Here is a 41,893-nt window from a genome sequence, read left to right as displayed (position 1 = left end):
ACGAGGCGACCGGGCTCACCTTTTCGGTGACCGCCTATCCAGACGGCGACGGCATGACATTGGGCCAGCTAACCGTGGGCGAAGACCCCGGCTGATTTCGCGCTCGCCAAGCCGCAAACGACCAAAAGCTTGAATTGCGCCTGCGCTGGCGCTAGGGGCGCGCGCAATCCTCTCTGGCGCGCCGCGTGGCGTGCGATTTTTCAAAACAAGGACGAATACCATGGCGGTCACCCGCACCTTTTCGATCATCAAGCCCGACGCCACCAAGCGCAACCTGACCGGTGCCGTCACCAAGAAGCTCGAAGAGGCTGGCCTTCGCGTCGTCGCTTCGAAGCGCATCCACATGACCCGCGAGCAGGCCGAAGGCTTCTACGCGGTTCACAAGGAACGCCCCTTCTTTGGTGAACTCGTCGAATTCATGATGAGCGAGCCGGTTGTCGTGCAGGTTCTCGAAGGCGAAGACGCTGTGAAGCGCAACCGCGACGTCATGGGCGCAACCAACCCGGCTGAAGCCGACGAAGGCACGATCCGCAAGGAATACGCCCTGTCGATCGGCGAAAACAGCGTCCACGGTTCGGACAGCGAAGAGAACGCAGCGATCGAAATCGCATTCTTCTTCAACGACGACGAGATCGTCGGCTAAGCACTTACCAAGCAGCTATCTTGACGAGGGCCGTCCGGTTGGGCGGCCCTTTTCGTATCAGCGCTCCTCTGCGAAGCGCTCTAATTGCTGTGAATGCGCGTGGTGATGGCCCGATGCGCTGTCTTCCATCTGCGCGTGCATGGCAAAAAGGGCTTCGGGCGTCAGTTCAAGATCGAGATCGGCATAGCAGCGCGCGATCGCACCCTCCCAGTCTCCGCCCAGCGCGTCGAAATGGAGCCGCGCGATCTTTCCGTCCCATTGCGTCAGTGTCTTCGCCATACGCTCCTCGCGCAGCACGATCTTGTGCCGCCAAAGCGCCTCGATCGTGTCGAGATCGCATGTGTCGGACTGTATCGCCATCTGATTTGCGCAAAGTGACACTGCGCTGCGAAGGACCTTTTCGCTATCGCGCTCGGCCACGACCAGTCGCGCATCGGGGAACAGGTCGAGCAAGGCGGGAAGGTCTTCGGCAAAAGCGGGCACCTTGAGCACGCGCGGCTTGTCGGCGATCCCGCGATGGGCGGCGTCCGTTCTCAGTATGCGCGCGAACTCGCGGTAGATCGGCGCGGCGTCTGCAGCCTCACTCCAGATTGAATAACTCGGAATATGCCACTGCGATTCGTAGATCGAGTGGTGCAACGCAGCCGAAATCCAGGCGAGTTCCTCCTCCACATCGCCCGGCGCCATCGGATGGATTGATTGCAGCCAGGGATTGAGCGCGTTGAGCATCACCAGGTCGAGCGCGCTACGGACCCGGTTTACCCCCTTGGCCGCAGGGACAGGATGATAGGCATCGCAATAGCGCGTGTGCGAGTGCGCTGGGTCAGCGGCGAGCAGCTTGTGAATGCGTGTCGTGCCCGAACGCATATGCCCGATCACGATGATAGGCGGGGCAAGTTCGGTCTCGGCAAGCTCAGGCCGGTCGCTCCACAGCTTGCCGAAGGCGAGGCGGTTCTTGACCACGCGGCTCAGCTGACCCCAAGCCATCGCCTTGCCCAGCGGGTTGAGGTTGGCCTCTTCGATCACGGCATTGCAAAGCCGCTCCAGCCGCTCGCGAAAGTCGGCCACATCCTCGCCCGATCGCCCGCCGGTTTCGCCGTGTGCGTTGGCGGCATTGGTGGCGACGTCCCAGAGCGCGTCGGCGCTCAGATCGGGCGTGGGCAGCCAGCCTTTGTCCCATGCCGTGCCAAGCAGAGTGCTTGCGCGATCGGCGAGGCGTCCTCTCGCAAGAGGATGCTCGCGCGCGGGCTTCTTTCTCGGAAACTGCGGCATCAGAACTGGTCCGCCGCATCGAGCAGCTTGGTCAGGCGCGCAGGCGCAACGCTGCGCCAGCTTCGATGGAGCCATTCGCCGACATGCTCCCAATCGACGCCGGGGCGGTTGAGGATCACGCCGATCCATCCGCTGGCGCCGTAATAGGCGGGTTTGAAATAGGCTTCGGGCTGCGCTTCGACGAGGTCCAGCAGCTCGTCCATGCTACCCGTCTTCACGAGAACGGCGATGTGCTGCGAGCCGTGATGCTGATCGTTGAAATGCGCGAAGAATTTGCCCGATTTCTCGGTTCCAACTCGGAAGCCGGGCGAACCGTGGCTGTCGCGTTCGTGCGTTTCGGGGAGGGCAAGCGCTAACTCGCGCACCTTCGCATACAGATATTCGGGATCGTAGCCTCGCGAGACATAATCCGCGACTGCGCGCGGATAGAGCTGGTGCTCGGCCGGTTTGACCCGCGCGGCGAGTGCTTCTGGTGTGTCGTCGGGCGCAATGGCGACCCTGACCTGCGCCAAGACCTCGCCGGCATCGAGTTCAGGCGTGACGATATGAACGCTCGACCCCGCATGGCTGTCGCCCGCCTCGATGGCGCGCGCGAAGGTGTCGAGTCCCTTGTATTTGGGCAGGAGGGAGGGGTGAATGTTGAGGATTTGACCCTCCCAACGCTCGACAAAGCTGTCGGAAAGGATGCGCATGTATCCGGCGAGGACGATGAAGTCGCCGCCTGCCTCGACCACCGCCGCTTCCATCGCGGCGTCCTGCTCCTCGCGGCTGATGCCCTTGTGCGAGTGCGTGAATGTCGCGATGCCTTCAAGCTGCGCGAGCGCGAGCCCTGCTGCGTCCGAGACATTGCTCGCGACAAGCACGATCTCGTAGGCCGCATCGTCTAGGCGGCTGGCGTAAAGCAGCGCGGCAAGGTTGGTGCCCGTGCCCGAAATGAAGACCGCGATCTTCGCTTTATGAGTCATGCTGATCCCGTCTCAGCATAGATCCCTCCGATAGTCTGCCGCGCGATCCTGCTGCGAAAGTCCGGTCTGGACAAGGCAGGCGCGGCAGTTTGCATCAAGCCGTGTGTGTCGCGCTCCAGTCGCCGAGCGCGCTCCATGTACCCTGCGATCCGCGAACCGTGCAGCCGCGCTCGCCTTGCGCGATTGTCCCGACGCGCAGCACCGTCTCGCCAGCCTCTTCGAGCCGTTTGGTGACCGTGTCGACATCGGTCTTGGCCACTGCGAGAACCATGCCCACGCCGCAATTGAAAGTGCGTGCCATTTCCTCAGGCTCAATCGCGCCCTGCGCCTGCAGGTAGGCCATCAGGCGCGGTTGCTCCCAAAGGTCGGCATCGACCTGAGCATGCGCGCCGTCAGGCAGGATGCGCGGGATGTTTTCAAGCAGGCCACCGCCGGTGATGTGTGCAAGACCGTGGACGAGCCCATCGCGAAGCAGCGGAAGAAGGCTCGCCACATAAATTCGCGTGGGTTCGATAAGCGCGTCGATCAATAGCTGCTCGGGATCGAACAGGGCAGGGCGGTCGAGTTTCCAACCCTTGTCCGCTGCAAGCCGCCGCACGAGCGAATAGCCGTTCGAGTGGACACCTGAACTTGCAAGGCCGAGCAAAACGTCACCGCTTGCAACCTTCTCGCCCGTAAGCTGCTCCCCGCGTTCGACCGCGCCGACACAGAAACCAGCAAGGTCATAATCGCCATCGCCATACATGCCCGGCATCTCGGCTGTTTCGCCGCCGATGAGCGCGCAGCCCGCTTGTTTACACCCCTCGGCGATGCCCGCGACGACCCGCTCGGCGATGCCGTTCTCCAGCTTTCCGGTGGCGAAATAATCGAGGAAGAACAGCGGCTCAGCGCCCTGCACGATCAGGTCGTTGACGCACATCGCGACAAGGTCGATCCCGACGGTGTCGTGCCGGTCATAGTCGATTGCCAGCTTCAGCTTGGTTCCGACCCCGTCATTCGCCGCGACGAGCAGCGGGTCCTCATACCCGGCAGCTTTCGGATCGAAGAAGCCGCCAAAGCCTCCCAGATCGCTGGTTGCTCCCGGCCTCGCTGTGGCCTTTGCCAATGGCGCAATGGCCTTGACCAGCGCGTTGCCGGCATCGATCGAAACGCCTGCATCGGCGTATGTATATGGGGAGTTCTTGCCACTCATGCGCAAGGCTTTAGCCTTTCAGGCTTGGATTTCCACTTCGCATTGGGCAAAGACGCATCAGATTTCCCCGATGAGTATGTCATCCACCCTTTCCGGCCCGAATTTGAGAGCCCTGCCAGCGCCGCGCTGGATCGCCGCAGCGCTGTTGGCGTTTGCTCTGTTGGGCGGCGGCTATGCGCTCGTACTGGCGCAGGTGTCGGGGGACCGCGGTATCGCTCCCACCGCTTCGAGCGCCGATATTGAGGTGCGCGGGATCGAGGTCGATGTGCGCGCTGATACGGGCGAGGAGGCGCGCGATGAGGCGTGGCGCCGTGCGCAGCGTGAGGCGTGGGAGCAGGTCGGTGGGCCAGCGATCAACGACAGCCAGCTTGCAGGCATGGTCTCGGCCATCGTCATCCAGCGCGAGCGGATCGGCCCCAAACGCTATGTCGCAACGCTTGGTGTAACCTTCGACCGCCAGCGCGCAGGCCGATTCCTAGGTGGCGCTCGCAGTGCGCGTTCGTCTGCGCCGATGTTGCTCATCCCGGTAACGGTGAGCGGCGGCGCTTATATGACCTTCGAGGTTCGCAATCCGTGGCAGCGCGCTTGGGCCGAATTCAATCCGGGCGGAAGTCGCATCGACTACGTCCGCCCGTCCGGCGCGGGGGGCGATTCGCTTTTGCTGACATACGGGCAGGCGGGTCGACGCAGCCGCGCGTGGTGGGCGAGCACGCTCGACCAGTTTGGCGCTGCCGATGCTCTCGTGCCGATTGCCAAGCTCGATCACCAATTCCCCGGCGGCCCGATCACCGGGACCTTCACCGCACGCTATGGGCCGGACAGCAAGTTCCTCGAGACATTCGAGATGGAAGCGAGCGGTCCGGGGCAATTGCAGGCCATGCTCGGTGAAGCGGTTGAGCGCATGGATGCCATTTACGAAGAGGCGTTGGCCGATGGGAAATTGCAGCCCGACCCGACCCTGCGCCTCGGCGGTTCGGGGCAGGTCGACCCGGCGCTTGCTCGCTTGATCGAGATTGGGCGCGCTATCCGGGCCCGCGATGCCGCCGCTGCTGAGGCGGCTGCGACGGCTTCCGAATTCTCGGCCGGTGAGGCACCCGTCGCACAGCCGACTCAGGCCCCCGCCGTCGTGCGCGCCTATGCCGTCCAGTTCGCAAGCCCCGATCCGATGGCTTTCGATTCGGCCCTTTCGACCGTCCGTCAGGTTCCGGGAGTGCGCGGATTAGCGGTTACGAGCACCGCGATGGGCGGCACTTCGGTGATGAGCGTAAGCTACGGCGGCGACCTGTCCGCGCTGGCGGCGGCGCTGCGCGAACGCGGCTTTGCCGTGCGCGAGGGCAACAACGCGCTCGCCATCAGCCGCTAGACCGCCAGTGGTACTGTCGTGGCTGGTTCTTCGCATTCCCAGATAGCTCTCCCGTTGGCTCCAGCCGGCGAAGGCGCCCCACGCCGGATCGTAGTGGGGAACGCCAATCTGCAAGTGGTCGAGGCCCTGCAGAACCCAGTCAGCTGGCCATTCAACACGGCCGTCCTAACCGGCCCGCCACGATCGGGAAAGAGCCTGCTCGGCAATTGGGCCGCAGGGCAGGGGATCGAAGTCATCGACAGAGCCGATACGCTGGACGAAGCGGAGGTGTTCCACCGGTGGAACGCGGTGCAGGAAGGCGGTTCACGCGCAGGCACCAAACTGCTGCTGATTGCCGACAGCACGCCTTGGGAGATAAGCCTGCCTGACCTTAAGTCGCGCCTCGGCGGATCGCTGCAACTCGCGATTGGCGATCCCGATGACGCCATGGCGGCACAGCTGATCGAAGCACATGCAGAGGCGCGCGGTCTCACCTTGGCAGAGGGGGCAGCGGACTATCTCGTCCCGCGCACGCGGCGCTCCTTTGCAGATATCGAGGCGCTCGTGCGGACCATCGACCGGATCAGCCTTGAACGTGCGGCACCCGCTACCATGTCTGTGTGGAGAGCGGCGCTCGAAGCTTTGCATGGGCCCGACCAACAAAAACTGTTGTAGCGCGGATTTGCCTTTCGGCCCGTTTGGTGGGAGAATCAGCACCATGTTCGACAAGCTCAAGGCTTATCTGGACTCGGTCCAGGCGCGCGATCCAGCTCCTCGGTCGCGGTGGGAAATCCTTTTGTATCCGGGGGTTTGGGCGCTTGGCTTCCACCGGGTTGCGCATTGGCTCTTCGATGCGAAGCTGTTTTTCCTCGCCCGGTTCGTCAATCATCTCAGCCGCCTGCTGACCGCGATCGATATCCATCCGGGCGCCAGGATCGGGAAGAACTTCTTCATCGATCACGGCTTCACCGTCATCGGCGAAACTGCAGAGATCGGCGACAACGTCACGATCTATCAGTGCGTGACGTTGGGCGGGACCAATCCGACAAATGGAAAGGGCGGCAAGCGCCACCCGACCATTCAGGACAACGTGATCATCGGCTCAGGCGCGCAGGTCATTGGCCCCATCACCGTGGGCGAGCGTGCACGCATCGGTGCCAACGCTGTGGTGACAGAGGAAGTGCCTGAGGGCGCGACGATGGTCGGTTTCAAGGCGCGCTCGACACTCGTTCCTGCCGAAGAGTGGATCAAGGACTTCATTCCCTACGGTACGCCTTGCGAGGACGCAGAAGGCAACCGCGTCGATTGCATTGAAAAGCTCGAAAGCGAACTGATCGCAATGAAAGCTGAGATCGCCGCATTGAAGGCAGATCGCCAAGTCGATGAACCTGTTCAGGGCGATCTCGACCTCACCAAGAAAAGCGGGACCGGTGCCTGATGAGTGCAGGTCTAGGAGCCGGGAATTCCGGCCAGGTTGTTGCGTTTCCGGGTAAGCAGGCTGCAAATCAGGTCGGGTTTGACCGCGAGGAACTGCAGCGCATTCTCGACCTTTATGGCCGTATGGTCGCCGCGGGCGAATGGCGTGACTACGCGATGGATTTCGACCGCCACGCAGCGACCTTCGCCGCATTCCGCCGCACCGCCGAGCGCCCGCAAACGCGCATCGAGAAACGTCCGAGCCTTCGAGGCAAACAGGGCATGTACACGCTGTTCGGCGAGCACGGACAAATCCTCAAGCGAGGCTCTGAACTCGTGAACGTGCTTGCCCCGGTCGAGAGGCGGCTGATGAAGGCGGTCGACGACTAGGCCGAGGCTGCCATCGACAGGGCCGGATCCTCGGTCGCAGGAAGGCTCGCCTGAACATTGCCCGGAAGCGCCGCAACCACCGAACGTCGGATCGGCTGCCAGAAGGCTGAGAGGCTCAAGAGAGCCGATCCGATCACTAACGCGGTAAGTGCAAAATTCAATTCGACAGCTCCAAACTCGCGGAACAGGAATGTCAGCGCGAACAGCACATAGGCGAGGGCGGAGACCAGCAGCGCGCGCCGGTCAATCGCCAACGCGAGCAGGCCAAACGCGATATAGACGCCAAGCACACCCACAGCCGCTCCCACGCCCAGATTGTCACCCTCGGTCACGCCTAGCAGGGCGAAGATCGGGTGAGCGATCATGGGTGCCGCAAGCAGATGCAGCCAGAAGGCAACGTCGCTGCGACGCGTGATACGCTCGCGATCCGAAATGTCCCAGCGCATGGCAAAGCCGAACACCGCAAGACCTGCGATGAAGACGAGGACGAGCAGGATATCGGGCGTAATCAGCCCGGGACCGACAGCTGCCAGCATCAGGGCGATGACCGTGCCTGCGACACCCGCAGCACCGGCTGCGACCGTGATCGGCACCATGAAGCGTCGCCAGTGAAGGTAGGCGGCGCCCGCTCCAGCAAAGGCTGCGAGCGCGGCGATTACGGCTCCGATGCGGTCGCTGCCATTCAGGATGATGGTGAACCCTGCACCGAGAACTGCGAAGAAGACCCCCCCGACAAAGGCGAGCAGCAGCAGGATCGAGGGCAGCGCCATCCGGCGTTTGCGCGTAAAGAACTCTGCCAGCGGCCATGCGGTTACGGCCACCAGTAAGCCGGGCAGGCAAAGATCAAGCGCGGTCTTGAGGTTTCGGGCGTCGGCCCTTGCCTCCAGCTGGGCCGCGCTCATCCTGCTCGGAATTGTCTCAAGCCAAGCCTCGGCGGGCACGAACATTGCGGCGAGAGCCTGACCAATCGCACCGACCGCGAGCAGCAAGATGACGATGCCGATGCTCACGAATATGTCGTTGAAGCTGTTGATGAGGCGAAAGTTTTCTTCCGACCCGCGTGGCAATTCGCGCACTCTCGTCATGTGAGCGCGGAAGCTTTCGGCGGCCTCGGCGCTCAGCGCGCCTGCCGCGACGGCGGAATTGATGTCGTCTTCTGAATACATTTCGGGCCCAGCCTCCCCTGCTGAATAGCAACGGAAGCTAGGCCCGGTGTATTAAGTAGTCAATACAGTGGTGCGGATTAGCCGCGCGCGCTGGCGGGACCGGTGCCGGTGACCTTCTGCATGGCCTTGAGGATGTTGCCCGACTGCTCGGAACCCGACTGCGGGGCGACGAGGTTCGAGAAGTCGTTGATCTCGTCCCAGCGTGCGGCGAAGCCTTCGACGGTGCGGTCTTCGTCCTTGAGCCACACCGCGTCGTTCATCACGGTCCACGAAGAGTGGAAATCGCCTGCGCCTGCACCGACGATCGCGTTGGTGGGCGAGTCTTCGCTGACGAGGAAGAGCGCTGCCGGAACCACGTTCACCGGATCGAACAGCTTGAAGGCTTCTTCAGGGAAGAGGTCTTCGGTCATGCGCGTGCCGGCAACCGGCGACAGCGTGTTGACGCGAATGTTGTACTTTGCGCCTTCGAGCTGGAGCGTCTTGGTGAGGCCTGCAAGGCCGAGCTTGGCTGCGCCGTAGTTTGCCTGGCCGAAGTTGCCGAACAGGCCGGTCGACGATGCAGTCATGAGAACACGGCCATAGGCCTGTTCACGGAAAGTTTCCCAGCAAGCCTTCGTGACGAAAGCCGAACCGGTGAGGTGTACCTTGAGGACGAATTCGAAATCGTCCGGGGTCATCTTGTGGAACGTCTTGTCGCGAAGGACGCCCGCATTGTTGATGAGGACGTGCACGCCGCCCCACTTCTGCTTGGCGTCGGCGACCATCTTTTCCATCTGCTCGTATTCGGTGACCGAGCCGCCGTTTGACATGGCTTCGCCGCCCATGGCTTCAATCTCTTCAACGACCTTGAGGGCCATGTCCGAGTGGCCGGTGCCGTCGCGTGAACCGCCGAGATCGTTCACGACGACCTTCGCGCCGCGGCGGGCGAGTTCGAGCGCGTATTCGCGGCCCAGTCCGCCGCCTGCGCCAGTGACGATGGCTACCTTGTCCTTGAAGTCGATGGTCATGGGGACTGATCCTTTCCGTGGGGTTTGTTTATCTGGTCTGTGAGCGGGCGTGCTTTACGCTCGCGTAAACTCTTATGCGGCGCTGCGTGGCAGGATTCGTGCTGCGTTGCAACAGCGCGAGCTACGAAGTTGAGCTGCCGTAGCGTCAGATCGTTATTCTATAGCGCTTCGAGGGCGGGAATGAGGCCTTCGAGCGAATCAATTACCGCATTCGCGCCGAGTTCGTGAGGTGGCTTGTCGCAATAGCCATAGGCCGCCCCGATCACGGGAACGCCTGCTCCACGCGCAGCCTTAACGTCATAGGTCGAATCGCCCAAGAATGCGAAGCGGCCACCGCCGCAAATCTCACGCGCTTTTAAGACCGGTGCGGGGTCAGGTTTGGCGAGGAACTTGCCGTCGGGTCCCTTGCCAAGGCTGTTGCCGCCGATGACCGTTTCGAAGGGTGCGATGAAGTCGATCTGCGTCAGGATGGAGCGCGCGAATTCCTCAAACTTGTTGGTGACGACAACCATCTTCACACCGCGCGTCGCGAGTTCGTCCACCACCTCGCGGGCGTGGGGGTAGGGCGCCGAATGAACCGCGTTGTTTTCCGAGTAATAAGCCAGCATCGCCTTGTAGAGCGGCTTGAATTCCTCCGGCGGCAAGCCGCCTTGCGCCTCGATGGCGCGGGCCAGCATGATCTTTGCTCCGCCTCCGATCAGGTCTTTTGAGCTGTCGACCGGCACCGTATCGTACCCACCAAGCTTGAGCGCATGGTTCACCGCTTCGCCAAGGTCGCGGAATGTGTCGAGAAGTGTGCCATCGAGGTCGAAACCCACGGCATCGAAAGGGAATTTGGCCATAGGCGGCATCGCGTGAAGGAACCGACTTCATTCTGCAAGCATTTGATGGCAAGCGCTGCCGGGCCTACAGGAGAGAGCATGACTGATTTTGCCGCCATCATCCTTGCCGCTGGCAAGGGCACCCGCATGAAGAGCGAGCTCCACAAGGTGCTCCACCCGATTGCGGGCAAACCGATGCTGCTGCACCTGCTCGACAGCTTTGCCGAGCTCGCGCCCCAGCGCACGGTCGTGGTGGTGGGCGACAGGCGCGAACAGGTGGACGCTGCACTTGAAGAGCGCGATGTCTCGACTGCGCTGCAAGACCCGCAGCATGGCACTGCACACGCGGCTTTGCAGGCGCGTGAAGCGCTTTCGGGCTTTTCGGGAAACCTTCTTGTCTGCTTCGGCGATGTTCCGATGGTCCGCGCCGAGACGGTGCAGCGCCTGATTGCTGCGCTTGAGGACGGGGCAAAGGTCGCGGTGCTAGGATTCCGGCCCGAAGATGCGCTCGCTTATGGCCGGATCATTGCCGACGATGATGGCACGGTGCGCAAGATGGTTGAATTCAAGGATGCGACCGAGCGCGAGAAGCGCACGCGCCTGTGCAATTCGGGCCTGATCGTCGCGCATTCGGACGATATGTGGCCGCTGCTCGACGCGGTCGACAACGATAACGCGCAAGGCGAATATTACCTCCCTGACGTCGCCACCGGAGCCATCTCGCGCGGCGATAAGGTCGTCGTGGTCGAAACCGATGCGGACGAAGTTGCGGGCATCAACAGCCGCGCCGAACTCGCCGAGGCTGAGCAGCGCTGGCAGGCAGTCCGCCGCGAAGAGGCGATGGCGGATGGGGCAACTCTGCGCGCACCTGAGACCGTTTTCTTCAGCTGGGATACGAAGATTGGCCGCGATGTCCTGATCGAGCCCAACGTAGTCTTCGGTCCCGGCGTGAGCATCGCCGATGACGTCCACATCAAAGCGTTCTGCCACATCGAAGGCGCAACCATCGCGAGCGGCGCAGCGGTCGGGCCGTTCGCGCGCCTACGTCCGGGCGCGGTGATGGAAGAAGACAGCTTCGTCGGCAATTTCGTCGAGATGAAGAAGGCAACACTTGGCCCCGGCGCAAAGGCCAGCCACCTCACTTATCTCGGCGATGCGACGGTGGGCGCCAAAGCCAATATCGGCGCAGGCACGATCACCTGCAATTACGATGGCTATTTCAAGTACCACACCACCATAGGGGATCGCGCTTTCATCGGATCGAACAGCGCGCTCATCGCACCGGTCACAATCGGTGCAGACGCGATCGTTGCGGCAGGCTCCGCTGTTAGCCGTGACGTCGGCGCAGGCGACCTTCGCATGGTGCGCGGCGAGCAGGCTGTGAAGCCGGGCTGGGCCGATCGCTTTCACGATACGATGAAGAAGAAAAAGGCAGCGCAAAAGGACAAGTGAGCATGACGCCAATCCTCTTCAGTGCCACCGCAAAGCCGGAAGAGGCGCGCGTCTTCTATTGCGACGTCATGGGTTTCACTCTGACCGACGACAATCCGTTCTCTCTCGAATTCGATGCTGGCGGAACGATGCTTCGCGTTCAAAAGGTCGAGAGCTTTCAACCCCATCCCTTCACCCAGCTGGGATGGCGGGTCGAAGATATCGCTGCCGAATGCGACCGCCTCTCGGAACGTGGCGTCGAATTCGCCCGGTTTGAATGGATGGAGCAGGACGAGCGCGGCATCTGGACTACGCCCGATGGTGCGCAGGTTTGCTGGTTCCGCGACCCGGACGGCAACACGCTGTCGCTTACCCAATGGCCGTAGTGAGCGAAGAGGCACTGACCTGCTGGCTGTGCGGGCGCGCGATCGAAAATCGCCTCCAGTGGCACCACCCAGTGCCCAAGTCGAAGAAAGGCCGCGCGACCGTCCCGGTTCATCCGATCTGCCACAAGACGATCCACGCAAACTTCACCAATGCCGAGCTTGCCCGGATCGGTGATGACCCGGAAGCCCTTTCCGACAAGCCCGCCATCGCGAAGTTCCTTGGCTGGATCGCGAACAAGCCACCCGACTTTCACGCGCCGACCCGCCGCTAGGGCCGTGCCATCCGGGAAATGCTGCCTCTCGTAACTGTAGAAGTAAGAGGCAGCAGCAAAGGAGTGAGCGCGAGATGGGTGTGGCAAAATGGGTTCTGGCAGGAGCAGGCTTGGCCGCCATCGCAGGCGTCGCAGCGGTCGCGCAATATCGCGGTGACAGCGAGGAACCTGCCTATCGCAGCATCGCCAAGGACGAGCCTTTCGAGCTGCGCGAATACGAACCGATGATCGTTGCCGAGGTCACTCACATGGGCGACCGTCGCCGCGCGAGCGGGGCGAGTTTCCGCCGCCTAGCCGCTTACATCTTTGCTCAGGACCGACCGGGTGGGAACCGCGAGCGGATCGCCATGACCGCTCCGGTAATCCAGGAAAGGATCGATCAGGACGAGCCGATCGCTATGACGTCTCCCGTCCTTCAGGAAGAAACAGCCACCGGTGAATGGCGGATGCGCTTCGTCATGCCTTCGCGCTTTACGATGGACACGTTGCCCACACCGCCTTCGGATATCACCTTGACCAAGGTGCCCGCTCGCCGGATCGCTGCGGTGCGCTTCAATGGCAACGGCTCAAACGCCGACCTTGCCAAGATGGAAGCGCAGTTGACCGAGTGGGTTGAAGACCAGAACCTCACACCGGTCGGAGACTTCGAGTACGCCTTTTACGATGCGCCGATGGTGCCAGGTCCCATGCGGCGCAATGAGGTGCTGATAGAGGTCGCGGCCGAGTAGGGGGAACTCGCGGGTACGCCTGCGACCTCTATCGCTCGCAACTCAGGCGCTCTCGAGATACTCCGTGCGCACAGGAGCCGAGCGGGAATATTCACGTTCCCATTCCTCGAACTCGCTGCGGCTAAGCAGATAGCGCTCGCGCGCTTCGTGAAAACTGATCGCACGGTCATGCACGGCGCGCACCACATCAGCCTTGCGCGAAGCAGACCAGTGGACGCGATGAGAGCGCGGGAGGCCATAACGCTTAATTGCGTCGGCAATCGAAATATCGCGGGGGTAAGCCATTTCCTAAGTACTCCTTTGTATCCCGGCGAGATCAAAGGTGTGTTTTTGCACTTAACGAGGGCCTGCCAGACATGGTTAATTTCGCGTTGACGAACCCCCCCGTGCGCGGCCTGCGACGAACCGAGTGAAAACTGTCGGACTGTTTTACAACTGACCATGCGGTCGACAAAAAAAGGGCGGCATCCCGCAGGAAACCGCCCCTTTTCGATACGCTCATCTTTTAGGATTCGCGTCGGCTTTGCGCGAAGGTCAACCGCCGGTCTGTTCGTCCATCAGCTGCTGCATCAGGTAGACATATTGCAGCGCCTGAAGCTTGGCGCGCTGTTCGTTATCGACGCCGCCAGAGTGTCCGCCGGTCATGTCTTCGTAGTAGTAGTAAGGCTGTCCCAGTTCCTTGAGACGCGCAGCACCCTTTCGAGCGTGCGCAGGATGCGTGCGATCGTCTGCGGTCGAGGCCCAAAGGAATGGGGTGGGGTAGTCCACGCCTTCAACGATCTTCTGGTAGGGCGAATAGCCTTCGATCCATGCGCGCTGTTCGGGGATACGCGGATCGCCATACTCGCCGATCCACGAAGCGCCGCGACCGATCAGGTGATAGCGGAGCATGTCGAACAGCGGGATTTGCACGATCGCCGCCCCGAACAGGTCAGGACGCTGCGTGAAGGCCGTTCCGACCAGCAGGCCGCCCTGCGAGCCACCCTGGATGCCGAGGTGTTCAGGCGAAGTGAAACCGCGATCCACCAGGTCCTGTCCAACTGCGATGAAATCGTCCCAGGTGCGCTGCTTGTTCTCGCGGATCGCGGTCTGGTGCCAGCCGGGGCCGAATTCACCGCCACCGCGCAGGTTTGCAAGCACATAGGCTCCGCCGCGCTCAAGCCACATCTTGCCGGTCGAACCCATATAGCTCGGCAGGCGCGGGATCTGGAAGCCGCCATAGCCGCTCATCAGGATCGCCGTTTCGCCGTTCATCTCCATGCCGGCAGGCTTGACGATGAAGTAGGGGATCTTGGTCCCGTCGGCGCTGGTCGCCTCGTGCTGCTCAACGTCCATACCAGCAGCGTCAAAGCGTGCAGGCGAGGTCTTGAGCGGCATCGGGTCGGTCGAACCGTCGGTGTAATAGAGCGTCGTCGGGTTGAGGAAGTCGGTGACAGTGAACATGATCTGCTCACTCTCATTCGAGCTTGCCGCGATGCCGACCGTCGCATTGTCGGGCAGGGCCACTTCTTCGCTGGTCCAGGCGCCGTCCTCATAGTTAAACTTGAGCACCTTGCCGACAACGTTGTCGAGCATGCCGACATATAGCGCGCCTGCAGTGATGGCACCGCCGCGCTTGGTCTGGCGTTCTGCCGGGGCCCAGACGAGCGTCTTGGCAGCGCCATTCGGGTTCGCCTTCCACTCGTCGAGGTCCATCGCGATCAGGCTGTCAGCAGGGAAGGTCTGACCGTCGACTTCCCAATCGACGTCGGTCGACAGAAGCACCTGGCCATCGACGATCCCGTAAGGCGATGCCTTCTTCGGGATGTCGAGCTTGATCCATTCCTCACTGTCATCGTCGTAGAGGAAGTACTCGCTTTCGTGGAAGCTCACGCCTCGGAATGCGGTCATGGCCTGCACTTCGCCGCTCGCATCGCGCAGCAGGCTGGCGCCCGCCCACACGTCATCGGCTTGGCCGCGGAACAGTTCGGGCGCATCGGCAAGGTCTGTGCCGCGCTCCCAAAGGCGGGTGGTGAAGGGGTATTCGCTGGCAGTCAGCGTGCCTTCGCCAAAATCGCGGCCTACGAGAAGCGTGTCAGCGTCGAGCCACTGGATCCCGCCCTGGCTCTTCTCAGCGAGCTCAAAGCCACCTTCGACAAATTCGCCGGTGGTCATGTTGAATTCGCGCATGATGGTGGCATCCTCGCCTCCATCGCTGAGCGCGATCATGCACATTTCCATCGCGGGCGGCAGGCAGGTCGAGCCCTTGTAAACCCATTCCTTGCCCTCAGCCGCGGCCAGCGCGTCGATGTCGAGCACGGTTTCCCATTCCGGATTGTCGGTCTGGTAGCTTTCCAGCGTCGTGCGGCGCAGGATACCCTTGGGGTTCTCCTTGTCCTGCCAGAAGTTGTAGAGACCGTCCGGGCGGAAGCTCACGAACGGAATGCGATCTTCGCTGTCATAGATGGCGAGCGCTTCGGCCTTGAGCGTTTCAAAGCGCGGATCGTTCTCCAACGAGGCGAGTGTGCGCTCATTCTCTGCCCGGACCCAGTCCAGCGCTTCGTCGCTGCGGGCTTCTTCGAGCCAGATGTAAGGGTCTTCGTTAGGACCGGGGACGCCGCTTTCATCCATTGGGCTTTCGTCCATATGCGCATCTGCGGATGCGGAGGTCGCAACGCCCATGGTCATGGCAGCTGCAAGAGCCAGAGCGATGGTGTTCGTGGAAACAAGTTTCAAAGGTCCTCTCCTTGGGGGTTTCGGGAATGTTTGTGCATGGAGAGCCTTTGATTGTGAAGGGCTAAATGCGGTCAGGACACTCCTGGATAATATTCGAAATAGACATGGTGCTCGGCGGGTAATTCGATTGCGTAGAATGCGCCGCCATAGGCCAGGACGATCGCGACACCTGCGAGCGGACCAAGCGCCAGCGCTGGCTTGTGCCAGCGGCGAGCCTTGCGAAAGTGGAGCGCGGCTAACAGGTGGCCGGTGATCGCCATGACGGCGAGCACGTAATAGGGTGCAAAACCGTACCGAAGCGGATCGAGAACGAGCGTCCCCGCCGCCCAATAGAAATTGGTGTCGAGACCGAACGCAAGGCGCGTGATGAGCGCCGCGCTGGTATGCATCACGATGAAATAGACGAGATAGCATCCGCTGGCGAACTGGACCCAGTGCCAGAAATCCTTGCGAGAGCGCTTGGTTATCCGACGCAGGAGACCGATCCCAAGGACGACCTGCACAGCGAGCGCAAGCACCAGAGCAGCTTCTATCACAGGAACCCGATAGACAGCGCGGCCCCATCGCAGGACGAGATCCTGAGCCGCGATCGAGCCTACCGCGCTGAAATGCGCTGCGAAATGCACTGCGAGAAAGAGCCCTATGAAAAGTGCAAGGCGGCGGTGGGCTTGCTTCGCTTCAACTCGCATGGCATCGCTCCTTAATCGGATATCTTTTATCCGGATAAAGAATGTCCAATTAAGGAGTCAAGAGTGCAACTGGCCAAAGGCATCGAGTGGACGACGCATGTTTGCACCATCATCGCGCTGTTGCCCGAGGGAAAGGGCCTTAGCGTCGATGCACTTGCCGAGTTTTTCGAGCTTCCCGCCGCTTATCTATCGAAACAGATGCAGGCGCTACGCCGTGCAGGAATTGCGCAATCGGTTCGCGGGAAGGGCGGCGGCTATCGCCTTGCGCAGTCGCCGGATGCCATAACTCTTCTCGACATCGTCATTGCCATCGAAGGACCGTCGCCCGCCTTTCGGTGCACCGAGATCCGTCAAAACGGACCATGCGGCCTCGAGCGCTCCGAATGCAAACGCCCCTGCGAGATTGCAGCGGCCTTCGCGGCTGCCGAACAGGCCTATCGCAGCGCGCTTGAGTCGAAGACGCTCGCCTCGATCATGCAGGAAGCGGCAATGAACTCGACGCCTGAGCATATGATGGAGATTGCCGGGTGGGTTCAGCGCCAGAGCTCCTGAGGCCCGATAGGCGCCCGTCGCCGTATCTCAGCCGGGTTCTTGTTCGGCGACGGGAGCAGGCAAGGCGATCGCAAACTCTCGTCCTTGCAGCCAGTCGACGTATTTTCCGGCCAGCCACCACACGAGGATAACCAGAGGTGCGGACACCATGCCGTCTGTCGCATAATGCCAGCCGAGGTGGATCGAGCCGATGTAGATTACCGCCGCATAGGCCCAACCGATCACCGTCAGCACTCTCGACCCTTGTTGCTGGAGCCATAGAGCAGCCGCTACCGAAATCGCCACGTGGATCGACGGCATGGCCGAGATACCGCTGATGAGCAGGGGATTGTCCATGGTGTCGATCAGCGTATCTTTCACCAAGATCACCGAAGGCGCTTGATCAGACAGCACTGCGAGCATCAGATCGAAACTGCGGTCGCCGAAGAAGTCTCCGACCATCACCGGTCCGACCGATGCCATCAACATGGCGAGCCCGCCACCCAAGAAAAGCCAGGTGAATTGCAGGACGAGGGCAAAGCGGATTTTCTGCGCTTCGTTGAAGGAGAAGGCGACCCACACCGCTAGCCCGATATGGACCATGTGCCACGCATTGTAGAGCCAGACGATCTGTCCGGTGGCCCAACCGAACAGCGCATGGGTGATACGCCATGGGTCGGTGCCGAAGAATATCTTACGGTCCAGTTCGACAAGGAACGGGTCGAGATAGAACGGCATCACAAAGGGGATCGATTTCTTGATCCCGCTGAACACTTCGAGCGACATCGCCAGTGAAAGATAGAGTGCACCGGCCCAAACCACCTTCGGCCAATGTGCGCGAAAATCGGCGGCCAGTTGCGACACCGGATTTGGATTGCGAGCGATCACCGGGCGGAGAAGAAAGAAAATCGCGAAGACCGGCGTCAGGAGAAGGACGAGATTGATAAACGCATTACCGCGATTGTTGTCTGGCACGGGTGCCAGCAACGCGATCAGCGCGACCGCTACAACCGTCAGATAGCCAATGTTGATGCCGCGAATTTTCATGCGATGACTACCTGGCTCCCTCACCGGTGCTGGGACATTTGATCCCGTTCCCGCCTGAAATCCCAAAAGAAAAGGGCGACCCGCAGGCCGCCCCAATCACATCGCAATTCTTGGTAAAGATTTACTTACCCTTCGACGTGCTCCGCGAGCACAGTCAGGCCCCGTTACTCGCCGACATGCTCGGCGAGAACAGTCAGGCCAGTGTCGCCGACTTCAGCAAAGCCGCCGCGCACTTCGATGGTTTCGGGCGCAGCGCCTTCGGTCTTGTAGACCTGCACAGCGCCGTCGCGGATCGTGCTCATGAAAGGCGCGTGGCCTTCGAGAACGCCGAATTCGCCTTCGGTGCCGGGGACGACGACCATGTGGACGTCCTCGCTGCGGACCAGCTTTGCAGGGGTTACGAGTTCGAAGTGGAGTGCCATCGATCAGTTTCCGTCAATCGCCGCATCGAATGAAGATGTGGCCTTCTCAAATTTGTCGCGGCAGCCCGGATTGCAAAATCCGACGACCTTGCCGCGATAAAGGGTCAGGCTGTCACCTGAGACCGGATCGCCCGACCATGGGCAAACCGCATTGACGCAGTTTGCCAGGTCGAGCGTTTCCGACATATCCCTTAGCTTTCCTCGGCGAGCTTGGCTGCCTTTTCGACAACCATGTCGATGCCGCCAACCATGTAGAAGGCCGCTTCGGGAAGGTGGTCGTATTCACCATCGACCACAGCCTTGAACGACTTGATCGTATCTTCGAGCTGCACGAACAGGCCCGGGATGTTGGTGAAGACCTCAGCCACGTGGAACGGCTGCGAAAGGAACTTCTGGATCTTGCGCGCACGGGCAACGGTGAGCTTATCTTCTTCCGAAAGCTCGTCCATGCCGAGAATGGCGATGATGTCCTGAAGGCTCTTGTACTTCTGCAGCGTTTCCTGAACGCGGCGAGCGGTTTCGTAGTGTTCCTGACCGACAACGCGCGGCTCGAGAACGCGGCTGGTCGAGTCCAGCGGGTCCACCGCCGGGTAGATGCCGAGCTCCGAGATGGCGCGCGACAGAGTGGTCGTTGCGTCAAGGTGAGCAAACGAGGTTGCAGGCGCCGGGTCGGTCAAGTCATCTGCAGGAACGTAGATGGCCTGCACCGAGGTGATCGAGCCCTTGGTGGTCGAGGTGATGCGTTCCTGCAGGTTACCCATGTCGGTCGACAGGGTCGGCTGATAGCCCACTGCCGAAGGAATACGGCCGAGAAGCGCGGACACTTCCGAACCCGCCTGCGTAAAGCGGAAGATGTTGTCGACGAAGAACAGGACGTCCTGGCCTTCTTGGTCGCGGAAATATTCGGCCATGGTCAGACCCGACAGAGCAACGCGTGCACGTGCGCCCGGAGGCTCGTTCATCTGACCGAAGACGAGCGCAACCTTGGAGCCTTCCGAGATAGCGTTGCCGTCTTCGTCCTTGGCGATAACGCCAGCGTCGAGGAATTCGTGGTAGAGGTCGTTACCTTCACGGGTGCGCTCACCAACGCCTGCGAACACGGACACGCCGCCGTGGCCCTTTGCGATGTTGTTGATGAGTTCCTGAATGAGAACGGTCTTGCCAACGCCAGCGCCGCCAAACAGGCCGATCTTGCCGCCCTTCGCGTAAGGAGCGAGAAGGTCGATCACCTTGATGCCGGTGACGAGAATGTCGGCTTCGGTCGACTGGTCGACAAAGGCAGGAGCCTCTGCGTGGATCGGGCTGGTCATGTCAGCGCCAACCGGGCCACGCTCGTCGATGGCTTCGCCGACGACGTTCATGATGCGGCCGAGCGTCTTGGGGCCAACCGGAACGCTGATCTGCGCGCCGGTGTTGATGACTTCCTGACCACGAACAAGGCCTTCGGTCGCATCCATCGCGATGGTGCGGACGGTGTTTTCGCCAAGGTGCTGCGCGACTTCGAGGACGAGCGTCTTGCCGTCGTTTTTGGTTTCGAGCGCGGTCAGAATTGCGGGCAGTTCACCGGGGAACTGCACGTCGACGACAGCGCCGATGACCTGGCTGATCGTGCCGTTGGTGGTCTGGTTGAGGACTGGTGCGGTTGCCATTTTCGTTTCCTGTGATGTTCGGCCTTTGGGGCCGTTAAATCGTGAGCGTTATTCGGGCTGGGTAGGGACGTTCGCGCTTGCCGGTTGATCGGCCATCGCGTCGGCGCGTTCGAGCGAGGAGCAGAATTGCGGCTCCTGTTCGACGGCCCATGCGTCATCGGACTGGGTGAGTGTAAGTTCGCGGGTCACGCCTTCCGGGTCGCTCGCCAGCGCGAAATCGCAGGTGAAGCTCTGTGCAAGGTCGGTCGCAACGCAGGTTGCCGAGCGAACCTCGGTGCCAAAGCCGGTGCAGGCCTCGCCGAGCGCCATGCTGACGGTTTCCATGCTGGGCGGATCGCCCGCATCGCCAACCGTGTCATCGTTGGCGGTGCTGACGGTCGCCACATCGACGTCATCGCCGGCGCCTTCTTCCTCAGCAGGAGCTGCGCAGGCAGCAAGACCGAGGATGACAGTGCAGGCTACAAAAGTCTTGAGGGTCTTCATAGTGCTTCGGCTCCTGCGATGATTTCGATCAGCTCGGTGGTAATCGCGGCCTGACGGCTGCGGTTGTACTGGATCGTCAGCTTGTTGATGAGGTCGCCTGCGTTGCGCGTGGCGTTGTCCATCGCGGTCATCGAAGCGCCTTGCTCCGATGCCTCACGCTCAAGCAGCGAGCCGAACAGCTGCGTCTTCACGTAACGCGGAAGCAGCTCTTCGAGGATTTCCTCTTCGCCCGGCTCGTATTCGACCACGGCGTCGGTTTCCTCGGCCGTGTCAGGTGAGGGGACGGGGATCAGCTGGTTGACGGTCGGGTTCTGAACCAGTGCCGACTGGAAGGTCGGGTAGATCAGGTGTGCAACGTCATACCTGCCGTCTTCGAACATCTGGATGAGCTCGGCAGCGATGGCATCGGCCTCTTCAAAGCCCGGCGTCTTCACATTCGAGGTGTCGAAGTGGTTGCCGATGCGCTCGGGATATTCGCGCTTGAGCGGCGCGCGGCCCTTCTTGCCGACGAGGTAGAACTCGACCGACTTGCCTTCAGCAAGAAGCGCCTGCGCCTTGGCCTTGGCAGCCTTGACGAGGTTGGAGTTGAGACCGCCGCACAGGCCCTTGTCGGTGTTCACCACAACCAAAAGGTTGCGCTGGTCCGAGCCGGTGCCTGCGAGAAGCTTGGGCGCGCTGTCGCCCGAAACCTTGCCCGCAAGGCTCGCCATGACAGCTGCCAGGCGTTCCTGATACGGGCGTGCGGCTTCGGCAGCGGCCTGCGCACGGCGCAGCTTGGCCGCGGCGACCATCTGCTTGGCCTTGGTGATCTTCTGGGTCGACTTGACCGAGTTGATCCGACCTTTGAGTTCCTTGAGTGAGGGCACTTACCCTTGCTCCTTATGCGAACTGCTTGGCGAAGGCTTCGAGGCCCGCAACCACAGCAGCCTTGGTGTCGTCTTCGAACTTTCCGGTGGTGCGGATCGTTTCGAGGACGTCGGCGTGCTCGCTGCGGAAGAAGGCGAGCATTTGCTCTTCGTATTCGTTGACGCGGTCGACAGCGATCGAATCGATAAAGCCGTTGGTGCCGGCAAAGATCGATACGGTCTGCTCTTCGAACGGCATCGGGTTGAACTGCTTCTGCTTCAGAAGCTCGGTCAGACGAGCGCCGCGGTTCAAAAGCTTCTGCGTAGCAGCGTCGAGGTCCGAACCGAACTGCGCGAATGCAGCCATTTCACGGTACTGGGCAAGGTCGAGCTTCATCGAGCCCGAAACCTTCTTCATCGCCTTGGTCTGAGCGGCACCGCCCACACGGCTAACCGACAGACCCACGTTAATCGCGGGACGGATACCCTGGTAGAACAGGTCGGTTTCGAGGAAGATCTGGCCGTCGGTGATCGAAATCACGTTGGTCGGAATGTAGGCCGACACGTCGCCTGCCTGCGTTTCAATGATCGGAAGCGCGGTGAGCGAGCCGCCGCCTTCTGCCTTGTTCATCTTTGCAGCGCGCTCAAGCAGGCGGCTGTGCAGATAGAAAACGTCACCCGGATAGGCTTCGCGGCCCGGAGGACGACGCAGCAGGAGCGACATCTGACGATAGGCAACGGCCTGCTTGGAAAGGTCATCGTACACGATCACGGCGTGCATGCCGTTGTCGCGGAAGAATTCACCCATCGCGCAGCCGGTGTAGGGCGCGAGGTACTGAAGCGGTGCAGGCTCCGAAGCGGTAGCCGCAACGACGATGGAATATTCCATCGCGCCGTTTTCTTCGAGCTGCTTCACGATCTGCGCGACGGTCGAACGCTTCTGACCCACGGCGACATAGACGCAGTAGAGCTTCTTGCCTTCGTCATCCGATGCGTTGACGCCCTTCTGGTTGATGAAGGTATCGATTGCGACAGCGGTTTTACCAGTCTGACGGTCGCCAATGATAAGTTCGCGCTGACCACGGCCAACGGGGACGAGGGCGTCGATGGCCTTGAGGCCCGACTGCACCGGCTCCGAAACCGATTCGCGCGGGATGATGCCCGGCGCCTTAACTTCGACGCGGCTACGCTCGGTCGTTTCAATCGGGCCCTTGCCGTCGATCGGGTTGCCCAGCGCGTCGACCACGCGGCCCAGCAGAGCCTTGCCCACGGGGACGTCCACGATGGTCTCGGTACGCTTGACGGTGTCGCCTTCCTTGATCTCGGCGTCCGAGCCGAAGATCACGACGCCGACATTGTCAGCTTCGAGGTTGAGGGCCATGCCCTGAACGCCATTGGCGAATTCGACCATTTCACCGGCTTGGACCTTGTCGAGGCCGTGGATGCGGGCGATGCCGTCACCAACGCTAAGCACGGTGCCGACTTCGCTGACCTGTGCTTCGGTGCCGAAATTGGCGATCTGGTCCTTGATGACCTTCGAGATTTCTGCGGCGCGGATTTCCATGTTCGTAGTCCTTTAAGCCTTCATGGCCTGGGCGAGAGAATTAAGGCGAGTGCGGATCGAGGCATCAATGCGCTGCGATCCAATGGTGACGACGAGCCCGCCCAGAAGGTCAGGATCTTCGTCGGCTGTAAGCATGACAGTGCGGCCAACGCGGGCCGTGAGCTTGTCCTTCAGCGTTGCAAGCTGAGCATCGGTCAGCTTGTGCGCGCTGGTGACATTGGCCGACACCTCACCGCGCTGTGCCGCGGCGATGGTTTTGAATGCGGCAATCATTTCGGGCAGCTTCGACAGACGGCGATTGCCCGCGAGCACGCCGAGAAAATTCGTGGTGAGCTCGCTCAGCTCGAGGTGCTTGGCCACTGCGGAAACTGCGGCACCTTGTTGTGCGCGCGAGAGTTCCGGGTTGGTGGTCGCAGCGGCCAGATCGTCCGACTCACTCAGCGCAGCGCCGAGCGTTTCGAGATCGGATTCGACCGAAGTGACGGTTCCGTTTTCGGAAGCCAGATCGAACAGGGCCGAGGCATAACGGCCTGCAAGGCTAGCCTGAATACCGGCGGAATTATCCACGCGTTTAGATCCTCTTTGAGGAGTGAAGAAAACAACTGACGCTCTCGGGGAATCTGCAGGGGGCAAGGGGCCTCTGCGCCGAAGCTGGCGCGCGCCTAGCAATTCGATTCTGATTCCGCAAGCCGGGTGGTCAGATTGGATGACCTGTCCACGCCTTAACCGCGCCGCTGCCTGCAACGCCAAAACGCTGGACATTTTGCTTACCGACCGGTAAGTAAAGCGCGTGCAAAGCTGGCAAGGCCGTGGTACTCAGCCAGCAAAAGTGGGAGAGGAACTTATGCAAATGACCCCGATGGCACCCAAATGCGGTGTCGAGGTTTCCGGTGTCTCGCTGGCTTCGTGCAGCGACGCGGAAATGCAGGACATCAAGAATGCGATTTACGAGCACGGTGTTGCTGTGTTCCGCGATCAGGAATTCTCGAAGCAAGACCATATCACCTTCGGCAAGCGCTGGGGCGGGATCGATGTGAACAACTATTTCCCGCTGACCGAAGACTATGCCGAGATCGCGGTGGTCAAAAAGGACCCCGATCAGCAGACCAATATCGGCGGCGATTGGCACACCGACCATTCGTATGACCAGATTCCGGCGATGGGATCGGTGCTGGTCGCGCGCGAACTACCCCCTAAGGGCGGCGACACGATGTGGGCGCACATGGGAGCGGCCTATGATGCGTTATCGCAGGACCTCAAGGACGAGATCGAAGGCCTTGAAGCGTTTCACACCGCCGACCACATCTACAAGGCCGATGGGCTGTATGCGCAGACCGACATGGGTCGGAGCCTTCGCGGGCATGATCTCAAGACCGGAGCAGTCCACCCGGTCGTGATCCGCCACCCGCATACCGGGCGAAAGCTGCTCTATGTAAACCGCGCCTTCACGATCAACTTTGTCGGTCGCACGCGCGAGGAAAGCATGCCGCTGTTGCAGCGCCTGTATGATGCTGCGCTGACGGACGACAACCAGTGCCGCCTACAGTGGAAGCCCGGTACGATCGCGATCTGGGACAATCGCACGACGTGGCACAATGCAATGAACGATTATCAGGGCCACTACCGCGAGATGCACCGCATCACGCTGTCGGGTGAGGCGCTGGCTGCCTGAGCCGTCCTGCTACGGGGCGGCTTGTTCGCGAGCCGCCTCGGCCCCGGCGATCTCCTCGTAGGCCCGCTTCGAGTACGTCTCGAGGCGGCTTCCCCACGTGCCTGGCGGCATCGTGTAAAGGCCGCGCAGATAGGCCTTGTCGAGCTGCGTGAGCGACTGAGGTCCGGTGAGCACATCGCCATCAAACAGAGTCAGGATCGACGCCGCAGCCAGATTGTTCGCGTCGTAATTCCTGCGCGGTGATCCGAGCAATTGTAACGTGGCGAAGTCGGCGAGTTGATTGAGGTGCACGTTTTCCAATTGCCGCACATCGAACACGATGAAGCTGCTGCTCCGGGTGCGCGGGAGCGATGCTCTGAACCGCGAAGCGCCATATTCCCTTTCCTGCGCAACATTGGCGCCCGCATCGTCGAAAAGGAAACCAGACCCGGCAATCGCTCCGGAGTTTTGTTCGTTCGCTGAGCGAGCCAGGCGCGACTGGACGCCCTCGATATTCCACGCAACGAACGGCAGGCCGCGATTGATCTCGGTGCGAATATCGCGGACGGCAGCGGCGTTGAAGATTTGCGGGCGCTCGCGGCGCAAGCGGTCGACGAGGACGCCGGGGCGATCGACAACCATGATAACGGCGTTGGCGGTGCAATCAGGCTCTCCCAGTTCCAGCCCCGCATCCTGCGCATTCGTGCGGACCCGCTGCGCCACGCGCTCGCTCAATTCGGCGCCCAGCCCGACCACGGTCAGGCACAGAGGGTCAATGAAGCGCGGGATTGCCTCTTTGGGACGGCGGCTGTGAGCGATGTCTTTGACGCCCTGCCTGACTTCGTCTTCTCGCAAGGGACGCTCTGCCGTGACCTCGATCTCGGGCTCCGCAGTGCGGATGCTTACGGTTTCGGAGCTGTCTTGCGCCTGAAGCGCCACGGGCGAGGCGGCTGCGATCGCCAGCGCGGCGGTGCTGAGGGAGGTAGAAAAAGGCAAGCGCATCTGCGAACTCCGCTCGTTTCGGGCGTATCAGCATAACGCATTGGAGCGCCGCGCAAAATAGGCTGCCCGGCACAGCGGTAGTCTACCCTAACGAGCGGCCCACCCAGATGACCGGTGCGAGCGAGAGGATCGCGAAGCCAAGCGCGACCTGCCACCATCGGCTCGCGAAGATCATCGCGAATATGACAAATCCCGCGATGACATCGCCCGAGATAGCCGCGAGGAAATCCGGCAGGGACGGGCCTCTCTGCCATAGGGTCCAGAACCAGCGCGCGTTTACCGACCAGAAGAACAGTGACATCAAAATCCACTGATACCGGCGGTTATCCTGATAATACTGCGCAAGATCCACGCCATCATCATCGATCTGGCCGGGAAACGACACCGCCGCGAGCAGCGCCAGCATCACCAGCTGGAACATGATCGGCAGAAACTCGCCGAGCGTGATCGCTCCCTCGCTGTTCTTCGCCGCGCCCCACCAATAGGCGATGATCGTCAGCAGCACGAAAAGCGCGAAAATCGGCTGCGCCCAGTGCCATTTGACTGCCTTCGAGCGCAGCACGTTGTTCAAATGCTCAAGCTCGAACGCAATCGCGACACCGAGCACGATCGAAGCGAGGACGAGCGCTTGTTCCACCTTCTATTGCTCCGCCGCGAGGGCGCCCGATCCACCATCGGCGCGCTTCGTCTCGCAAGAATAGACCAGCCGCTCGTTCGGGCGGTCGGGCAGCTGCGCGATGAGGGCGCTTTGCTGCTCCGCTACTGTCCGGGCCGCATCGGTGACACCGCAGGCGGGCGGGTCGTAGGCGCTGCGAGCCTCGCGCGCGGCATCCATCTCCTGGCGTCCGAGCAGATAACGGTCGGTGCGGAAGGTGCGGGTGTCGGGATTGTAGGTGCTGATCGAGACCGCTGCTTCGTCGCCCGGCACAAGCACGCGAGTCCAGTCGCCGTTCATCAGTCCGTACTGAGTGCGCTCGTTGACGCAGCCGGTTGCAGCCCAGTCGAACTCCACGTCGTCGGTACGCGCACCAGTGACGCGGCTGCGGTCGGTGTCGAGCGTGCAAATTAGCGTACCGTCACCTGCGATGCTCGCACCCGGATCGCCCGCATCGGTAGGCGCGGGATCGTCCTCTCCCAAAAGCGCCGCGGTGCGCTCCTCGATCTCGGAATAGCCGGGGCGAGTGACCCACACGATCACCGTCGCGATCAGCGCCGCTCCTGCGACACCAGCGGCGATCATCGCGCGGTTTCTCAGCTCGGGCTTGTCGGCCAGTGAAGTGCGAAGCTGCCCCGCTGTGTATGCAGCGCCGATCGCCACCAGAAGTAGCACCATCGCGATAGCCATTGCGTTGTCGCGGCGCTCCATCACCTCGATCTGTGCCTGCAGCCGCGCCGCATCGCGCGCCTCGCGCAAGGCGCTTTCGCGGGCTGCGATGCGCTCCTGCGCCTCGGCGCGCTGTTGTTCGAAGCGAGCACGTTCAGCGGCGTTGAGCTCGTCAATCGAGCGGCAGGGAAGCGAATTGACGCGCGGCTGAATCTCGTTCTCGCGCAGAAACGGCATTAGCTCGCGCAGCGATACCGCGAAGTAGAACTCGGCATCCGACCCGTCCGAATCGGCACCGAAGCTGTTCACGCCCAGCACGCGTCCGCAACCATCGAGCAGCGGGCCGCCCGAATTGCCGCGCGCGATCGGTGCGGTGTGGAGTATCGTGTCGAACTGGCGGCTGGGCCGCTCGCCCGAAAGGAACCCGCGACTTTTCACCGGGGGCTGCGCGCGGAAGATGTCGCTCATCTCCAGCCCCTGCGCGAGGTCGACATTCATCGGGTAGCCGACCGCCGAGACCTCTCCCATGTCGCCCCCCCTGGCGCCCAATCCCGCGCCTGCCAGCGTAAGCGGTTCTAGACGAAGCGAACCGTCGGTTATCTCCAGCAGGGCAAGGTCGTTGCGCGGGCTCACCGCAATCGGCGTTGCAAAAGTCGCCGCATCGCCTTCGCTCGGCACGATGCCGATGCGCAAGGTGTCGTCGAGCAATGCCTCGCGGATAACGTGGGCATTGGTGACGATCTGCGTGGGCGAGACCGCAAAGCCGCTGCCATGCGTCACGGGGACGACCTCGTCCCCGCTGCGGTCGATCAGGACCACGCGCACGACCCCGCGTGCAGCCGCGTCGATATCGCCCGGATCGGCGGAGGCGGGCGCGGCAATCAATGCGAGGGCAATAATCGCCAGAGCTTTGCGGAAAAGTGCTATCATCACGCCCACTCTTATGCAGGCGCGAACATTGACCGCAAGCTTCGGGATGCGCTTAGTTGGGGGTGCTGCGACAAAGGCGCCATGGCACACGAACACACATTGACCGATGATCAGCGTTGGCAAATCGCGCTGGCCAAGGACCGCCGCTATGACGGGGCCTTTGTGACAGGCGTCCATTCGACCGGCATTTATTGCCGCCCCTCATGCCCGGCACGCGCGCCCTTGCGAAAAAATGTGCGCTTTTACGCCCGTCCTGCCGATGCCGAGGCAGCGGGCCTTCGCGCCTGCAAACGCTGTTCACCCAACACGCAAAGCGCCGAGGAAGCCTGCGTGCTCGCCGCAATTGCCGCGATCCGGGCTGATGGCGCGCAAACGCTGGACCAGTTGGCGGACCTCACCGGCTATTCGCCCACCCATTTCCAGCGGCTATTCAAGCGAACCGTGGGATTGTCTCCCGCCGCTTTCGCACGTGCGCTTCGCGAAGAACGCGTGCGCGGCGCGCTGGAAAGCGGGGCGAGCGTTACCGATGCGCTTTACGAGGCAGGCTATGCGAGCGCCTCGCGCTTCTACGACGATACGAAGGACAGGCTGGGCATGACGGCAAGCGACTGGAGCAAGGGCGGCGACGGCGTTCGCATCCACTGGAGCGTGATAGAAACCTCTCTCGGTGACATGCTGGTCGCTGCAACCGAAAAGGGCGTGTGCTGTCTCAGCTTCGGCGAAGGAGAGGAAGAGTTGCGCGCCCGCTTTCCCAAAGCAGAACTCGTAGAAGGCAACGACCAATTCCGCGAGCTGTTCGAGCAGGTCACGAAGGCGGTCGAACAGCCGGGCAGTGACAACTCGCACATTCCGCTCGACGTGAAAGGCACCGCATTCCAGCAGCGCTGCTGGGAGGCCTTGCGCAGGATCCCTGCGGGCGAGACGCGCAGCTACGGCGAACAGGCCGCAATGCTCGGAAATCCCAAAGCCAGCCGCGCCGTGGGCAGCGCGAATGGCGCAAACAACATCGCGGTGCTGATCCCGTGCCACCGCGTGGTGCAGGCTGACGGGTCGATTGGCGGCTATGCCTATGGGCCGGACATCAAGGCGGAATTGCTCAAACGCGAAGGCGCCAAGCAAGAGGAGTTGTTCTGAGATGACCAAGACCGAATTTGCAGCGCTTCACTGGGCGGGCGATCCGCTGGTGCTCTTCAATGTCTGGGATGCAGGAAGCGCCGTTGCGGTCGCGCGGGCAGGGGCGAGGGCGATTGCTACAGGCAGCCATTCGCTCGCTGGCGCGCAAGGCTATGACGACGGCGAGCACATCCCGTTCTCGCGCCTTACCGAAACCGCAAAGCAGATCGCTGACGCGGTCGACCTGCCGATCACCATCGACATGGAAGCAGGCTATGCGACCAATCTTGCCGAACTGGCGCACAACGCCGACGGGCTCACGCATGCTGGCGTCATCGGCTGCAACATCGAAGACCGCCTGATCCGCGCCGGAGGCCTGCGCGCCATCGACGAACAGGCTGAGCGTATCGCCACGGTCAATGCGGAAGGTCTGTTCGTGAACGCCCGCACCGACGTGTTCCTGAGCCCGCTGATGGAGGGCAAGGACCCCAACCAGGTCGAGCTTGTCTATGCCGCGATCGAGCGCGCTTCAGCCTATCGTTCAGCAGGGGCGGGCAGTTTCTTCATTCCCGGACTGAGCGACCCCGACCTGATCGCGCAGGTCTGCGACAAGGTCGCGCTTCCGGTAAACGTCATGCGCATGCCGGGCATGGTGAGCAATCACGAGCTTGCCAATCTTGGTGTTGCCCGCATCAGCTATGGCGGCGCCCCATGGCGCGACGCGATGGCAAGCGTCGAGGCGGCTGCGAAAGAAGCGTTTGCCTAGTTGATCGTATGCCAGCGGTTTTGCGCGAGCGGGCCAGCCCTTACTCGGGGTCGTTGGTCGGGCTGGGCGGCAAGTCGAGCACGATGATGGTGCCATGATCGGTCCCTCCGACCGACAGCTTTCCGCCGATGGAATCGACGAGCGAATTGACCATCGCACCGCCCAAGCCTCGCCGGTCGCCTTCGCCTTCCTCGCGCATCGCCTTGCGACGATCACGCAAAGACACGCTATCCTTCGGCCAGTTCAGTCCCTCGGGCAAGCCGACGCCGTCATCCTCAACGGTCAGCCGAACGAGCCCGCCTGCAAGGTTTTCGAGCCGCACGCGGATCATGCCAAGATCGCGGCCGACAAAGGCGTGCTCGAGGCTGTTCGTGAGGAACTCGGTGACAAGCAAGCCAAGTGTGGTCGCGGTGTTGACGGGAAGATTCACCTGATCGCACTCGACATTCATGCGGATTGCCTTGCGCCCATCGATCGCGGCCAGCGCGGCAGCGACCCGGCTGATATAGGCGCCTGCTGCAATCTCGTCGTCGGAGATTGTCGCGACCCCGCTGCCGGACAGTTCTTCGTAAAGCAGAGCCAGGCTTTGAACGCGGCTGGACAATGCTGCGAGCGCTTCCTTTGAGGCCTCGCTGCTTTCATGCATGCGGATCAGGCCGACGATCATCGCGAGGTGGTTTTTGACGCGGTGCTGAAGCTCGGACAGCAAGACGTCTTGCGAAGGGTCGGGCAATTCCTCTTCTTGACCCGTCAGGTCGCGCTGGATGCCCAGGAACGAGACGATGTCGCCTACATCGTTTCGGATTGGCGAGATGAGAAGCCGGTTTGTGAACTTCGTTCCATCGGCCTTGTAGTTGGCCAGATCTACCGTGATATCTTCGCCGTCTTCGAGGGCCTGTCGGATTTTCGCGACCGACCTGGGGTCGGTGTCATCGCCTTGCAGGAAGCGGCAATTGCGCCCCACCGTCATCTCTGCGCTGTATCCGGTGACAGCTGTAAATCGCTCATTGATGTAGAGGATCGGTTGATCTTCAAGCGTCGCGCTTGCAAGCACCATGGAGAACGGAAGCTTGGCGATTGCTTCGCCAAGGCGGGCCTCTGCAAACTCAGGGGGCATGTCCAGAAATCCTTACGGTTGCAAGCGTCAAGATAGATTTACATAGCTGATCTCGAATCGAAATGCGAGAAGGTCAGCGACCTTTCGAGCAACACATTGAAATCTGGTCGGGTTCGGGCTCTGAGAATGGCTGAACTCTTGCGCTTCTGATGCCGCTCGATATTTTTGCCGCCCGCTTGGAGGAGCAATGATGAGCGACAACACTTTCTTGGCCCGCGCCCTGTTCGACGCATTTCAATCCGGCGACACCGCCGCAGCACGCGCTTTGCTGTCGCCAGAATTCAGGGGCTCCCAAAATGGCGGCCCGCAAATGGACGCTGACACCTTGCTCGCGTTCTCGGGTGCGGTTTACGCCAAAGTCGCGAATTTCCGATATGAGGAGATCATGTGCGAGGCGACACCCAGCGGCTTCGTCGAAGAACATACGGTTCGAGGGCAATTGCCCGATGGCGGCGTCCTCGACCTGCGGCTTTGCGTCGTCGGGACAGTCGAGGGTGGCCAGATCACCGAGCTGCGCGAATATCTCGATAGCGCAGGAGCAGTTGGTTTGGCGAAGGCGCTCGCGGGCTGATAATATAATGAACCGATGCGTTCATTATTTCATTGCGTGATCGAAACAGTACCTCTACGGGCGCGGGCATGACCGATTTCCCCCTCGATCTCGCCACACAAATCACCAGCATTTCCGACACACGTCTCAAGGCTGAGGGCGGCGAGGCCTATTGGAATTTCCAGTCCGCTTTCGGCGGTTGGGCGCTCGCGCTCGGATACAGTGCCGTCGAGCAAGCGCGCCCGCAGGAGGCGATGCTGGCGAGCGTCACTGCAAACTTCCTGAAGCCTCTTCCGCACGAGGGTCTGATGGTCGATGTCAGACAGTTGCGACAGGGGAGGCGCACCAGCTTCCTTCGCGCTGAAATGGCGAAGGGCGACGCCTTTGATGAGCCAATCTTCGCAGCCGACTACGTGTTTTCGGACATGAAGGATAAGGCGCTCGATTACGCCTGCGAATTTCCCGAGGTTCTGGTGCCCGAGGACGCACCGCGTCTTCCCGAAACGCCGGGTCCGAAGTTCCTGAGCCGCTACGAACAGCGCGTGGCACTTGGCAAACCGTTTTCGGCGCAGGAGCGCCCGCATTCAGCGTTCTGGGTGCGCGACGCTGCGGGTCGGCCCTGGGATGAAAAGGCGCTTCTGGCCGTATCGGATACGCCGATGCCGCGGACCTTTTTTCTTGATCCTACACCGCGCTTTGGAGCAACGGTGACATACGATCTGCAAGTGTTCTGTACGCGCGCCGACCTGGCCGAGCAGGGCAGCGATTTCCTGCTGATCGAAGCGACCAGCGACCGGGTTTATTCCGGGCGCTTCTCTGCGACGACACGCATCTGGTCCGCGAGCCGGAAACTGCTCGCGATCTCCAACCAGCTTGCGTTCTACTAACACTTCCTCGCGTGCGGCAGGTGTTGCACGAAACCGAATTGTGAGGGCGTTGCACTGCGACTAGTGCAAGCGCGAACAGGAGGTTCGCCATGCTCCAACGCTTGCCTGCACCACTCGCCGCTGTCCTTCCGACGCTCCTGTCCTTGCTTACAATATGGGGCGCCCGCGCGCTGACGCACACCGCCTGGGCAGAGGCGAATGCAGGGTGGGCTGCTATCCTTTTCGCATGGGTCGTGACCGATGCGCTGATGCTCGTCGTGATCTGGAAAGCCCGCGATCGCAAGCCCGATCCGTTTCACATGCTCGCTGTTCTTTCGTTGGCCAGTGTAGTCGTGATTGCTGGAGCCGCGGCCCCCGTTCAGGCGGTTTATCTCGGCTTTCCCGAAGTGCTGCTGGCAGCCGCGATGACGCTCGCGATCTTCCTAGGCTGGTCGAGTTTGCGCATCGCGAAGGAATGGCGCGCCAAGGGGTCGATCATGGCTGGGCTGGAACGGGTTTTACCTGCGGCCCTGCTCCGTTTCGCACAAGCAGAACTGCGCGTCTTGGTACTGGGCCTCTTTCGCTGGGGCGCTCCGGCCGATGTGCCTGCAGGTTCGCGACCCTTCATTTATCACACCTATCTGACCCCGATGGTCGCCACCTTCCTCGCACTTCAGGTGATCGAGATTTCGGTCGTTCACTTGCTGCTGATGCTCTGGAGCCCGACGCTTGCATGGGTTCTTTTCGCCCTGAGCATCTGGGGCATCATCTGGACCGTTGCGCTGCTCAAGAGCTTCCGCATCAATCCAGTGCTAGTAACCGGCGAGGTCGTGCGCGTGCGCAGCGGGATGCTGTATGATTTCGAGGTTCCGATCCACCAGATCGCCGATGCGTCCACCGCCTTCACCAGCGAGGAGTTGCAGGACAAATCGGTCCTCAACCTTGCCCTGATGTCGGCGCCCAATGTGAGCCTGCGATTCGAGAACCCAGTCGTCTTCTCGACCGCTCTAGGCGGCGAGAAGCGCATTTCGGGCGTGGGACTGCGGCTTGATGACAGCGCCGGTTTTCTTGAGGCGCTGAGGCGCTAACCGTTCTTGATCGTCAGCCCGCCATCGACAGGAATGACCGCCCCGGTGATGAAGCTCGCTGAAGGCAGCACCAGCGACAAAGTGATGTGAGCGACCTCCTCGGGGTGACCATATCGGCGCAGGGGAACACGGCGCTTGGCGTAGATTTCCTTGTGCTCTTCTGGAATGCGCTCGGTTATGCCGGTACGGATCGGGCCGGGGCAGATCGCATTGACCGTGATCCCGTCGCGGCCCAGATCGACCGCCATTCCGCGCGTAAGGCCGATCACACCGTGCTTGGCAGCGACGTAAGGCGAATTGGTGGGTGTCGCGCCCAGTCCCTCGGTCGAGGCGATGTTGACGATGCGCGGGTGCTCGCTCTTGCGAAGATGCGGCATGGCGGCGCGGATGATCCGCTGATGGGCGGTGAGCAGCCCGGCAATGCTCTTGTCCCAGTAATCGGGATATTCGTCATCCTCGATCATCGCGTGAAGAGAAAAGCCTGCATTGTTGATGACGATGTCGAGCCCGCCGAACTGTTCGGCGATCTCGGCCACGCGTGCCTCAATCGCATCGCCGTCCATCACGTCCAGCGCTAGTGGAAATGCGCTGCCGGGATAGCCCGCTTCCGCAATCTCATTCGCCACCGCATCGCATTTAGACTGATCGAGATCGGTCACAGCGACGTGCGAGCCTTCTGAGGCAAACAGGTGAGCGGTCGCGCGGCCCATGCCGCTGGCAGCGCCGGTGATAAGCGCTCTGTGACCTGCGATCGAGCGGCTGAGAGGCTTGTACGGCTCCATCGTCGCCCTCCCGATCAATCGAGCTTGGGCGGAAAGCCGGGCTCGGCCTTGGCCATTGCGCGCTGATAGGCATCGCGCGAACCGATGCGCTGCAGCCACGCCTTGAGGTTAGGCATGTGATCGACACTCATGTCATTGAAAGCGCGCGCCGTCGTCAGCGAGAAGCCGAGCATGATGTCAGCGGTGGTCAGCGCCGAGCCGCCGAAATAATCAGCTTCACCCAGGCGCTTCTCGATATGAGCCCAAGCGTTCGTGACCCGCTTCATCAAAGGCGGGGGCATTTCAGCGCCGACGGCATTCACCGCAATCGTCATCATGCCGTTGGTCATCAAAGTCGCGTTGGCGAAATGGTACCAGTACAGGTGGTCGGCAAAGTCCGGGTGATCGGGGCCGGGGACTAGATCCGTATCGGGAGCATACTTGCCCACGATGTAATCCATGATCGCGCCGCTCTCGCCCAGCACGAGATCACCGTCGGTGATGACCGGCGCGATCTCCATGGGGTGAAGAGCTTTGAGCTCTGGCGGGGCAAGGCGTGTTTCTGGATCGCGATTGTAGAGCTTGAGGTCGTATTCGAGCCCTAGTTCCTCGCACAACCAGACGATGCGTTCGGACTGCGAAATGCGCAGGTGGTGGATGGTCAGCATGGCCGCAAAATTCCCCTCAAGACTTGGCGTTATTCGTTTCTCGCCCAGCTACTATCGGCAGGTGTCAGCGTGTCGAGGAATTTCTGTGCGGTCTCGAGGTAATCGGATTTCTTCGCATCATCCATCCGGTCCCAGTTCGAATAGATGCGCCCTATCCGGTGATTGCTTTCCAACCGGTCGCGGTGGCGGTCCATGAAGTGCCAGTAGAGCGGGTTGAAGGGGCACGCGCCATCGCCGGTCTTCTTGCTGACCGAGTAGCTGCATTCCTTGCAGTAATCGGACATCTTGTTGATGTAATTCCCGCTCGCCGCATAAGGCTTGGTCGCGAGATTTCCGCCGTCGGCGTAGAGGATCATGCCCGACACATTGGGCAATTCCACCCACTCATACGCATCGGCATAGACTGCGAGATACCAGTCCTGCACGTCGCGCGGATTGATCCCGGCGAGAAGGCAGAAATTGCCAAGCACCATCAGGCGCTGGATGTGGTGCGCGTGCGCATTGTCGTGGGTCGACCGGATGCAGTCAGCGAGGCAGCGCATATCGGTCTCGCCAGTCCAGAAGAACTCCGGGAGAGCTCGCTGTGCGTTAAGCTTGTTGTCGCTTTCGAGGCCCGGCATGTGCAGCCAGTAAAACCCGCGAATGTATTCGCGCCAGCCAATGATCTGACGAATGAAGCCCTCGACCGAATTGATCGGGGCTTTGCCGTCTTCGTAGGCCTGCTCGGCGCGTTTGCAGAGTTCGACGGGATCGAGCAGGCCAAGGTTGATGCTGGTCGAGAGCATCGAATGGTACATGTCATCGGAGCCATGGACCATCGCGTCCTGAAAGGGTCCAAATTTCTCGATCCTCTCCGCAAAGAAGGCATCGGCGGCTTTCGCGGCTTCTTCACTTGTGACGGGCCATTCGAACTTTTCGAGGCTGCCGAAATGGTCGCCGAACTTGTCATCGACCAGTTTCATGACGTCGCGCGTGATGTCGTCGGGCTCGAACTTTGGGACGGGCGGTGGGTCCATCTCGTCTTTAGGCGGTTCGCGATTGTCCTTGTCGTAGTTCCAGTCGCCGCCTTTGGGCTTGCCGTCATCGGTCATCAGCAGGCCGGTCTTGCGGCGCATCTCGCGGTAGAAATGCTCCATCGTGAGGTGCTTGCGATCCTCGGCCCAGTCGCGGAACTCGGCGTGAGTGGCGATGAAGCGGTCGTCAGGAAGGATTTCAACCTCGCAGGCGAACTTGTCCGGCCATTCCTCGATAGCCTGCTGCACGCGCCATTCGCCCGCCTCGACCACGCGGATCATCGATGGATCGTGCCGCTCGACCGCGCGCGCGACCTCGCCGGTGAAGCTGCCCGCATTGTCTTCGTCGGTGAGTTTGACGTAGTCGACGCTCCAGCCTGCGTCCTCAAGCTCGGCGGCGAAGTGGCGCATAGCGGAAAAGATCAGCGTGATCTTTTGCTTGTGGTGCTTGACGTAGGTCGCCTCGTCCCAGACCTCCATCATAAGGATGACGGTGTTGTCCTTGGTCTGCCCGCGAAGCGAGGCAAGGGTGCGGGTCAGCTGGTCGCCGAGGACCGGTACGAGAACAGGATTTTCGGAAGGCATGCCTTAGCTACGCGCGGGGCCGCGAAAGGTTGCCGGTTCAAGTTACATTCCGGGTATCTTCGCAAGCTCATTCACCACCACCGCATCGGCAGGCGGTGGTGTGTATCCGAAGTCACTACTTACAAAGCCTTCGGGAGGAGCGAAGGTGAAATTGACCGTCGGGGATTTCACCAGCGCCGAGCCTTTGCAGCTGCGATCATGCTCTAGGTGGCCATCCTTGCGAAAGGCTTCGATTGCGGCTTCCGGGGTATCGCGGAAGTAAATTTCAGGTCGATTATGGCCAGTTGGACCGGTTAGCCAGCGATAGACCGTGGGTGACCGCTCGCTCAAATGGGCCATCCAGGCACCAACCACCTCGTCGGCGTGAAAGCCTGTCAGCTGCTGGGGGCCTTCAACGGCGAATGGCGCTTTCGTGCTGACCTTGTAGCGCCAGACATCGCAGCCTCGAGGGCCAAGCGCCTGCTGGATCGCGATCATCACGTACCAGGTCTTGGTCGGCTTTTCGGCGTCCTGCGCGGACTCAGCCGGAGCAGGGTCAGGCGACTGCGCAAATGCGCCAGCGCTCGCAAAAACGATGGCGGCGGCAGTCAGTTTCACCAATTTGCTCACAGGCGGCTCCCATCAGTCATACTCGCAGCATGACAGGTGGGCGTAACCAGAGGCTTAAGGGCAATCGTGCCTAGACGAAGCTGTAGGGGTCAATGTCGACGCCGACACGGATGCCGGGGGCGAAGTCCTGCCTGCCGATCCAGTCGCGCAGCATGCCTTGCAAGTTGGCGCTGCGCCGAGCGTTGATTAGGAAGCGGTAGCGATATCGGTTCCTCAGGAGCGCAAGTGGGGCAGGCGCGGGGCCTAGGATCATGAGGTCGTCGAGATGTGGGCGGGAATCGCCGAGCCGGGCGGCTGCCTCGCGCGCTTCGCGCTCGTCTTCGGAAGAGAGGATGATCGAGGCCCAGCGACCGAAGGGCGGCGCACCGGCATCGCGCCTCGCATCGGTTTCGGCCTCGTAAAAGGCATCACGGTCGCCGTTGGCGAGGGCTGCGATTACCGCGGCGTCGGGATGGCGGGTTTGGATCAGTACTTCGCCCGGCTTCGCGCCGCGTCCTGCGCGGCCGGCAACTTGCGCGACTTGCTGATAGGTGCGCTCAGCCGCGCGCAAGTCGCCGCCCTCAAGGCCGAGATCGGCATCGACCACGCCAACGAGGGTCAGCTCGGGGAAATGGAAGCCCTTGGTGACGAGCTGCGTGCCGACGATCACGTCGATCGCCCTGGCTTCGACCTGTGCGAGGAATTCCGCGGCACGGGCAGGGGAGCCGAGCGTGTCTGACGTGGCTACAGCGACACGCGCCTCTGGGAAAAGCTCGCTTACCTCGTCCGCGATCCGCTCGACGCCGGGACCGCAGGCCACGAGGCAATCGGCCTCGCCGCATTCGGGGCAGGCATCCGGCGGACGCGTCTCCAAGCCGCAATGGTGGCAGGCGAGGCGCGCGGAGAGCCGATGTTCGACCAGCCAGGCGCTGCAATTGGGGCACTGGAACCGGTGCCCGCAATTGCGGCACAAGGTGAGCGGTGCATATCCCCGGCGGTTGAGGAAAAGGAGCGATTGCTCACCTGCTTCCAGCCGCGCTTCGAGCCCTTCGATCAGCGGCGCAGCGAGCCAGCGACCGCTCGCGGGTTTCTCTATCGTGAGGTCAACCAGCTTGATCGCGGGCAGCTGCGCACCGCCAAAACGGCTGGGTAGCTCAAGCTTTGTGTAAGTGCCCGTATTCGCCATATGCAGGCTTTCGAGCGCGGGCGTTGCGCTCGCCAAGACCACAGGAATTTCCTCGAACCGTGCGCGCATTACCGAGACGTCGCGGGCGTTGTAGCGCACGCCGTCATCCTGCTTGAAACTGATCTCGTGCGCTTCGTCGACGACGATCAGGCCAAGGTCGGCATAAGGCAGGAACAGGGCCGAGCGCGCTCCAACAATCACTTGCGCTTCGCCCGTGCTGATCGCGCGCCAGGCTCGGCGCCGTTCGGTCGATTTGAGCGAGGAGTGCCATTGGACGGGCGCCGCTCCAAAGCGGTCCTCGAAGCGGGTCAGGAAATTCTCGGTCAGCGCGATTTCAGGAAGCAGGACGAGCACCTGCCGCCCCATGCGCAGCGCTTCGGCGACCGGCTCGAAATAGGTTTCAGTTTTGCCTGATCCGGTCACTCCGTCGAGCAGGAAGGGTTCGAACTTGCGTGCTTCGACTGCCTTCACCAACTGCTTGGCCACGCGCATCTGGTCGTCGGACAAGGCCGGCTGGTGGTGGTCTGCGTCGGCGCGGTCATAGGGGCGGTCGATGGAAACCGTCACCGGCTCAATCACTCCCTGATTGACCAGCCCGCGCAGAACCCCTTCGGATACTTCTGCGATGCCTGAAAGCTCGCGGATCGTGCCTTGCTCGCCTTCGAGCGCCTCAATTGCTGCAGCGCGCTGCGGTGTCATGCGTTCGGGCGTTCCGCCAGACAGGCGATATTCGGTCGTGGTGGTCGGGCCGCCCAATGCACCCCCGCTGGACAGCACCATGCGCGCAACGCTTGCAAGCGGAGCGCAGTAATAGTCGGCGGTCCATTCGATCAAGCGGCGCAGAGGCTCCGACAGAGGCGGCACCGGCACCACTTCGCGCAATGCGCGCAGCTTCGATGCGTCCACCTCCGCCCCCGGCAGGCGCCCTTCATCCCAGACAATTCCCGTCACGGTGCGCGGGCCCAGCGGTGCGATCACGACGCTGCCCGGCTCGACCTCCATGCCTTCTGCAAGCTTGTAGTCGAGCGCGCCCAATGCGGCATTCAAAACAAGGAGTCGGACGCGGTTCATCGGAACCGGAACATAGGGAGGGTGGTTACGAATAAAAACGCGAGGATCGCAGATATGAACGCAATTGACCCCAACACGCTCAACCGGCGGCGCTTCCTCGGAACCGGTCTCGCCGGTGCAGCCCTGCTCGCGCTCCCCGCCTGCGCTTCTTACCCGGGCGGCATCAGCATGACAGAGGTGATCCGCCGCCTGCTCTTGCGCGCCAGTGAAAACGCCTTTGCGCGGCTCACTGCGCCAGATGGCTATTGGGACGAACAAGTTGCGCGCATTGGGCTGGGCAGCCTTCTGGGGACGCGCGGCGATGCGCTTACTCGTATCCTTACTTCGACCCTGTTCAAGGACCGGCTCGAAGGCGTTTTCGCCGACATCGCGATCGAGGGTTCCTACGTCGCCGCACCGATCGTGCGCGATGCGGTCGACATTATTGGTCCAGCAGCCGCGATCGAGCTTGTTCGCGGAGGACCGCAGGCTGCCACGCAAGCGCTTCGCGGAGAGCTGGGTGGGCGGCTCATCGACGAAATGGTCCCCGAGCTTGGCGACGCGATCCGCATTGCCAACGATCCGCTGGTGGCCGAGCTGCTCAACGCTGCCACGGGCACCGACATTGGCGGGATTGCGGGCCGCATGGCCGACACGATCGACAGCGCCATCTGGAGCGAGATTGGCCGCGAGGAAGCCGCAATCCGTGCCAATCCCGAAACCACCCGCGATCCCGTACTAATCGGCGTTTTTGGAGCTGCGGCGCGGATCTGATCCTACTGGCCTCGCAACAGGGCGATAAGAGGACCTGCGAGGGCCTCTACCGCCTGCTGCCCGCCACCGTTGAGGAAGACGAAAGTTTCGTTTCGCCGTCCTTCGTCGTTGAAGCTGAAGAGCTCGAAGCCGCGCTCGGACCCGTCGACGCTCGCGTTGATCTGCCGAAAATGCGCGGCGTGTTCCGCACTGAGAACGCCGCCGTCGGTGACATAGGCGTAAAAGTTTCGAAGGTCGGAGAGATTTGAATACATCCCGCCGCTGCCGAGCACGAGCCAGCTTGTCGGACCCCAGTTTGGCGGGATGTTGGGAAGGCCCACCTGCTTGCCGCCGCCCACTGCGAAATCCTCGAGTTGGTGCTCGCCGCGCTCGCCATAATCGCCGGTGCGCGTCATCCCGGCCGGTTCGAAGAAGCGCGAGCGAAGAAATTGCGCGTAAGGCTCTCCGCTCACCCGTTCGACAATCGCCGAGGCAAGCCCAAAGGCCCAATGCGAATGCGCCTCGCTTTCGCCCGGAGCAAACAGCAGCGGTGTCTGCATCGTGCGCCGTTCGAACTCGGCGCGATCAATCCAGGTCAGGTCCGCATCCGCGTCGCCGGGCTGGGCGGGAAAATCGGGGAGGCCCGACTGGCCTGTCAGCATATGCCGGATCGTCATTCCCGCGCGGTCGGCTGGCGCGTCGGGATAATACTTGTCGAGCCTGTCATCGAGCGACAGCTTGCCTTCGTCTGCGAGGAGGAAAATCGCCGCCTTGGTGAAGTCGATCGGCCGCGAGCCTATGCCGAAGATCGTATCGACTTCATTGGCTCGTCCGCTTGCCGGGTTGGCGACGCCATAGGCTTTTTCGACCACGGGCTCTCCATCCATTTGAACGTAGACAACGCCGGAATAGCCGCCTTGCGTCATGATCGCATCGAGCTGTGCATCGAGGTCGGCCCTCGTAAGCTCGACGCCTGAAGCCTCCGTTTCTTGCGCGTGCCCAAGCGTGGGTGTGGAAAGCGCAACCATCGCGGCGAAGCAGATGGCGAAGGGGCGCGGGGTGACTAGCATTGCGGATATCCCTTTTTGACTACAGTTGTAATCAGTCCCGCTGCATACCTAATCCATTCAACCGTGCGATCAAGGCGCCTTCGCCGATCCTCAAAAGCGTTTCGTCAGGTAAAGTTGCGGCACGTGGTTGATCCGGTCGGTGCGGGCCCCTCGCGGATTATAGATCAGCATGTAGCCGGCGCCGAGTGACAGACTTTCGCTCACCTCCCGCGTCACGATGGTGCGGGCCCGCCACTGATCGCGCGGAGCAGTGCTCAGGCGATTGCGCCGCTGGGCGAGATGAAGGAACTCGCCGTCGATGCTCGCGCGCCATCCTTGGCCAAGAGGCAGAGTGTAGCGCACCATCTGCCGTAGACGCAGCTCCATCCGGTCAGCACCGTCGAAGAAGCGCTGCTCGACCCGCGTGCGAGCCGAAAAGCGCCCTTTGGATAGCGTCACCTGCTGGTGCGGGCGAAGCTCGGTAATGCCGCCCTCGGTCTCGAACACTCCAAAGCCGCCGCCGATCCGCACGCCATCATCAACCTGCTGGTCGATATTGAGCCTGAGCGTCTGTTGCTCGTCGCCTCGCCCTTGTTCGCGCCAACGCGCCGATCCGTCGAGCGCCCATGACGTGTCCTCGTCAAAGTCCCCGCGCGCGACCGCGTAAACCCACAATTGCACATCTTCTTCGGCAGCAGAGGCAAGAGACGGTTGCCAAGCCGCCCACGCACAGGCAATCACGCTGGCAAATCGGCTTAGCCCCCTCATCATGGCGATAAGGGTATAGGCGCAAGCCTCTGATTGCCACCCGTCACACCCGATAGGCTGAGGAGAACAACCGCATGAAATTCTTCGTC

Annotated in this window: 46 protein-coding genes (1 of these 46 running past the window's edge); 18 read left to right on the top strand and 28 right to left on the bottom strand. The window is 61.6% G+C overall.

The annotated features are described in order from the left end of the window. Nucleotides 1-220: 220 nt before the first annotated feature. Complete coding sequence (gene ndk / locus NAP1_RS08105; protein WP_007164781.1) at nucleotides 221-643, top strand: nucleoside-diphosphate kinase; 423 nt, start codon at nucleotides 221-223, stop codon at nucleotides 641-643. A gap of 57 nt (nucleotides 644-700) precedes the next feature. Here the strand turns inward: ndk and NAP1_RS08100 are convergent, their stop codons facing one another. The 3 genes from NAP1_RS08100 to purM form a co-directional block, all read right to left on the bottom strand. Next, the gene (locus tag NAP1_RS08100) at nucleotides 701-1,915 is read right to left on the bottom strand and encodes a sulfotransferase (RefSeq protein WP_007164780.1); all 1,215 of its coding nucleotides are present in this window, start codon (nucleotides 1,913-1,915) and stop codon (nucleotides 701-703) included. Next, nucleotides 1,915-2,880 (bottom strand): phosphoribosylglycinamide formyltransferase, encoded by a 966-nt coding sequence (purN, locus tag NAP1_RS08095; protein ID WP_007164779.1) that lies wholly within the window; start codon nucleotides 2,878-2,880, stop codon nucleotides 1,915-1,917. Before purN ends, NAP1_RS08100 begins: the two co-directional genes overlap by 1 nt. Before the next feature lie 94 nt (nucleotides 2,881-2,974). Continuing rightward, nucleotides 2,975-4,072 (bottom strand): phosphoribosylformylglycinamidine cyclo-ligase, encoded by a 1,098-nt coding sequence (gene purM / locus NAP1_RS08090; RefSeq protein ID WP_007164778.1) that lies wholly within the window; start codon nucleotides 4,070-4,072, stop codon nucleotides 2,975-2,977. Between the two features lie 70 nt (nucleotides 4,073-4,142). Here purM and NAP1_RS08085 point away from each other — a divergent pair, with 70 nt between their 5' ends. Genes NAP1_RS08085 through NAP1_RS08070 form a run of 4 tightly spaced genes read left to right on the top strand, consistent with a single transcriptional unit; the run spans nucleotide 4,143 to nucleotide 7,220 of the window. Then, nucleotides 4,143-5,435, top strand: coding sequence for a heavy-metal-associated domain-containing protein (locus tag NAP1_RS08085; RefSeq protein WP_241761198.1), 1,293 nt, complete (start codon nucleotides 4,143-4,145; stop codon nucleotides 5,433-5,435). 54 nt (nucleotides 5,436-5,489) lie between these two features. Further along, nucleotides 5,490-6,089, top strand: a complete 600-nt coding sequence (locus tag NAP1_RS08080) for a DnaA ATPase domain-containing protein (protein WP_156777222.1) — start codon at nucleotides 5,490-5,492, stop codon at nucleotides 6,087-6,089. Between the two features lie 43 nt (nucleotides 6,090-6,132). After that, nucleotides 6,133-6,852, top strand: coding sequence for a serine O-acetyltransferase EpsC (gene epsC, locus NAP1_RS08075; RefSeq protein WP_007164775.1), 720 nt, complete (start codon nucleotides 6,133-6,135; stop codon nucleotides 6,850-6,852). Further along, entirely contained in the window at nucleotides 6,852-7,220 is a 369-nt protein-coding gene (locus NAP1_RS08070; protein WP_007164774.1) for a DUF2794 domain-containing protein, read from the top strand. The genes epsC and NAP1_RS08070 overlap by 1 nt, the downstream gene beginning before the upstream one ends. On the opposite strand, the gene NAP1_RS08065 is transcribed toward NAP1_RS08070, so the two are convergent. The 3 genes from NAP1_RS08065 to NAP1_RS08055 all read right to left on the bottom strand — a co-directional run bounded on the left by NAP1_RS08065 (nucleotide 7,217) and on the right by NAP1_RS08055 (nucleotide 10,235). Next, nucleotides 7,217-8,386, bottom strand: a complete 1,170-nt coding sequence (locus NAP1_RS08065) for a hypothetical protein (RefSeq protein WP_007164773.1) — start codon at nucleotides 8,384-8,386, stop codon at nucleotides 7,217-7,219. The two genes, NAP1_RS08070 and NAP1_RS08065, sit on opposite strands and share 4 nt — an antisense overlap. Nucleotides 8,387-8,463: 77 nt before the next feature. Continuing rightward, on the bottom strand, nucleotides 8,464-9,393 hold the full coding sequence (locus tag NAP1_RS08060; RefSeq protein WP_007164772.1) for an SDR family NAD(P)-dependent oxidoreductase: 930 nt from the start codon (nucleotides 9,391-9,393) through the stop codon (nucleotides 8,464-8,466). 158 nt (nucleotides 9,394-9,551) lie between these two features. Next, nucleotides 9,552-10,235, bottom strand: coding sequence for an HAD hydrolase-like protein (locus tag NAP1_RS08055; RefSeq protein WP_007164771.1), 684 nt, complete (start codon nucleotides 10,233-10,235; stop codon nucleotides 9,552-9,554). A 78-nt stretch (nucleotides 10,236-10,313) separates the two neighbouring features. Here NAP1_RS08055 and glmU point away from each other — a divergent pair, with 78 nt between their 5' ends. The 4 genes from glmU (at nucleotide 10,314) to NAP1_RS08035 (ending at nucleotide 13,031) form a co-directional block, all read left to right on the top strand. Beyond that, nucleotides 10,314-11,666, top strand: a complete 1,353-nt coding sequence (glmU, locus tag NAP1_RS08050; protein ID WP_007164770.1) for a bifunctional UDP-N-acetylglucosamine diphosphorylase/glucosamine-1-phosphate N-acetyltransferase GlmU — start codon at nucleotides 10,314-10,316, stop codon at nucleotides 11,664-11,666. Between the two features lie 2 nt (nucleotides 11,667-11,668). Continuing rightward, entirely contained in the window at nucleotides 11,669-12,031 is a 363-nt protein-coding gene (locus NAP1_RS08045; protein ID WP_007164769.1) for a VOC family protein, read from the top strand. Beyond that, complete coding sequence (locus NAP1_RS08040) at nucleotides 12,022-12,303, top strand: hypothetical protein (protein ID WP_007164768.1); 282 nt, start codon at nucleotides 12,022-12,024, stop codon at nucleotides 12,301-12,303. Before NAP1_RS08045 ends, NAP1_RS08040 begins: the two co-directional genes overlap by 10 nt. A 74-nt stretch (nucleotides 12,304-12,377) precedes the next feature. Continuing rightward, entirely contained in the window at nucleotides 12,378-13,031 is a 654-nt protein-coding gene (locus NAP1_RS08035) for a heme-binding protein (RefSeq protein ID WP_007164767.1), read from the top strand. 42 nt (nucleotides 13,032-13,073) lie between these two features. Here NAP1_RS08035 and NAP1_RS08030 read toward each other — a convergent pair whose 3' ends face one another. The 3 genes from NAP1_RS08030 to NAP1_RS15905 form a co-directional block, all read right to left on the bottom strand. Further along, nucleotides 13,074-13,316 carry a DUF1153 domain-containing protein gene (locus NAP1_RS08030; RefSeq protein ID WP_007164766.1) on the bottom strand — a complete coding sequence of 81 codons (243 nt, stop codon included), beginning with the start codon at nucleotides 13,314-13,316 and terminating at the stop codon, nucleotides 13,074-13,076. A 249-nt stretch (nucleotides 13,317-13,565) separates the two neighbouring features. Further along, a complete protein-coding gene (locus NAP1_RS08025) occupies nucleotides 13,566-15,692 on the bottom strand; it encodes a prolyl oligopeptidase family protein (protein WP_050750464.1) in 2,127 nt (708 codons plus the stop codon). Between the two features lie 125 nt (nucleotides 15,693-15,817). Next, the gene (locus NAP1_RS15905; RefSeq protein WP_007164764.1) at nucleotides 15,818-16,435 is read right to left on the bottom strand and encodes a hypothetical protein; all 618 of its coding nucleotides are present in this window, start codon (nucleotides 16,433-16,435) and stop codon (nucleotides 15,818-15,820) included. A gap of 63 nt (nucleotides 16,436-16,498) precedes the next feature. Here NAP1_RS15905 and NAP1_RS08015 point away from each other — a divergent pair, with 63 nt between their 5' ends. Next, entirely contained in the window at nucleotides 16,499-16,987 is a 489-nt protein-coding gene (locus tag NAP1_RS08015; RefSeq protein ID WP_007164763.1) for an Rrf2 family transcriptional regulator, read from the top strand. A 27-nt stretch (nucleotides 16,988-17,014) separates the two neighbouring features. Here the strand turns inward: NAP1_RS08015 and NAP1_RS08010 are convergent, their stop codons facing one another. The 8 genes from NAP1_RS08010 to NAP1_RS07975 all read right to left on the bottom strand — a co-directional run bounded on the left by NAP1_RS08010 (nucleotide 17,015) and on the right by NAP1_RS07975 (nucleotide 23,543). After that, a complete protein-coding gene (locus NAP1_RS08010) occupies nucleotides 17,015-18,013 on the bottom strand; it encodes a phosphatase PAP2 family protein (protein ID WP_007164762.1) in 999 nt (332 codons plus the stop codon). Nucleotides 18,014-18,177: 164 nt separating this feature from the next. Then, nucleotides 18,178-18,435, bottom strand: a complete 258-nt coding sequence (locus NAP1_RS08005; RefSeq protein ID WP_007164761.1) for an ATP synthase F1 subunit epsilon — start codon at nucleotides 18,433-18,435, stop codon at nucleotides 18,178-18,180. 3 nt (nucleotides 18,436-18,438) lie between these two features. Beyond that, a complete protein-coding gene (locus NAP1_RS08000; protein WP_007164760.1) occupies nucleotides 18,439-18,621 on the bottom strand; it encodes a hypothetical protein in 183 nt (60 codons plus the stop codon). 5 nt (nucleotides 18,622-18,626) lie between these two features. Beyond that, nucleotides 18,627-20,084 (bottom strand): F0F1 ATP synthase subunit beta, encoded by a 1,458-nt coding sequence (gene atpD, locus NAP1_RS07995; protein WP_007164759.1) that lies wholly within the window; start codon nucleotides 20,082-20,084, stop codon nucleotides 18,627-18,629. A gap of 48 nt (nucleotides 20,085-20,132) precedes the next feature. Beyond that, nucleotides 20,133-20,567, bottom strand: a complete 435-nt coding sequence (locus NAP1_RS07990; RefSeq protein ID WP_007164758.1) for a hypothetical protein — start codon at nucleotides 20,565-20,567, stop codon at nucleotides 20,133-20,135. Continuing rightward, on the bottom strand, nucleotides 20,564-21,433 hold the full coding sequence (locus NAP1_RS07985) for a F0F1 ATP synthase subunit gamma (protein ID WP_007164757.1): 870 nt from the start codon (nucleotides 21,431-21,433) through the stop codon (nucleotides 20,564-20,566). Before NAP1_RS07985 ends, NAP1_RS07990 begins: the two co-directional genes overlap by 4 nt. Nucleotides 21,434-21,446: 13 nt before the next feature. Beyond that, nucleotides 21,447-22,976, bottom strand: coding sequence for a F0F1 ATP synthase subunit alpha (gene atpA, locus NAP1_RS07980; RefSeq protein ID WP_007164756.1), 1,530 nt, complete (start codon nucleotides 22,974-22,976; stop codon nucleotides 21,447-21,449). 12 nt (nucleotides 22,977-22,988) lie between these two features. Further along, nucleotides 22,989-23,543: a F0F1 ATP synthase subunit delta gene (locus tag NAP1_RS07975; protein ID WP_007164755.1), complete on the bottom strand. Its 555-nt coding sequence runs from the start codon at nucleotides 23,541-23,543 to the stop codon at nucleotides 22,989-22,991. A gap of 283 nt (nucleotides 23,544-23,826) precedes the next feature. On the opposite strand from NAP1_RS07975, the gene NAP1_RS07970 reads away from it, so the two are divergent. Next, nucleotides 23,827-24,648 (top strand): TauD/TfdA family dioxygenase, encoded by an 822-nt coding sequence (locus NAP1_RS07970; RefSeq protein WP_241761197.1) that lies wholly within the window; start codon nucleotides 23,827-23,829, stop codon nucleotides 24,646-24,648. 9 nt (nucleotides 24,649-24,657) lie between these two features. On the opposite strand, the gene NAP1_RS07965 is transcribed toward NAP1_RS07970, so the two are convergent. The 3 genes from NAP1_RS07965 to NAP1_RS07955 form a co-directional block, all read right to left on the bottom strand. Continuing rightward, nucleotides 24,658-25,629, bottom strand: coding sequence for a hypothetical protein (locus tag NAP1_RS07965; protein ID WP_007164753.1), 972 nt, complete (start codon nucleotides 25,627-25,629; stop codon nucleotides 24,658-24,660). A gap of 82 nt (nucleotides 25,630-25,711) precedes the next feature. Then, nucleotides 25,712-26,266 carry a hypothetical protein gene (locus tag NAP1_RS07960; protein WP_007164752.1) on the bottom strand — a complete coding sequence of 185 codons (555 nt, stop codon included), beginning with the start codon at nucleotides 26,264-26,266 and terminating at the stop codon, nucleotides 25,712-25,714. Nucleotides 26,267-26,269: 3 nt separating this feature from the next. After that, nucleotides 26,270-27,883, bottom strand: a complete 1,614-nt coding sequence (locus NAP1_RS07955; protein ID WP_007164751.1) for a trypsin-like peptidase domain-containing protein — start codon at nucleotides 27,881-27,883, stop codon at nucleotides 26,270-26,272. A gap of 81 nt (nucleotides 27,884-27,964) precedes the next feature. On the opposite strand from NAP1_RS07955, the gene ada reads away from it, so the two are divergent. Both ada and NAP1_RS07945 read left to right on the top strand, forming a co-directional pair. Then, nucleotides 27,965-29,017, top strand: coding sequence for a bifunctional DNA-binding transcriptional regulator/O6-methylguanine-DNA methyltransferase Ada (ada, locus tag NAP1_RS07950; protein WP_007164750.1), 1,053 nt, complete (start codon nucleotides 27,965-27,967; stop codon nucleotides 29,015-29,017). A gap of 1 nt (nucleotide 29,018) precedes the next feature. Continuing rightward, the gene (locus NAP1_RS07945; RefSeq protein ID WP_007164749.1) at nucleotides 29,019-29,762 is read left to right on the top strand and encodes an isocitrate lyase/phosphoenolpyruvate mutase family protein; all 744 of its coding nucleotides are present in this window, start codon (nucleotides 29,019-29,021) and stop codon (nucleotides 29,760-29,762) included. Nucleotides 29,763-29,802: 40 nt separating this feature from the next. On the opposite strand, the gene NAP1_RS07940 is transcribed toward NAP1_RS07945, so the two are convergent. Further along, complete coding sequence (locus tag NAP1_RS07940; RefSeq protein ID WP_007164748.1) at nucleotides 29,803-30,879, bottom strand: PAS domain-containing protein; 1,077 nt, start codon at nucleotides 30,877-30,879, stop codon at nucleotides 29,803-29,805. Nucleotides 30,880-31,069: 190 nt separating this feature from the next. Between NAP1_RS07940 and NAP1_RS07935 the strand changes: the two genes are divergently transcribed. The 3 genes from NAP1_RS07935 to NAP1_RS07925 all read left to right on the top strand — a co-directional run bounded on the left by NAP1_RS07935 (nucleotide 31,070) and on the right by NAP1_RS07925 (nucleotide 33,383). Further along, complete coding sequence (locus tag NAP1_RS07935; protein WP_156777221.1) at nucleotides 31,070-31,450, top strand: nuclear transport factor 2 family protein; 381 nt, start codon at nucleotides 31,070-31,072, stop codon at nucleotides 31,448-31,450. Nucleotides 31,451-31,518: 68 nt separating this feature from the next. Further along, nucleotides 31,519-32,316 (top strand): thioesterase family protein, encoded by a 798-nt coding sequence (locus NAP1_RS07930; protein WP_007164746.1) that lies wholly within the window; start codon nucleotides 31,519-31,521, stop codon nucleotides 32,314-32,316. Nucleotides 32,317-32,405: 89 nt separating this feature from the next. Then, a complete protein-coding gene (locus tag NAP1_RS07925; protein ID WP_007164745.1) occupies nucleotides 32,406-33,383 on the top strand; it encodes a hypothetical protein in 978 nt (325 codons plus the stop codon). On the opposite strand, the gene NAP1_RS07920 is transcribed toward NAP1_RS07925, so the two are convergent. The 5 genes from NAP1_RS07920 to NAP1_RS07900 all read right to left on the bottom strand — a co-directional run bounded on the left by NAP1_RS07920 (nucleotide 33,380) and on the right by NAP1_RS07900 (nucleotide 39,255). Continuing rightward, entirely contained in the window at nucleotides 33,380-34,165 is a 786-nt protein-coding gene (locus tag NAP1_RS07920) for an SDR family NAD(P)-dependent oxidoreductase (RefSeq protein ID WP_007164744.1), read from the bottom strand. The genes NAP1_RS07925 and NAP1_RS07920 overlap by 4 nt on opposite strands. Before the next feature lie 14 nt (nucleotides 34,166-34,179). Next, nucleotides 34,180-34,812 carry a glutathione S-transferase family protein gene (locus NAP1_RS07915; RefSeq protein WP_007164743.1) on the bottom strand — a complete coding sequence of 211 codons (633 nt, stop codon included), beginning with the start codon at nucleotides 34,810-34,812 and terminating at the stop codon, nucleotides 34,180-34,182. Nucleotides 34,813-34,841: 29 nt separating this feature from the next. Beyond that, complete coding sequence (locus tag NAP1_RS07910; RefSeq protein ID WP_007164742.1) at nucleotides 34,842-36,410, bottom strand: cryptochrome/photolyase family protein; 1,569 nt, start codon at nucleotides 36,408-36,410, stop codon at nucleotides 34,842-34,844. Between the two features lie 42 nt (nucleotides 36,411-36,452). Beyond that, nucleotides 36,453-37,019: a hypothetical protein gene (locus NAP1_RS07905; RefSeq protein ID WP_007164741.1), complete on the bottom strand. Its 567-nt coding sequence runs from the start codon at nucleotides 37,017-37,019 to the stop codon at nucleotides 36,453-36,455. Nucleotides 37,020-37,089: 70 nt separating this feature from the next. Further along, a complete protein-coding gene (locus NAP1_RS07900) occupies nucleotides 37,090-39,255 on the bottom strand; it encodes a primosomal protein N' (protein WP_007164740.1) in 2,166 nt (721 codons plus the stop codon). Between the two features lie 54 nt (nucleotides 39,256-39,309). Here NAP1_RS07900 and NAP1_RS07895 point away from each other — a divergent pair, with 54 nt between their 5' ends. Next, nucleotides 39,310-40,008: a DUF4197 family protein gene (locus tag NAP1_RS07895; RefSeq protein WP_007164739.1), complete on the top strand. Its 699-nt coding sequence runs from the start codon at nucleotides 39,310-39,312 to the stop codon at nucleotides 40,006-40,008. Nucleotides 40,009-40,010: 2 nt separating this feature from the next. On the opposite strand, the gene NAP1_RS07890 is transcribed toward NAP1_RS07895, so the two are convergent. Next, entirely contained in the window at nucleotides 40,011-41,057 is a 1,047-nt protein-coding gene (locus NAP1_RS07890; protein WP_007164738.1) for a serine hydrolase, read from the bottom strand. 90 nt (nucleotides 41,058-41,147) lie between these two features. Beyond that, nucleotides 41,148-41,807: a DUF2490 domain-containing protein gene (locus NAP1_RS07885; protein ID WP_007164737.1), complete on the bottom strand. Its 660-nt coding sequence runs from the start codon at nucleotides 41,805-41,807 to the stop codon at nucleotides 41,148-41,150. Nucleotides 41,808-41,878: 71 nt separating this feature from the next. Between NAP1_RS07885 and fsa the strand changes: the two genes are divergently transcribed. Then, on the top strand, nucleotides 41,879-41,893 hold the 5' portion of the coding sequence (gene fsa / locus NAP1_RS07880; protein WP_007164736.1) for a fructose-6-phosphate aldolase. Its footprint extends 639 nt past the window's final position; only the first 15 of its 654 coding nucleotides appear in the window; its start codon is at nucleotides 41,879-41,881; its stop codon lies beyond the right edge, outside the window.

Origin of the sequence: Erythrobacter sp. NAP1 (assembly GCF_000152865.1) — a bacterium.
Lineage (GTDB): Bacteria > Pseudomonadota > Alphaproteobacteria > Sphingomonadales > Sphingomonadaceae > Erythrobacter.
This window is presented reverse-complemented; position numbering and strand designations above follow the sequence as displayed.

Coding starts and splice junctions, on each gene's coding strand:
- atpD (WP_007164759.1), bottom strand. CDS start 20,084: ATGGCAACCGCACCAGTCCTCAACCAGACCACCAACGGCACGATCAGC.
- NAP1_RS08085 (WP_241761198.1), top strand. CDS start 4,143: ATGAGTATGTCATCCACCCTTTCCGGCCCGAATTTGAGAGCCCTGCCA.
- NAP1_RS08065 (WP_007164773.1), bottom strand. CDS start 8,386: ATGTATTCAGAAGACGACATCAATTCCGCCGTCGCGGCAGGCGCGCTG.
- NAP1_RS08030 (WP_007164766.1), bottom strand. CDS start 13,316: ATGGCTTACCCCCGCGATATTTCGATTGCCGACGCAATTAAGCGTTAT.
- NAP1_RS08010 (WP_007164762.1), bottom strand. CDS start 18,013: ATGAAAATTCGCGGCATCAACATTGGCTATCTGACGGTTGTAGCGGTC.
- glmU (WP_007164770.1), top strand. CDS start 10,314: ATGACTGATTTTGCCGCCATCATCCTTGCCGCTGGCAAGGGCACCCGC.
- NAP1_RS07930 (WP_007164746.1), top strand. CDS start 31,519: ATGACCGATTTCCCCCTCGATCTCGCCACACAAATCACCAGCATTTCC.
- NAP1_RS08025 (WP_050750464.1), bottom strand. CDS start 15,692: ATGGGCGTTGCGACCTCCGCATCCGCAGATGCGCATATGGACGAAAGC.
- ada (WP_007164750.1), top strand. CDS start 27,965: ATGGCACACGAACACACATTGACCGATGATCAGCGTTGGCAAATCGCG.
- NAP1_RS08000 (WP_007164760.1), bottom strand. CDS start 18,621: ATGTCGGAAACGCTCGACCTGGCAAACTGCGTCAATGCGGTTTGCCCA.
- NAP1_RS08035 (WP_007164767.1), top strand. CDS start 12,378: ATGGGTGTGGCAAAATGGGTTCTGGCAGGAGCAGGCTTGGCCGCCATC.
- NAP1_RS07890 (WP_007164738.1), bottom strand. CDS start 41,057: ATGCTAGTCACCCCGCGCCCCTTCGCCATCTGCTTCGCCGCGATGGTT.
- NAP1_RS07935 (WP_156777221.1), top strand. CDS start 31,070: ATGAGCGACAACACTTTCTTGGCCCGCGCCCTGTTCGACGCATTTCAA.
- NAP1_RS08055 (WP_007164771.1), bottom strand. CDS start 10,235: ATGGCCAAATTCCCTTTCGATGCCGTGGGTTTCGACCTCGATGGCACA.
- purN (WP_007164779.1), bottom strand. CDS start 2,880: ATGACTCATAAAGCGAAGATCGCGGTCTTCATTTCGGGCACGGGCACC.
- ndk (WP_007164781.1), top strand. CDS start 221: ATGGCGGTCACCCGCACCTTTTCGATCATCAAGCCCGACGCCACCAAG.
- epsC (WP_007164775.1), top strand. CDS start 6,133: ATGTTCGACAAGCTCAAGGCTTATCTGGACTCGGTCCAGGCGCGCGAT.
- NAP1_RS08100 (WP_007164780.1), bottom strand. CDS start 1,915: ATGCCGCAGTTTCCGAGAAAGAAGCCCGCGCGCGAGCATCCTCTTGCG.
- NAP1_RS07945 (WP_007164749.1), top strand. CDS start 29,019: ATGACCAAGACCGAATTTGCAGCGCTTCACTGGGCGGGCGATCCGCTG.
- atpA (WP_007164756.1), bottom strand. CDS start 22,976: ATGGAAATCCGCGCCGCAGAAATCTCGAAGGTCATCAAGGACCAGATC.
- NAP1_RS07925 (WP_007164745.1), top strand. CDS start 32,406: ATGCTCCAACGCTTGCCTGCACCACTCGCCGCTGTCCTTCCGACGCTC.
- NAP1_RS08060 (WP_007164772.1), bottom strand. CDS start 9,393: ATGACCATCGACTTCAAGGACAAGGTAGCCATCGTCACTGGCGCAGGC.
- NAP1_RS07915 (WP_007164743.1), bottom strand. CDS start 34,812: ATGCTGACCATCCACCACCTGCGCATTTCGCAGTCCGAACGCATCGTC.
- NAP1_RS15905 (WP_007164764.1), bottom strand. CDS start 16,435: ATGCGAGTTGAAGCGAAGCAAGCCCACCGCCGCCTTGCACTTTTCATA.
- NAP1_RS08040 (WP_007164768.1), top strand. CDS start 12,022: ATGGCCGTAGTGAGCGAAGAGGCACTGACCTGCTGGCTGTGCGGGCGC.
- NAP1_RS07895 (WP_007164739.1), top strand. CDS start 39,310: ATGAACGCAATTGACCCCAACACGCTCAACCGGCGGCGCTTCCTCGGA.
- NAP1_RS08005 (WP_007164761.1), bottom strand. CDS start 18,435: ATGGCACTCCACTTCGAACTCGTAACCCCTGCAAAGCTGGTCCGCAGC.
- NAP1_RS07885 (WP_007164737.1), bottom strand. CDS start 41,807: ATGATGAGGGGGCTAAGCCGATTTGCCAGCGTGATTGCCTGTGCGTGG.
- NAP1_RS07920 (WP_007164744.1), bottom strand. CDS start 34,165: ATGGAGCCGTACAAGCCTCTCAGCCGCTCGATCGCAGGTCACAGAGCG.
- NAP1_RS07965 (WP_007164753.1), bottom strand. CDS start 25,629: ATGCGCTTGCCTTTTTCTACCTCCCTCAGCACCGCCGCGCTGGCGATC.
- NAP1_RS07940 (WP_007164748.1), bottom strand. CDS start 30,879: ATGCCCCCTGAGTTTGCAGAGGCCCGCCTTGGCGAAGCAATCGCCAAG.
- purM (WP_007164778.1), bottom strand. CDS start 4,072: ATGAGTGGCAAGAACTCCCCATATACATACGCCGATGCAGGCGTTTCG.
- NAP1_RS07955 (WP_007164751.1), bottom strand. CDS start 27,883: ATGATAGCACTTTTCCGCAAAGCTCTGGCGATTATTGCCCTCGCATTG.
- NAP1_RS07900 (WP_007164740.1), bottom strand. CDS start 39,255: ATGAACCGCGTCCGACTCCTTGTTTTGAATGCCGCATTGGGCGCGCTC.
- NAP1_RS07990 (WP_007164758.1), bottom strand. CDS start 20,567: ATGAAGACCCTCAAGACTTTTGTAGCCTGCACTGTCATCCTCGGTCTT.
- NAP1_RS08045 (WP_007164769.1), top strand. CDS start 11,669: ATGACGCCAATCCTCTTCAGTGCCACCGCAAAGCCGGAAGAGGCGCGC.
- NAP1_RS08070 (WP_007164774.1), top strand. CDS start 6,852: ATGAGTGCAGGTCTAGGAGCCGGGAATTCCGGCCAGGTTGTTGCGTTT.
- NAP1_RS07970 (WP_241761197.1), top strand. CDS start 23,827: ATGACCCCGATGGCACCCAAATGCGGTGTCGAGGTTTCCGGTGTCTCG.
- NAP1_RS07910 (WP_007164742.1), bottom strand. CDS start 36,410: ATGCCTTCCGAAAATCCTGTTCTCGTACCGGTCCTCGGCGACCAGCTG.